62 protein-coding genes and 1 other RNA gene (2 of these 63 only partly in view) are annotated in these 52204 nt (G+C 67.8%); 24 read left to right on the top strand and 39 right to left on the bottom strand.

Annotated features, from left to right (window positions below):
- Positions 1 to 663 carry the 5' portion of a MerR family transcriptional regulator gene (locus AC1RUS_RS02835; RefSeq protein WP_492912801.1) on the bottom strand. Its footprint begins 363 nt before the window's first position, so 663 of the gene's 1026 nt are visible here — the first part of the coding sequence; its start codon is at positions 661 to 663; its stop codon lies beyond the left edge, outside the window.
- A 73-nt stretch (positions 664 to 736) separates the two neighbouring features.
- Positions 737 to 1291, bottom strand: coding sequence for a DUF924 family protein (locus tag AC1RUS_RS02840; RefSeq protein WP_492912803.1), 555 nt, complete (start codon positions 1289 to 1291; stop codon positions 737 to 739).
- 104 nt (positions 1292 to 1395) lie between these two features.
- On the opposite strand from AC1RUS_RS02840, the gene AC1RUS_RS02845 reads away from it, so the two are divergent.
- Both AC1RUS_RS02845 and AC1RUS_RS02850 read left to right on the top strand, forming a co-directional pair.
- The gene (locus AC1RUS_RS02845; protein WP_492912805.1) at positions 1396 to 2319 is read left to right on the top strand and encodes an RcnB family protein; all 924 of its coding nucleotides are present in this window, start codon (positions 1396 to 1398) and stop codon (positions 2317 to 2319) included.
- Positions 2320 to 2466: 147 nt separating this feature from the next.
- Positions 2467 to 2862, top strand: a complete 396-nt coding sequence (locus tag AC1RUS_RS02850; protein WP_492912807.1) for a DoxX family protein — start codon at positions 2467 to 2469, stop codon at positions 2860 to 2862.
- Between the two features lie 111 nt (positions 2863 to 2973).
- Here the strand turns inward: AC1RUS_RS02850 and AC1RUS_RS02855 are convergent, their stop codons facing one another.
- The gene (locus AC1RUS_RS02855; protein ID WP_492912809.1) at positions 2974 to 3132 is read right to left on the bottom strand and encodes a hypothetical protein; all 159 of its coding nucleotides are present in this window, start codon (positions 3130 to 3132) and stop codon (positions 2974 to 2976) included.
- A gap of 167 nt (positions 3133 to 3299) precedes the next feature.
- Here AC1RUS_RS02855 and ilvC point away from each other — a divergent pair, with 167 nt between their 5' ends.
- Both ilvC and AC1RUS_RS02865 read left to right on the top strand, forming a co-directional pair.
- The gene (gene ilvC / locus AC1RUS_RS02860; protein WP_492912811.1) at positions 3300 to 4319 is read left to right on the top strand and encodes a ketol-acid reductoisomerase; all 1020 of its coding nucleotides are present in this window, start codon (positions 3300 to 3302) and stop codon (positions 4317 to 4319) included.
- A 177-nt stretch (positions 4320 to 4496) separates the two neighbouring features.
- A complete protein-coding gene (locus AC1RUS_RS02865) occupies positions 4497 to 5075 on the top strand; it encodes a YceI family protein (protein WP_492912813.1) in 579 nt (192 codons plus the stop codon).
- A 95-nt stretch (positions 5076 to 5170) separates the two neighbouring features.
- Here the strand turns inward: AC1RUS_RS02865 and AC1RUS_RS02870 are convergent, their stop codons facing one another.
- Positions 5171 to 5980 carry a CAP domain-containing protein gene (locus AC1RUS_RS02870; protein WP_492912815.1) on the bottom strand — a complete coding sequence of 270 codons (810 nt, stop codon included), beginning with the start codon at positions 5978 to 5980 and terminating at the stop codon, positions 5171 to 5173.
- Between the two features lie 54 nt (positions 5981 to 6034).
- Here AC1RUS_RS02870 and AC1RUS_RS02875 point away from each other — a divergent pair, with 54 nt between their 5' ends.
- Complete coding sequence (locus AC1RUS_RS02875; protein WP_492912817.1) at positions 6035 to 6598, top strand: nucleoside 2-deoxyribosyltransferase; 564 nt, start codon at positions 6035 to 6037, stop codon at positions 6596 to 6598.
- 61 nt (positions 6599 to 6659) lie between these two features.
- On the opposite strand, the gene AC1RUS_RS02880 is transcribed toward AC1RUS_RS02875, so the two are convergent.
- The gene (locus tag AC1RUS_RS02880) at positions 6660 to 7373 is read right to left on the bottom strand and encodes a tRNA1(Val) (adenine(37)-N6)-methyltransferase (protein ID WP_492912819.1); all 714 of its coding nucleotides are present in this window, start codon (positions 7371 to 7373) and stop codon (positions 6660 to 6662) included.
- Positions 7374 to 7547: 174 nt separating this feature from the next.
- On the opposite strand from AC1RUS_RS02880, the gene AC1RUS_RS02885 reads away from it, so the two are divergent.
- The 3 genes from AC1RUS_RS02885 to AC1RUS_RS02895 all read left to right on the top strand — a co-directional run bounded on the left by AC1RUS_RS02885 (position 7548) and on the right by AC1RUS_RS02895 (position 9647).
- Positions 7548 to 8558 (top strand): polyprenyl synthetase family protein, encoded by a 1011-nt coding sequence (locus tag AC1RUS_RS02885; protein WP_492912821.1) that lies wholly within the window; start codon positions 7548 to 7550, stop codon positions 8556 to 8558.
- A complete protein-coding gene (locus AC1RUS_RS02890) occupies positions 8558 to 9151 on the top strand; it encodes a hypothetical protein (protein WP_492912823.1) in 594 nt (197 codons plus the stop codon). Before AC1RUS_RS02885 ends, AC1RUS_RS02890 begins: the two co-directional genes overlap by 1 nt.
- A 91-nt stretch (positions 9152 to 9242) precedes the next feature.
- Complete coding sequence (locus tag AC1RUS_RS02895) at positions 9243 to 9647, top strand: YccF domain-containing protein (RefSeq protein WP_492912825.1); 405 nt, start codon at positions 9243 to 9245, stop codon at positions 9645 to 9647.
- Here AC1RUS_RS02895 and AC1RUS_RS02900 read toward each other — a convergent pair.
- The 7 genes from AC1RUS_RS02900 to fumC are packed head-to-tail and all read right to left on the bottom strand — an operon-like array spanning position 9644 to position 13259.
- Positions 9644 to 9952, bottom strand: coding sequence for a CcdB family protein (locus tag AC1RUS_RS02900; RefSeq protein ID WP_492912827.1), 309 nt, complete (start codon positions 9950 to 9952; stop codon positions 9644 to 9646). The two genes, AC1RUS_RS02895 and AC1RUS_RS02900, sit on opposite strands and share 4 nt — an antisense overlap.
- Position 9953: 1 nt before the next feature.
- Entirely contained in the window at positions 9954 to 10196 is a 243-nt protein-coding gene (locus AC1RUS_RS02905) for a type II toxin-antitoxin system CcdA family antitoxin (RefSeq protein WP_492912829.1), read from the bottom strand.
- A 14-nt stretch (positions 10197 to 10210) separates the two neighbouring features.
- On the bottom strand, positions 10211 to 10822 hold the full coding sequence (locus tag AC1RUS_RS02910; protein WP_492912831.1) for an AAA family ATPase: 612 nt from the start codon (positions 10820 to 10822) through the stop codon (positions 10211 to 10213).
- Complete coding sequence (locus AC1RUS_RS02915) at positions 10819 to 10950, bottom strand: hypothetical protein (RefSeq protein WP_492912833.1); 132 nt, start codon at positions 10948 to 10950, stop codon at positions 10819 to 10821. The genes AC1RUS_RS02910 and AC1RUS_RS02915 overlap by 4 nt, the downstream gene beginning before the upstream one ends.
- 55 nt (positions 10951 to 11005) lie before the next feature.
- Positions 11006 to 11422 (bottom strand): DoxX family protein, encoded by a 417-nt coding sequence (locus AC1RUS_RS02920; RefSeq protein ID WP_492912835.1) that lies wholly within the window; start codon positions 11420 to 11422, stop codon positions 11006 to 11008.
- Entirely contained in the window at positions 11419 to 11868 is a 450-nt protein-coding gene (locus AC1RUS_RS02925; protein ID WP_492912837.1) for a GNAT family N-acetyltransferase, read from the bottom strand. Before AC1RUS_RS02925 ends, AC1RUS_RS02920 begins: the two co-directional genes overlap by 4 nt.
- Positions 11868 to 13259: a class II fumarate hydratase gene (gene fumC / locus AC1RUS_RS02930; RefSeq protein ID WP_492912839.1), complete on the bottom strand. Its 1392-nt coding sequence runs from the start codon at positions 13257 to 13259 to the stop codon at positions 11868 to 11870. The genes AC1RUS_RS02925 and fumC overlap by 1 nt, the downstream gene beginning before the upstream one ends.
- Before the next feature lie 112 nt (positions 13260 to 13371).
- Between fumC and AC1RUS_RS02935 the strand changes: the two genes are divergently transcribed.
- The 3 genes from AC1RUS_RS02935 to AC1RUS_RS02945 are packed head-to-tail and all read left to right on the top strand — an operon-like array spanning position 13372 to position 14630.
- A complete protein-coding gene (locus tag AC1RUS_RS02935) occupies positions 13372 to 13692 on the top strand; it encodes a YbjQ family protein (protein ID WP_035042151.1) in 321 nt (106 codons plus the stop codon).
- A complete protein-coding gene (locus tag AC1RUS_RS02940; RefSeq protein WP_492912841.1) occupies positions 13693 to 14232 on the top strand; it encodes a DUF1697 domain-containing protein in 540 nt (179 codons plus the stop codon).
- Positions 14190 to 14630 (top strand): RusA family crossover junction endodeoxyribonuclease, encoded by a 441-nt coding sequence (locus AC1RUS_RS02945; RefSeq protein WP_492912973.1) that lies wholly within the window; start codon positions 14190 to 14192, stop codon positions 14628 to 14630. Before AC1RUS_RS02940 ends, AC1RUS_RS02945 begins: the two co-directional genes overlap by 43 nt.
- On the opposite strand, the gene AC1RUS_RS02950 is transcribed toward AC1RUS_RS02945, so the two are convergent.
- The 8 genes from AC1RUS_RS02950 to AC1RUS_RS02985 all read right to left on the bottom strand — a co-directional run bounded on the left by AC1RUS_RS02950 (position 14598) and on the right by AC1RUS_RS02985 (position 19995).
- On the bottom strand, positions 14598 to 14984 hold the full coding sequence (locus AC1RUS_RS02950) for a hypothetical protein (RefSeq protein WP_492912843.1): 387 nt from the start codon (positions 14982 to 14984) through the stop codon (positions 14598 to 14600). The two genes, AC1RUS_RS02945 and AC1RUS_RS02950, sit on opposite strands and share 33 nt — an antisense overlap.
- Before the next feature lie 67 nt (positions 14985 to 15051).
- Positions 15052 to 17157, bottom strand: coding sequence for a serine hydrolase domain-containing protein (locus AC1RUS_RS02955; RefSeq protein ID WP_492912975.1), 2106 nt, complete (start codon positions 17155 to 17157; stop codon positions 15052 to 15054).
- 147 nt (positions 17158 to 17304) lie between these two features.
- Complete coding sequence (locus AC1RUS_RS02960) at positions 17305 to 18087, bottom strand: C13 family peptidase (RefSeq protein ID WP_492912845.1); 783 nt, start codon at positions 18085 to 18087, stop codon at positions 17305 to 17307.
- 9 nt (positions 18088 to 18096) lie between these two features.
- Positions 18097 to 18567 carry a PaaI family thioesterase gene (locus AC1RUS_RS02965; protein WP_492912847.1) on the bottom strand — a complete coding sequence of 157 codons (471 nt, stop codon included), beginning with the start codon at positions 18565 to 18567 and terminating at the stop codon, positions 18097 to 18099.
- A gap of 3 nt (positions 18568 to 18570) precedes the next feature.
- Positions 18571 to 19053 (bottom strand): SspB family protein, encoded by a 483-nt coding sequence (locus tag AC1RUS_RS02970; protein ID WP_492912849.1) that lies wholly within the window; start codon positions 19051 to 19053, stop codon positions 18571 to 18573.
- Positions 19054 to 19235: 182 nt separating this feature from the next.
- Positions 19236 to 19601: a transfer-messenger RNA gene (gene ssrA, locus AC1RUS_RS02975) on the bottom strand.
- Entirely contained in the window at positions 19580 to 19846 is a 267-nt protein-coding gene (locus AC1RUS_RS02980) for an Atu4866 domain-containing protein (protein ID WP_492912851.1), read from the bottom strand. The genes ssrA and AC1RUS_RS02980 overlap by 22 nt, the downstream gene beginning before the upstream one ends.
- A complete protein-coding gene (locus AC1RUS_RS02985) occupies positions 19843 to 19995 on the bottom strand; it encodes a hypothetical protein (protein ID WP_492912853.1) in 153 nt (50 codons plus the stop codon). Before AC1RUS_RS02985 ends, AC1RUS_RS02980 begins: the two co-directional genes overlap by 4 nt.
- Before the next feature lie 184 nt (positions 19996 to 20179).
- Here AC1RUS_RS02985 and AC1RUS_RS02990 point away from each other — a divergent pair, with 184 nt between their 5' ends.
- Positions 20180 to 21091, top strand: a complete 912-nt coding sequence (locus tag AC1RUS_RS02990) for an AraC family transcriptional regulator (RefSeq protein WP_492912855.1) — start codon at positions 20180 to 20182, stop codon at positions 21089 to 21091.
- On the opposite strand, the gene AC1RUS_RS02995 is transcribed toward AC1RUS_RS02990, so the two are convergent.
- The 5 genes from AC1RUS_RS02995 to AC1RUS_RS03015 all read right to left on the bottom strand — a co-directional run bounded on the left by AC1RUS_RS02995 (position 21088) and on the right by AC1RUS_RS03015 (position 24960).
- On the bottom strand, positions 21088 to 21954 hold the full coding sequence (locus AC1RUS_RS02995; RefSeq protein ID WP_492912857.1) for a hypothetical protein: 867 nt from the start codon (positions 21952 to 21954) through the stop codon (positions 21088 to 21090). The two genes, AC1RUS_RS02990 and AC1RUS_RS02995, sit on opposite strands and share 4 nt — an antisense overlap.
- Before the next feature lie 12 nt (positions 21955 to 21966).
- On the bottom strand, positions 21967 to 22512 hold the full coding sequence (ilvN, locus tag AC1RUS_RS03000) for an acetolactate synthase small subunit (protein ID WP_035042132.1): 546 nt from the start codon (positions 22510 to 22512) through the stop codon (positions 21967 to 21969).
- A 10-nt stretch (positions 22513 to 22522) separates the two neighbouring features.
- Positions 22523 to 22852: a GIY-YIG nuclease family protein gene (locus AC1RUS_RS03005; RefSeq protein ID WP_492912859.1), complete on the bottom strand. Its 330-nt coding sequence runs from the start codon at positions 22850 to 22852 to the stop codon at positions 22523 to 22525.
- 150 nt (positions 22853 to 23002) lie between these two features.
- Positions 23003 to 24811, bottom strand: coding sequence for an acetolactate synthase 3 large subunit (locus AC1RUS_RS03010; RefSeq protein ID WP_492912861.1), 1809 nt, complete (start codon positions 24809 to 24811; stop codon positions 23003 to 23005).
- 101 nt (positions 24812 to 24912) lie between these two features.
- A complete protein-coding gene (locus tag AC1RUS_RS03015; RefSeq protein ID WP_223395793.1) occupies positions 24913 to 24960 on the bottom strand; it encodes a hypothetical protein in 48 nt (15 codons plus the stop codon).
- A gap of 271 nt (positions 24961 to 25231) precedes the next feature.
- On the opposite strand from AC1RUS_RS03015, the gene AC1RUS_RS03020 reads away from it, so the two are divergent.
- Positions 25232 to 26197 (top strand): serine hydrolase domain-containing protein, encoded by a 966-nt coding sequence (locus AC1RUS_RS03020; protein ID WP_492912863.1) that lies wholly within the window; start codon positions 25232 to 25234, stop codon positions 26195 to 26197.
- Here AC1RUS_RS03020 and AC1RUS_RS03025 read toward each other — a convergent pair.
- A complete protein-coding gene (locus AC1RUS_RS03025) occupies positions 26173 to 26679 on the bottom strand; it encodes a CinA family protein (protein ID WP_492912865.1) in 507 nt (168 codons plus the stop codon). The genes AC1RUS_RS03020 and AC1RUS_RS03025 overlap by 25 nt on opposite strands.
- Positions 26680 to 26840: 161 nt before the next feature.
- On the opposite strand from AC1RUS_RS03025, the gene AC1RUS_RS03030 reads away from it, so the two are divergent.
- Positions 26841 to 27392, top strand: a complete 552-nt coding sequence (locus AC1RUS_RS03030) for a hypothetical protein (RefSeq protein ID WP_492912867.1) — start codon at positions 26841 to 26843, stop codon at positions 27390 to 27392.
- Here AC1RUS_RS03030 and miaA read toward each other — a convergent pair.
- The gene (gene miaA, locus AC1RUS_RS03035) at positions 27337 to 28227 is read right to left on the bottom strand and encodes a tRNA (adenosine(37)-N6)-dimethylallyltransferase MiaA (protein ID WP_492912869.1); all 891 of its coding nucleotides are present in this window, start codon (positions 28225 to 28227) and stop codon (positions 27337 to 27339) included. The genes AC1RUS_RS03030 and miaA overlap by 56 nt on opposite strands.
- A 31-nt stretch (positions 28228 to 28258) precedes the next feature.
- Complete coding sequence (locus tag AC1RUS_RS03040) at positions 28259 to 29011, bottom strand: hypothetical protein (protein WP_492912871.1); 753 nt, start codon at positions 29009 to 29011, stop codon at positions 28259 to 28261.
- A 94-nt stretch (positions 29012 to 29105) separates the two neighbouring features.
- Between AC1RUS_RS03040 and serB the strand changes: the two genes are divergently transcribed.
- Positions 29106 to 29966 carry a phosphoserine phosphatase SerB gene (serB, locus tag AC1RUS_RS03045; protein WP_492912873.1) on the top strand — a complete coding sequence of 287 codons (861 nt, stop codon included), beginning with the start codon at positions 29106 to 29108 and terminating at the stop codon, positions 29964 to 29966.
- Positions 29963 to 30628 (top strand): HAD family hydrolase, encoded by a 666-nt coding sequence (locus tag AC1RUS_RS03050; protein ID WP_492912875.1) that lies wholly within the window; start codon positions 29963 to 29965, stop codon positions 30626 to 30628. Before serB ends, AC1RUS_RS03050 begins: the two co-directional genes overlap by 4 nt.
- Positions 30629 to 30752: 124 nt before the next feature.
- On the opposite strand, the gene AC1RUS_RS03055 is transcribed toward AC1RUS_RS03050, so the two are convergent.
- Positions 30753 to 33092 (bottom strand): bifunctional diguanylate cyclase/phosphodiesterase, encoded by a 2340-nt coding sequence (locus AC1RUS_RS03055; protein WP_492912877.1) that lies wholly within the window; start codon positions 33090 to 33092, stop codon positions 30753 to 30755.
- A gap of 8 nt (positions 33093 to 33100) precedes the next feature.
- Entirely contained in the window at positions 33101 to 33691 is a 591-nt protein-coding gene (locus AC1RUS_RS03060; RefSeq protein ID WP_492912879.1) for a cupredoxin domain-containing protein, read from the bottom strand.
- A gap of 196 nt (positions 33692 to 33887) precedes the next feature.
- Here AC1RUS_RS03060 and AC1RUS_RS03065 point away from each other — a divergent pair, with 196 nt between their 5' ends.
- Both AC1RUS_RS03065 and AC1RUS_RS03070 read left to right on the top strand, forming a co-directional pair.
- Positions 33888 to 34778, top strand: coding sequence for a DUF3034 family protein (locus AC1RUS_RS03065; RefSeq protein WP_492912881.1), 891 nt, complete (start codon positions 33888 to 33890; stop codon positions 34776 to 34778).
- A gap of 11 nt (positions 34779 to 34789) precedes the next feature.
- Complete coding sequence (locus tag AC1RUS_RS03070; protein ID WP_492912883.1) at positions 34790 to 35296, top strand: group I truncated hemoglobin; 507 nt, start codon at positions 34790 to 34792, stop codon at positions 35294 to 35296.
- 164 nt (positions 35297 to 35460) lie between these two features.
- Here the strand turns inward: AC1RUS_RS03070 and AC1RUS_RS03075 are convergent, their stop codons facing one another.
- From AC1RUS_RS03075 to hflK, 3 genes are read right to left on the bottom strand one after another with little or no spacing between them, the layout of a single operon-like run.
- Positions 35461 to 36501 (bottom strand): purine nucleoside permease, encoded by a 1041-nt coding sequence (locus tag AC1RUS_RS03075; RefSeq protein WP_492912885.1) that lies wholly within the window; start codon positions 36499 to 36501, stop codon positions 35461 to 35463.
- A gap of 53 nt (positions 36502 to 36554) precedes the next feature.
- On the bottom strand, positions 36555 to 37406 hold the full coding sequence (hflC, locus tag AC1RUS_RS03080) for a protease modulator HflC (RefSeq protein ID WP_492912887.1): 852 nt from the start codon (positions 37404 to 37406) through the stop codon (positions 36555 to 36557).
- A complete protein-coding gene (gene hflK / locus AC1RUS_RS03085) occupies positions 37403 to 38494 on the bottom strand; it encodes an FtsH protease activity modulator HflK (protein ID WP_492912889.1) in 1092 nt (363 codons plus the stop codon). Before hflK ends, hflC begins: the two co-directional genes overlap by 4 nt.
- 99 nt (positions 38495 to 38593) lie before the next feature.
- On the opposite strand from hflK, the gene AC1RUS_RS03090 reads away from it, so the two are divergent.
- Positions 38594 to 39706: an Mrp/NBP35 family ATP-binding protein gene (locus tag AC1RUS_RS03090; RefSeq protein WP_492912891.1), complete on the top strand. Its 1113-nt coding sequence runs from the start codon at positions 38594 to 38596 to the stop codon at positions 39704 to 39706.
- 166 nt (positions 39707 to 39872) lie between these two features.
- On the opposite strand, the gene AC1RUS_RS03095 is transcribed toward AC1RUS_RS03090, so the two are convergent.
- The 5 genes from AC1RUS_RS03095 to AC1RUS_RS03115 all read right to left on the bottom strand — a co-directional run bounded on the left by AC1RUS_RS03095 (position 39873) and on the right by AC1RUS_RS03115 (position 45467).
- Positions 39873 to 41162: an outer membrane protein transport protein gene (locus AC1RUS_RS03095; RefSeq protein WP_492912893.1), complete on the bottom strand. Its 1290-nt coding sequence runs from the start codon at positions 41160 to 41162 to the stop codon at positions 39873 to 39875.
- Between the two features lie 238 nt (positions 41163 to 41400).
- Positions 41401 to 42306, bottom strand: coding sequence for an SDR family NAD(P)-dependent oxidoreductase (locus AC1RUS_RS03100; protein ID WP_492912895.1), 906 nt, complete (start codon positions 42304 to 42306; stop codon positions 41401 to 41403).
- A gap of 192 nt (positions 42307 to 42498) precedes the next feature.
- Complete coding sequence (locus AC1RUS_RS03105) at positions 42499 to 43500, bottom strand: HlyD family secretion protein (RefSeq protein WP_492912897.1); 1002 nt, start codon at positions 43498 to 43500, stop codon at positions 42499 to 42501.
- Positions 43501 to 43518: 18 nt separating this feature from the next.
- Positions 43519 to 44268 carry an ABC transporter ATP-binding protein gene (locus AC1RUS_RS03110; protein ID WP_492912899.1) on the bottom strand — a complete coding sequence of 250 codons (750 nt, stop codon included), beginning with the start codon at positions 44266 to 44268 and terminating at the stop codon, positions 43519 to 43521.
- The gene (locus AC1RUS_RS03115) at positions 44265 to 45467 is read right to left on the bottom strand and encodes an ABC transporter permease (protein ID WP_492912901.1); all 1203 of its coding nucleotides are present in this window, start codon (positions 45465 to 45467) and stop codon (positions 44265 to 44267) included. The genes AC1RUS_RS03110 and AC1RUS_RS03115 overlap by 4 nt, the downstream gene beginning before the upstream one ends.
- Before the next feature lie 184 nt (positions 45468 to 45651).
- On the opposite strand from AC1RUS_RS03115, the gene AC1RUS_RS03120 reads away from it, so the two are divergent.
- The 4 genes from AC1RUS_RS03120 to AC1RUS_RS03135 all read left to right on the top strand — a co-directional run bounded on the left by AC1RUS_RS03120 (position 45652) and on the right by AC1RUS_RS03135 (position 51375).
- Positions 45652 to 47727, top strand: coding sequence for a S46 family peptidase (locus AC1RUS_RS03120; protein ID WP_492912903.1), 2076 nt, complete (start codon positions 45652 to 45654; stop codon positions 47725 to 47727).
- 298 nt (positions 47728 to 48025) lie between these two features.
- Entirely contained in the window at positions 48026 to 48946 is a 921-nt protein-coding gene (locus tag AC1RUS_RS03125) for an EF-hand domain-containing protein (RefSeq protein WP_492912905.1), read from the top strand.
- A gap of 334 nt (positions 48947 to 49280) precedes the next feature.
- Positions 49281 to 50561 carry a NupC/NupG family nucleoside CNT transporter gene (locus AC1RUS_RS03130; protein WP_492912907.1) on the top strand — a complete coding sequence of 427 codons (1281 nt, stop codon included), beginning with the start codon at positions 49281 to 49283 and terminating at the stop codon, positions 50559 to 50561.
- 196 nt (positions 50562 to 50757) lie between these two features.
- Entirely contained in the window at positions 50758 to 51375 is a 618-nt protein-coding gene (locus AC1RUS_RS03135; RefSeq protein ID WP_492912978.1) for a glutathione S-transferase family protein, read from the top strand.
- Positions 51376 to 51429: 54 nt separating this feature from the next.
- Here the strand turns inward: AC1RUS_RS03135 and AC1RUS_RS03140 are convergent, their stop codons facing one another.
- The gene (locus AC1RUS_RS03140) at positions 51430 to 51882 is read right to left on the bottom strand and encodes a PaaI family thioesterase (protein ID WP_492912909.1); all 453 of its coding nucleotides are present in this window, start codon (positions 51880 to 51882) and stop codon (positions 51430 to 51432) included.
- Positions 51883 to 51985: 103 nt separating this feature from the next.
- Between AC1RUS_RS03140 and AC1RUS_RS03145 the strand changes: the two genes are divergently transcribed.
- A protein-coding gene (locus AC1RUS_RS03145; protein WP_492912911.1) for a DUF3253 domain-containing protein crosses the window boundary here: on the top strand, positions 51986 to 52204 show its 5' portion. Its footprint extends 93 nt past the window's final position; only the first 219 of its 312 coding nucleotides appear in the window; its start codon is at positions 51986 to 51988; the stop codon falls past the right edge of the window.

The raw sequence follows: 52204 nt of genomic DNA on the forward strand, positions 1-52204 counted from the left end.
TGCCCCGTCCTCCATCAACCACGCGAGCGACGTCTCGACCCGGTCGCGAAGTTCGGCGTCGATCGCTAGGGCTTGCTCGGCGTCCGCGCGACGCTCGATACGATCCAGCCCCAAGAAGACGCCATCGGGCAGGTGCTCGGCCAGCGTCTGGGCCAACCTCGTCTTCCCGCTGCCCAGAGGGCCTATGATGTAGTTGATCGCGCGAACGCCGCGCACCTCGAACCATTCCCCGCCCCAAGGCCAGGGGAGGTTGAAGCCCGTGATCGCCGTGGTGGGGTCCGTCGCCAGGTCGGCCAAGTCCGGCGCTGCGGGCGTCTCGCCCCGCGCCAGGGCGCGCCTGAGGGCGATGATGCGTTCCAGCCGCTGGTTGAGTTGACCGAACTCCGATTCCAGTCGGGTTTGCAGCACGCCGAGCGCGGGCTCCAGGCCTTCGGCGACGCCATTCATGACGCGTTCCACCTGCTTGAGGCTGAAGCCCAGCGACCGCAGGGCGACGATCTCCGCCGCGCGTCGCATTTCGTCCGGGCCGTAGGCGCGCCAGCCCGCGGCGGTTCTCATGGGGCGAAGCAGACCGCGCGCCTCATAGAGGCGAAGCGCCTTGGCCGAGATGCCGAGATGGCGCGCCGCCTCGGACGGGTTGAGGACATTGACGGAAGCACGCACGACTCACCTCGCTGTTGCAGACCGCCACCTCCATGGGGCCGGCCCCAGGGGACGGGTCAAGCGGAGACGGGGCTCACCCCGCGAAGCCGCCCTCGTCGAGGAACGCCTGCTCTTCCGGCGTGGTCTCGCGGCCCAGCACGGCGTTGCGATGAGGGAAGCGGCCGAACTTGGCGATGATGTCGCGATGGATGATGGCGTATTCCATCGTCCGCTCGTCGCCGCCGTCGGCCTGCAGAGCGGCGCAGAGCTCGACGCTGAATTCCTGGTCGGCCAGCGATTCCGAGTGCTCGAACGGCAGGTAGAAGAACGGCCGCAGCAGCGCCTCGGTGGCCTGGTCGTGGCCAGCGGCGATGGCCTGGCGGGCGAAAGTTCGGGCCAGGGGATCGGTGGCGAAGGCGTGGGCGGTGCCGCGATAGAGATTGCGCGGGAACTGGTCGAGCAGGATCAGCAGGGCCAGCGCGCCCTCGGCCGTCGCGGCCCAGGAGTCATATCGGCGCATCGCCGCCCGGTAGTGGGTCTGCTCGAACTTCAGGGCGATCGCCGAATCGAAGCCGTTATCCTTGGCGAACCATTTTTTGGGACCGGCCGAACGCCAGAAACCGACTATATCCTGGGGGTGGGCGGTCATTTTCGAGCCTGGCGTATCCGTTCAAACGCGGTTCATCCGCGACAGCCGATGTTGCTATCAAGGGACAAAGCCGGGGCCCCGCACAAGGCCCCTTGGAGCAAGAAATGAAGCGTCTGATCTCGACCGCCATGGTCCTGTCGCTGTTGGGCGGCGCCGCGGCGGAAGCCGGATCCGCTGGCGCGGTCGTCGCCCAGCGGGACCAGCAACAGCAAGTTCGCGGTGACCGTGGTGGTGATCGCGGCGGTGATCGCGGGGGGCAGGACCGTGGCGGCCAGGACCGGGGAAGCCAGGATCGCGGCGACCGCGGGGACCGCGGCGGCTGGAACGGCGGCGGACGCCCCGCGCAGCAGCCGCAGGCTCCGTCGCAACCCGCGCAGCCGCCCCAGGCTCCGCAAGCCCAGCAGCCGCGCCAGGAGCGCGGCGACCGGGGCGGTCAGGATCGTGGCGGCCAGGATCGCGGCGATCGCGGAGCCTGGAACGGCAACACCGGCTGGAACGGCGCCAACCAGGGTCGTCCGGGTCAGAACGGCCGTCCCGATCAAGGTCGTCCCGACCAGGGCCGCCCCGGCCAGGGTCGTCCGGACCAAGGCCGTCCAGGCAATGATCGCAACGACGGTCGCGACTGGAACCGTGGCGGCTGGAATGGCGCCAGCGGCTGGAACGGCGGGCGCGACAACAACGGTCGAGGCGACGATCGCGGCCGGCCGGGTCAGAACGGCCAGTATCGCGACCGCGACCGGGGCCGTCCGCAATACGACCAGCACCGCTACCGTCCCAGCTTCCGGGCCCCGCAGCGTTATCGCGTCGGCTCGTATCGCGCCCCGCGCGGTTGGTACGTCAACCGCTGGTCGTTCGGCGACTACCTGCCGGGCGGCTGGTATTCGACCTCCTACTATCTGGACTGGTACCGCTACGACCTGCCCCAGCCGCCGATCGGCTGCGAGTGGGTCCGGGTCGGCGACGACGCCATCCTGGTCGACGTGTGGTCGGGCCAGGTGCTGAGCGTCTATTACGACCTGTTCTGGTAGGCGTTCGCGCCACGACGAAAGAGCCCGGTCGGACCCCCGAGGTCCGACCGGGCTTTTTTGTTTTTCGATCGGCGGCTGTCGGATGAAGATCCTGGCCAGCGTCCTAGGGGCTCTGGCTGCTCTGCGCCGCATCGAAAAGGAACGACGATGTTGAAAGCTTCGCCCATGGTCTGGACCGGCCGCGTGCTGACCGGCCTGTTCGCCCTCTTCATGCTGGGCGCATCGATCTATCCGAAGTTCGCCGGCATGAAGGTGGCCGCCGACACCCTGGTCTCGCTGGGCTGGAAGGCCGACTATGTCCTGACCATCGGGATCATGGAGTTCGTGTTCCTGGCGCTCTACCTCTTCCCGCCCACGGCGGTGCTGGGCGCAGTGCTGATGACCGGCCTGCTGGGCGGGGCGATGGCGACGCAGGTGCGGGTCGGCAATCCGCTGTTCAGCCACGAGCTCTTCTCGCTCTATCTTGGCCTCTTCATGTGGGGCGGCCTGTGGCTGCGCGACCCGGCGCTGCGCGCGCTGTTTCCATGGCGGCGGGGTCAATAACATCCTGTCATCCCGGGCGAAGCGCAGCGTAGACCCGGGACCTCTGCAAGCGCCGCGCTTCTGGCGGTCCCGGCTCTTCGCTGCGCTTCGCCCGGGATGACGCCCTAAATTCTACAGGTTCGTCATCGACTTCGCCGCGCGCGCGTCGTCCCTCGTCGCCGCCAGGCCCTTCTTCTCGACGTGGCGGGCGGAGGCGCTGGCCCGGGCGTCGAAGGGCTTGAGGGCCCTGGGATGCGCCATCATGTCGTCGGCCTGGGCGGTCTCGGTCATGGGCAAACAACGCCTCACGGTCTAAAACGTGGCCGCAGAGGCTTTCGCGTCACAATGTTCTGTCGTCATCGCCTTGACGAAACGGCAAAAAAACGCTCAAACGCCCGGCCTTTGTCGCTCCGCCGTTGCGTGGGGCGGCCATATTGACCAGTCCTTGGAGAAAAAACATGCGCGTCTATTATGATCGCGACGCCGACCTCGCTCGCATCCTCGACAAGAAGATCGCGATCGTAGGCTATGGTTCGCAAGGTCACGCGCACGCCCTCAATCTCCGCGACTCGGGCGCCTCGAACGTCGCCGTCGCCCTGCGCGCCGGTTCGGCCACCGCCAAGAAGGCCGAGGGCGAAGGCCTGAAGGTCATGACCGTGGCGGAAGCCGCCGCCTGGGCCGACCTGATCATGATCCTGGCTCCCGACGAGCATCAGGCCGCGATCTACAAGAACGACATCGCCCCCAACATCCGTGACGGCGCCGCCCTGCTGTTCGCCCACGGCTTGAACGTCCACTTCGGGCTGATCGAGCCCAAGGACACCATCGACGTCCTGATGGTCGCCCCCAAGGGCCCCGGCCACACCGTGCGCGGCGAATACCAGAAGGGCGGCGGCGTGCCCTGCCTGATCGCGGTGCACCACAACGCCACCGGCAACGCGCTGGACCTCGGCCTGGCCTACGCCTCGGCCATCGGCGGCGGCCGCTCGGGCATCATCGAGACCAACTTCCGCGAAGAGTGCGAGACCGACCTGTTCGGCGAACAGGCCGTCCTGTGCGGCGGCACGGTCGAGCTGATCCGCGCCGGCTTCGAAGTGCTGGTGGAAGCCGGCTACGCGCCGGAAATGGCCTATTTCGAGTGCCTGCACGAGCTGAAGCTGATCGTCGACCTGATCTATGAAGGCGGCATCGCCAACATGAACTACTCGATCAGCAACACGGCCGAGTACGGCGAATACGTCACCGGTCCGCGCATCGTCACCGCCGAGACCAAGGCCGAGATGAAGCGCGTGCTGGAAGACATCCAGTCGGGCAAGTTCGTCCGCGACTTCATGCTGGAAAACGCCGTGGGCCAACCCTCGTTCAAGGCCACCCGCCGTCGTTCGGGCGAGCACCAGATCGAGGAAGTCGGCGCCCGCCTGCGCGGCATGATGCCGTGGATCGCCAAGAACAAGCTGGTGGACGTCACCAAGAACTAATTCGGCCCCAAGCCGATCGATGGAAGCCCCCGGATGCGCGCGCCCGGGGGCTTTTTCGTTTTGGCGTTCACCCACGCGAGCTTTTGAATAGCACCGGCCGTTTTTGCGGGTTGCGGTCCGGCGCGCGGAACGGGAATGTCCTGCGGCCCCGCTGAAGGGGACTGGAGGGACCGCCTGATGAAACGCCTTTTCGCCGCCGCCGCCATCTGCGTCGCCATGGGTTCGGCAGCCCCGTCGATGGCCGCCGAGGTGGCCTACAAACTCGACCCGACCCACACCGAGACCACCTTCACCATCGATCGCTTCGGCTTCACCTCGATCCTGGGCATCTTCGGCAAGTCGGAAGGCACGATCTGGTTGGACGAGGCCGCGCCCGAGAAGTCGCGCGTCGAGGCGACGGTCGAGGTGGCCAGCCTGCAGGCCGGCAACGCGACGCGCGAGGAGCACGTCACCGGCGAGCGCTGGCTGAACGCCGCCAAGAACCCGACCATGACCTTCAAGTCGACCAAGGTCGAAAAGACCGGCCCCGACACCGCCAAGGTCACCGGCGACATGACCATCATGGGCGTGACGCTGCCGACGGTCCTGGACGTCAAGCTCAACAAGCTGGGCACGGCGCCCAACAACCAGAAGAAACAGGCCGGCTTCACCATCACCGGCGCCATCAGCCGCAAGGCCTTCGGCAGCGCCGGCGCGGCGGGCCTGATCGGCGACAACGTCGCCATCCGCATCGAGACCCTGGCGGTGGCGCAGTAAAAGCTGTCATCCCGGCCAAGCGAAGCGCGCCGAGCCGGGACCGCCGCGAAGCTCTGAGTTCGCCGCGGTCCCGGGTCTTCGCCCGGGATGACAATCTATGTGAGGAAGAACACCGGCCCCCAGGCGACCTGCTGGCGGTGCTCGCCCCAGGACAGGTGTGGGCGCAGCTGCCAGGCTCCGGGCGGCAGGACAGAGGGCGGGCGGCCCTCGACATAGGTGGTGGTCAGCACCTCGCCGCCGGGCTCGGAGACCGAGAACTGGCCGATCGGCGGGCTGGCCCGGCTGAGCGCCGCGGCGATCTGGTCGGTCGAGGCCACGCGCAGCGGCGCGGGCCGTTCCAGCCGCGCGGCGACCTCGCAGTATGCGCCCACGGCCAGCACGCGCGGACCTTGGCGCAGGACGCCGTAGCCGACATGGGTGAAGCCGCTCGCCAGCAGGTTGGCGCGGTGGCCGGGGCTGTCGCGCCACTGGTTCATGATCTGCTCGGGCCGCACCGCGCCGGCGGCGTTGCGGCGCATGGCGATGTTCTCGCCCGGCGCGCCGACCAGATCGCGCGCCAGCAGGCCAACTCGACCGGCGGCGGTGAAGCCGTCGGCCGTGGCGTGGTCGAAGACGCCGGTGCGGGCCATGTCGGCGGTGTGGGCGCGGGCGGCCAGGGTCAGGCCCCGATCGCCGGCCAGGGGCGCCAGGCCCTGACGCTCTCGGATCAGGTTGTTGAGGTCCAGCAGTGTTTCCTCGAACCCCGCGTCGAAGTCGCCGCCGGCCGCGTCGGCCAGGCCCGCGCGAAGACGCCGCTCATAGGCCTGCCAGCGCTCCACGGGCGCGGCGGAGGTCGCGCGGGCGGCCAAGGCCAAGGGCGTCGCCAGAGCGACCTGCAGGAGGGTTCTACGGAGGATTTGCGGCATCGCGGCTTTCAACAGTGATTGACAGCAACCCCATGGACCGAGCTCTAAAGCGTCATGCGTCCCGTACGTTCCATATGGCTGGCCGGCCCGGAAGCCTGGCTCCCCGATTCCGAGGCCCAGGCGGCGCGGCAGCGCGCCCTGTGCATCGACGCGGGGTTCACGGGCCTGACGCCCGATCCCATGCCGCCGGCTTCCGACGCCGGCTCGGAACTGGAGTCGCGTGAACTCTATGCGGCCCGCATGGCGCGATTGCGTCAGGCCGACGCCGGCGTGGTCAACCTGACCCCGTGGCGCGGGCCGTCGTCCGATTCCGGCGCGGCCTTCGAGGCCGGCGTGCTGGCGGGCCTGGGCCGTCCGCTCTTCGCCTATCTGAACGTGCCCGACGAAAGCCAGGCCGAATATGTCGACCGCGTGGAGTCGTTCGTCGGCGCCCAGCGCGATGAGGCCGGCGTCTGGCGCGACGGCGACGGCTGCGTGGTCGAGGATTACGGCCTGCCGGAGACGGTGATGCTGTGGGCCGAGGCGCGCCGGCTGTTCGTGATCATCACCAACGACCCGCTGCACGACCTGACGGGCCTGGAGCTGTGCCTGGACGCCCTGGCGCTCTACGCGGAATAGGCGGCTCCAGCCGGGCATCACCCCATGGCGCTGCGGTTTTCCGCGTGAAGCCGTGTCCGCCTTACCAGTCCAGGTCGGCGTCGCCGCGCAACAGCGCCTCGGCCGCCGTCGAATGATGGCCGCCGTCACGCTCGTGCAGCACCAGGGCCGGCAGCAGCGCCAGCGGGGCCTTGCCGGTCTTGATCGCCCGCACGATCACCCGCTTGGCCGGCGCGTCGGCGAACGGCTGGATCGGGCGGACCTTGAACGAGCCGGCCTTGGGCGCCAGCAGGGCCAGGATGTCGGCCAGGCGGTCGGCGCGATGGATGATCGTGATCGTACCGCCCTCACGCACGGCCTTGAGCAGGAAGCTCGTCCAGGCCTCCAGACCGCCGTCGGCCATCCAGGCGCCGGTCTTGGCCGGTGCGGGCGCGCGCAAGGCCGAAGGATCGTCGAAAAATGGCGGATTGCTGATCGCCGCGTCGAATGGCGGCAGGTCCAAGGCGCGGAAGCCGGCCTGCACGTCGCCGGCGGCGATCTCCACCCGCTCGCCCAGGCCGTTGAGCGCGACATTGGCGCGCGCCAGCGCCACCGCCTCGAGATCGCGCTCGATTCCCTGGAATCGGCTGGCGGTTCGGCGTGTCGCGGCGGCCAGCAGGGCGCCGCCGACGCCGCATCCGGCCTCGATCACGCGCTCGCCGGGGCGGGCGTCGCAGGCCGCCGCCAGCAGCGCCGCATCCATGCCGGCCCTGTATCCGCCGGCCTTCTGGCGCAGGCGAACACGGCCGTTCAGCACGCGATCTTCGGTAAGCTGGGGGTCGTCCAACGTTTCGGGCCTTGTGCTTGCCTTGACCCTGACCTATCCCGCCACCATTGTCCCTCGCAACGGCTGATCCTGCTGGGGGGCGGATGAAAGCCCGATCGTCCCTGAGCAGTCGTTCAATGGGCGTCGGTCAAGGAGAGTATGGTCTTGGACGCAGTTGCAGCGACCCTCGCCCGGGAACCGGGATCGGTGGAGCGTCTGGTGCGTCTGGCCGCCGCCGACATGGGCGGGGTGGACCGCCTGATCACCGAACGCATGCAGAGCGACGTGCCGGTCATCCCCGCGCTTGCCGAGCACCTGATCGCCGCCGGCGGCAAGCGCCTGCGTCCGCTGCTGACCGTGGCCGCCGCGCGCCTGGCCGGATCGGACAACGACGCCTGCCTGAAGCTGGCCGCCTCGGTCGAGTTCATCCACACCGCCACCCTGCTGCATGACGACGTCGTCGACGGCAGCCAGCTGCGACGCGGCAAGGTCGCCGCCCACCTGATTTGGGGCGCGGCGCAAAGCGTGCTGGTCGGCGACTTCCTGTTCGCCCGCGCCTTCGAGCTCATGGTGGAAACAAGCTCGATGAAGGCGCTGGAGATCCTGGCCCGCGCCAGCCGCGTCATCGCCGAGGGCGAGGTGCTGCAGTTGACCCGCAGCCACGACCTGAACCTGTCGCAGGCGATCTATCTCGACATCATCGCCGCCAAGACCGCCGAGTTGTTCGCCGCCGCCTCCGAGGCCGGCGCGGTGTCGGCCGGCGTGGACGTGGTCAAGTCCGACGCCCTGCGGGCCTACGGCATGAACCTGGGCCTGGCGTTCCAGCTGGCCGACGACGCGCTTGACTATGGCGGCGCGACCGAGACGCTGGGCAAGAACGCCGGCGACGACTTCCGCGAAGGCAAGGCCACCTTGCCGCTGCTGCTGGCCATCGCCCGCTCGGGCCCCCGCGAGGCCGAGTTCTGGGAACGGGCCATCGGCCGTCGCGAACAGACCGAAGCCGACTTCCGCCGGGCTCGCGAGCTGATCATCGGTTCGGGCGCGCTGGACGCCACCCTGGACCTCGCCGCCGACTACGCCGACAAGGCCAAGGCGGCCCTGGCGATGTTCCCGGCCAATGACTGGCGCACGGCTCTGGAAAGCCTGGCCGACTTCGCGGTCAGCCGGAGGGCCTGATGGCGCGGCGGCAAAAGCCTCTTCCGCTGGGCTTCCCCCCGGTCTCGCCAGACGAGCCCCTGCCGCACCTGCAGACCATCATCGCGACCTCGCCGGCCAATCCCAGCGGCGACCCCAATGTCCGCGCCCACGAGGCTGGCGAGACGGCCGGCAAGGTGATCGGCGGCGGCGTGGGCGTGCTGGTCGGCTTCGTGCTGATCGTGCTGATGTTCGGACCGATCCTGTGGGCTCCGCTATGGGCCGCGCTGCGGACGGCGCGCTTCGTTCCCGGGCCTTGGTGGCCCTGGCTGGTCGGGATCGCGGCCGGCGTCGTCGCCGCCCTGGTCCAGAGCCTGCTGCTGATCCAGAAGAGCCCGATCCTGCGCTATCCGGTCGTGACCCTGTTTTCGGCCGCCTGGGTCGGCGGGCTGTGGCTGGAGTTCAGCTCGCCGCCGCACGATTGGATCGACACCGCGCCGACCCTCAATGTCCCGGGGACCTGGGCCTGGGTGGCGATCGGCGTCGGCACGGTGATCTATGCCGGCATCTACCTGCTGGCCCTGAGCCGGGTGGGCAACGGCCGCTGGGCTCGCAAGTGGCAGCTGATCAAGTAGTCGGGTGAATTCGGCGTAACCCGGGTCGCCTGATCTCGACAAACGCTATGGGCATGGCCACGTCTAGGGCTGGTTTCCACGGACGGGCGCGATGATCCGACTGATTCTGAATATCCTGTGGTTCGTGCTGGGCGGCTGGATCGCCGGCCTGCTCTGGATCCTAGGCGGCGCCCTGCTGGCCGTCACCATCGTCGGCCTGCCCTATACGGGCGCGGCCTGGCGCATCGCGGGCTTCGCCTTCTGGCCGTTCGGCAAGGAGATCGTCAGCCGCGAGGTCATGACCGGCCGCAGCGATATTGGCACCGGCCCGCTGGGCTTCGTGCTCAACATCATTTGGTTCATCCTAGGCGGCTGGTACATCGCGCTCAGCCACCTGATGATCGCCTTCGCCGAGGCCATCACGATCATCGGCATCCCCTTCGCCATCAAGGACTTCCAGCTGGCCCTGATCGCGCTGGCCCCGATCGGCCGCGAAGTGGTGGTCGTCCGCCGCTAGAAGCCCGTGAACAGCCGGTCCAGCGCACGGCGGATGGCGTCTTCGTGGCGGGCGAGGTTTTCGGCTCGGCTTCGCAAGCCGCTCGCCGCCATGCTGAAGAGTTCGCTGACGACCAGCAACAGGCGTCGACCTTGGATTTCAACCTCGATTTCCAGGCTGGGGACTTGCCGCTTGGCGTCGCTCACGGCCGGCGCGACGATGATTTCATCGAGGTCGCGCAGATGGTGCGAGGACAGAACCACCAGAAACGGCGCCACCTCGCGACTATCCAACGAAGGGTTCAGATAGGCGTCGAACTGCCGCAAATCACCACTTTCTGAAGTGGTCGGAAATCAATCCGCGCCGCGCGATCCTCGCGTTGTGCTCCGCGATCGCCTCGGCGTTCTCTTCCGCCCAGCGCCGGGCGCGTTCTTCCGCGCCTGCGGGGTCAACCTTGTGCAGGTGCAAACGAAGCTGCATCTCGCTGAAGCCGGCCACGTCGATCCCTAGCCGCCGGGCCTGGGCCAGCAGTTCGGGGTCGATGTCGGGCTCGCGTCGCGGGGCGTCCATGGGGCGGGAGATTATCATTCCTCGTCATCCTCCGACAGCAGCACGTCCAGAAAGGTCTGGCGGCGATTGAGGAAGTTCCGGGTCACCGTCACGTGGTCGAGGTCCTCGTAGTCCACGCGGTTGAGGCCCCGCTCCGAGGTCTCGTAGATCCAGGCGTCCGGGTAGCCCAGGATGATCGGCGAGTGAGTGGCGATGATCAGCTGCGAGCGGGCCAGCACCAGCTGGTGCAGCTTGGCCAGGAACGACAGCTGACGGCTGGGCGACAGCGCCGCCTCCGGCTCGTCGAGGATGTAGAGGCCGTCGCCCGTGAAGCGGTGATCAAAGAGATCGAAGAACGCCTCTCCATGCGACCGCTCGTGCAGTCCGGCTTGGCCCCGACGTCTGGTGCCTGACTCTTCTAGATAACTTGCTGTAGTGAAAAAGCTTTCGGCGCGCAGGAAATAGCCGTCCCTCGCCTTCAGCGGCGCTCGCACCGGCCGAACGAAGCGGTAGAGCGCCGAGTGCGACTCGCGCGTCGAATACTGATGGTCTTTCGACCCGCCCTCTGCGTTGAAGCCCCAAGCCACGGCCAGGGCTTCGATCAGGGTCGACTTGCCTGAGCCATTTTCGCCAACCAGGAAGGTCACACGGGATGGAAGTACAGGCTGTCTAACCCGCGCAGCACTGGCAGGTTGAAGGGATAGGTTTTGGCGTCCCAGCCCTCGCGCGGCTCGATCCGAGCCTCAATCCAGTAAGGGCGATCCAGCGCGACCATTCGTAGAGTTCCTGATACGTTCCTGTCAGGATCGCATATCAAGCAAAGGTTGCAACTAGAATTCGCTCTCTCTAGGCGTCGCCCGTGAAGGCCAACGCGTCACACCGACCGCCCACAGCGGCGCCCAGATGAACAGCGGCTGCAGCAGCAGGCGCGGCCCGTAATACCACCATGTGCTGGGCAGGGGCGGGACCGAGACCCCGCTGAATGCGTGGTAGATATTGGCAGGCCAGACGCAGAGCGCGTAGAGCGCCAGCATGATCCCCGCCAGACGCTGCGTGCGCGGGATCAACAGCCCGATGGCGCCGGCGATCTCGCAGAGGCCGGTGAAGATCACGATCTCGCGCGGAAACGGAATGGCCGGCGGCATGATCGGCAGAAAGCCGTGGCTGTGCAGGACGTGCAGCAGGCCAAACGGCGCATAGATCGCGGCGATCAGCAGGCGGGTGCGGCTCCGGACATCCCAGGTCATGCCATGGGAATGCTTCGGCGCAGAACATGGGTCCAAGGCCCGGACGTATCCGCCACGAAGCCTTGCGCTTCCCAGAACGGTCCGGCGGCCGGCGCCGCGGCGCCGTTGACGGTCAGCAGACCGACGCTGTCGAGACCTTCTTGGATGAGGGCCGAAGCCAGCGCGGTGGCGACGCCCTGGCGGCGGAAACGCGGGGAGACATAGACGCGGCGCAGGCGGCGGGCGGGTTCGGCTGCGGCGGTCTCGACCGAGAGGCCGCCGACCCCCGCGAGCGTTCCGGCCAGGAACGCGGCGAGCAGGGCCTCGCCGTCGTCCTGAAAGCGTACGCCGCCCCGCCAGCCCTCGGCCAGCAGGGCCATGTTGCGCACGCCTTCGCCGGAGGCCTCGGCGGCGAGAGCCTCGAAGTCCTCCGGCAGGTCGTCAAAGATCCTGACGAGCTGAAGCATCAGCCCGGCGAGATCATCTTCTCCGGACGGACGTATTCGTCGAACTCTTCGTTGGTCAGGTAGCCGCCGCCGACCGCTTCCTCGCGCAGGGTCGTGCCGTTCTTGTGCGCGGTCTTGGCGATCTTGGCGCAGGCGTCGTAGCCCAGCTTGCCGTTCAGGGCTGTGACCAGCATCAGGCTGTTCTCGACGCCCTTCTTGATGTTGTCGACGCGCGGCTCGATGCCGACCACGCAGTTGTCGGTGAAGCTGATCGCGGCGTCGGACACCAGGCGCACCGACTGCAGGAAGTTGTAGGCCATCACCGGGTTGAAGACGTTCAGCTCGAAATGGCCCTGGCTGCCGGCGAAGGTCAGGGTCGAGTGGTTGCCGAACACCTGGGCGCAGACCTGGGTCAGGGCTTCGGACTGGGTCGGGTTGACCTTGCCCGGCATGATCGACGAGCCGGGCTCGTTCTCCGGCAGGGCCAGTTCGCCCAGGCCAGCGCGGGGGCCGCTGCCCAGGAAGCGGATGTCGTTGGCGATCTTGAAGAGGCTGGCGGCCACCGTGTTGATGGCGCCGTGGGTGAAGACCATGGCGTCGTGGGCGGCGAGGGCCTCGAACTTGTTGGGCGCGGTCGTGAAGGCCAGACCCGTGACGGCGGCGATCTTCTCGGCCACCAGCTCGGCGAAGCCCACGGGGGCGTTCAGGCCGGTGCCGACGGCGGTGCCGCCCTGGGCCAGCTGCATCAGCATCGGCAGGGTCATCTCAAGGCGGGCGATGCCGTTCTCGATCTGCTGGGCGTAGCCGCCGAACTCCTGGCCCAGGGTCAGGGGCGTGGCGTCCTGCGTATGGGTGCGGCCGATCTTGATGATGTCCTTCCACTCGGCCGACTTCGCGGCGAGGGCCTTGTGGAGGTGCTTCAGGGCCGGGATCAGATCGTGGACCACCTGCTCGGCGCAGGCGATGTGCATGGCCGTCGGGAAGGTGTCGTTAGACGACTGGCTCATATTGACGTGGTCGTTGGGATGGACAGGCTTCTTGGAGCCCATCTCGCCGCCCAGCATCTCGATCGCGCGGTTGCTGATCACCTCGTTGGCGTTCATGTTCGACTGGGTGCCTGAGCCGGTCTGCCAGACCACCAGCGGGAAGTGGTCGTTCAGCTTGCCTTCGATGACCTCGTTGGCGGCGGCGATGATCGTCTCGGCGATCTTCGGGTCCAGCTTGCCGAGCGCGAGGTTGGCTTCGGCGGCGGCGCGCTTGACGATGCCCAGGGCGCGGACGATCGGCAGCGGCTGCTTTTCCCAGCCGATCTTGAAGTTGCCGAGGCTGCGCTGAGCTTGCGCGCCCCAGTACTTGTCGGCCTCGACGGCGATGGGGCCAAAAGTGTCGGTCTCGGTGCGCGTGGCGGTCATGCGGCGGTCCTCAATCTAGATGGCGCGGTCTACCCCCCGCGAGGCCGGATCGCAACGGCATGGTGCGGCGCAACCGCGTTCGATATACCGGCCTGACGCAAGGAGAAGCGCCATGCTCGTCGCCACGACCAACGATCTGCCCGGCTATCGCATCGTCTCTCATGTCGGCCTGGTGCGCGGGATCACGGTGCGGTCGCGCAGCGTGATCGGCAATATCGGCGGCTCGATCCAGTCGATCTTCGGCGGCAATCTGTCGATCTACACCAACCTGGCCGAGACCGCCCGCAAGGAGGCCTATGACCTCCTGGTGCAGCACGCCCAGGAGCTGGGCGCCGACGCCGTGATCGCCATGCGCTACGACGCGAACGAGATCATGGAAGGCATCACCGAGGTCCTGGCCTACGGCACGGCCGTCAAGGTCGAGCGCCTCTAGATGCAGGCCTTCATCGCCTTCCCGCGCTCGATCAACACCGGCAAGCGCAAGGTGCTGAAGGAGGACCTGCTGGGGATCGCCCAGGACACCGGCTTCAAGGAGGCCAAGACCTATCTGGCGAGCGGCAATCTGCTTTTGTGGGGCGACCACGCCGGCGGCGAGGTCCTTGAGCGCCAGCTGGAGGACGCGCTGGAGGCCCGCATGGGCCTGCGCACCGAGTTCATGGTCCGCACCCCGGCAGACCTGCGGACGATCATCGACGGCAACCCGTTCACGGCTGAAGCCCTGGATCATCCCAGCCATGTGATCGTCAACGTCCTGAAGGCGCCGCTGCCCGAGGGAGATGAGGACATCCTGCGGGCGGCCAACACCGGTCCCGAGCGGTTCGTCGTCGCGGCGCGCGAACTCTATATCGACTTCCCGATCAGCATCGCCGACTCGGTGCTGGACCGCGACTGGAAGAAGACCAAGCGCAATCCGGTCGGCACCACCCGAAACTGGAACACGGTGCTGAAGCTGGCCGACATGGTGGGCGCGTGAGCCTGGATCTGGACGGCGCCGACTGGACCCACCACGGCAAGGTGCGGGCTCGCGAGGCCGGCGGCGAACTGACCCTGGTGGTCGACGGCCTGACCACCCAGGGCAAGTACTACAAGCCGCTGATCTACGAGTTCTTCCGCAAGGTCTGGCGCGGCGCGCGGCCGGCCTGGGGCGAGTTCGAGGTCGACATCTTCATGGAATATGTCGGCGAACCGCCGTGGATGGATCTCGACAACCTGGCCAAGGCGCTGCTGGACTCGATCAAGGGCTACGCCTTCCACGACGACGCCCAGGTCGGCCGGCTGCTGGTCGAGCGCCGTCCGGGGGAGCGCGAGCGGATCATCATCGTGGTGCGCAAGCGCCCATCAGGCCTTTTGCGCCGGACGCTCGAAGGCTGAGGCGGCCAGGGCCACGAACAGCACCGCCAGGAACGCGCCGTAGCGGCCCAGGCTGACCGGGTCGGCGAACGGCATCAGGGTTTCGAACTGGCCGATCACCACGGCGCTGGCGATCAGGCCGGGCGCGACGAAGGTCAGCATCGGCAGCATGCGCTTGCCGCGTCGGATGTGGCGCAGCCGGGCGGTGACCTGGAATACGAACGTCCCGAACGCCGCCGCCAGGAAGGCGTTGACGGCGTAGAACCAGAAGGCGCTTTCCAGAAGCCCGCCGCCGAACGCCGCGTAGAACAGCGTCGCCGCCAGCCAGGCGCCCAGACCGGCGCCGGCAAAGATCAAACCGTCCTGCTTTGACACGTCTTCCCCTCCCAAAGGTCTGCCTCTGGGAGAACGGTGCAATATCAGCGCCGTGGCTTGGAGACGATCAGCCGCTCCAGGGCAGCAGGAAGTTCCACAGCGCCAGCAGCACCGCCAGGATCGTGTAGAGCAGGGCGGTGTAGGTGAAGGCCAGCTTGCGCAGCGTCGTCCAGCTGTCGACCCGGCGGCCGCCGCGCCAGACCATGGGGGCCATGGCCAGGGTCACCACGGCCAGAACCGTGGCCACCAGGGCGCAGGCCGAGCCGGTGACCAGCCAGCCGCTGGGCCAGCCGAAGAACACCGCGGCGATGTCGCCGGCCTTGGACGCGAACATGCCCACGCAGCCCAGCGAGATCAGCCACAAGGCCGCCTGGGTGGTCTGCAGCAGGTTGGCGCGGGTCTGGGTCGGGGTCTGGCGGGTCTCGCGACGGTCGCGCATGAAGACGCCGGCCAGGGTGGCGATCGAGGCCAGGGCCGCCAGGGTGACGATCCAGGTCATCAGGCCCGCACCATAGGGGAAGCTGACGCGCTCGAAGGCCGCAGTGCCGTCGGGGGCGAAGAAGCGGATCGCGCGGCCGCCCGACACCTCGAACACCAGCAGTTCGGGGCCATTGACGGCCTTGAACACGCCCGGCTTGTCGGTGGCGTTCCACAGGGTGGACTTGCTGTCGGTCAGCAGGGCCAGCTGGCCGTCCGGCGTGGCGCGAACGCTGGCCGAGCGGATGATGCGGGTCACGAAGCCTTCCAGGCCGTGATAGGCGCGGCGGGCCCCCAGATAGTCGCCGACATAGGCCCGGGCGTCTTCGTCGCTGATCGAGCGGATGACCGGCACGGCCGGCGGCGGCGAATAGAAGCGCTCGATGATCGCCGAGGGTACGACCGCCGGCAGCTCCGCGCCGGTGTCGGTGTTGACCGCGATGAACACGCCCAGGTTCAGGTCGGGCACGACCACCAGGTTGGAGTGGAACCACAGGGTGTTGCCGGCGTGGCCGAAACCGCGTCGCGCGCCGGGCAGGGCGATGTCCTGGAAGCCGGCGTTCCAGCCGGCGGCCTCGGGCGCGGGGCGATACATCACGGTGCGGAAAGCCTGGGCCGTGCGCGGCGAATAGATCGTCTTGCCGTCGATCGTGCCATTGCCCAGCAGTAACAGCATATAGCGGGCCATGTCCGACGCGGTCGACGAGGCGCCGCCGGCCGGAGCGATCTGGCCGGTCAGCTCGGGCGGCTGCTCGCGCCAGCCCAATGCGGTCCAGCGGAAGCCGTCCGAGCGATCGGCGGCCAGGGCCTCGGTCATCGGCGCCGGCAGGTCGTCGCGCCACGGACGGGCGTCGCGGAAGGTGGTGCGGGTCATGCCGGCGGGGAAGATGATCTCGTCGGCGATCAGCTGCTCGAAAGGCTTGCCGGTGACGTTGGAGACCGCCGCGCCCGCCAGGGCCGCGCCGTAGTTGGAATAGGACGGCAACGCGCCCGGCTCGCGCACCCGGCGCGGACGCTCCTGACGCAGATACTCGTTCAGCGGCCGCACCCGGCGATAGTCCTGCTCGAATAGCTGGCCCAGAGCGCGGTCCTCGAAGCCCGGCGTGTGGGTCATCAGGTCGCGAAGGCGCACCGGGGCCTTGTTCTTGCCGCGCACCTGGATGGCCTCGGGCAGGTACAGGTTCACCGGACCGTCCAGCCGCATGCGGCCGGCCTCGATCTCGTTCATCAGAGCGATCCAGGTGAACGTCTTGGAGATCGAGGCGATGCGGAACAGGGTCTTGTCCGGATCGACCGCGCGGCGGTTCTTCAGGCTGGCGACGCCATATCCTTTTTTCAGCACCACCTGGCCGTTCTGGACGACCGAGATAGTGGCGCCGGCGATGTGGTCCTCGGTCATGCCGCGACGCATCAGGCCGTCGACGAAGGCTTCGAGTTCGGCCGGCGGCAGGGGCGCGGCGCTGGGCTTGAAGATGGTCGGGGCGGCGGTCTCGGCCGGGGCGGTCTGAGCGACGGGCGCGGCCGGAGCGGTCACGGGACGCGGCGCGACCGGGCGCGGCCGCGGGCGCGGACGGCGGTTAAGGCTGCTGTAAGGGCGGGGCGCCGAAGGCAGGGCGACCGCCGCGGCGGCCTCGGCCGGAGGCGCGGGCTCCTGCGCCAGGGCGAGGCCCGGCGTCGAGATCAGGAAACCGATCATGGCCGCCAAAAGGGCGGCTCCGGACGATAGGCGCGACGTCAAGGACCGACCCCCGAGCTGAGCATGAGCTTCAGCCGACTTCTAGGGCGCCTCGCGCGGCGTTCAAAGGCCAGCTTGCGTTCCTGGCGAGTATTGCTGGGGACGCTCTCAGGGCGCGCGGGGTTTGGACCGGGCGAAGGCGTACAGCGGCAGGAACGGACGCAGGGCGGGGCCGATCCAGACCTGAGGCTCCGAGGCCGGCTCGGCCCCGGTCTCCTTCTCCTTGCGGGCCACGCAGCCCTGCACCGCCGCACCCAGGGCGACGAAGTCCCGGGCCTGGGGCGCGGACGACAGGAAGCAGTCGTCGAAGAACGGGTACCTGTCGCTCTCGCCGCAGCCGAACGAGGCGCGGTCGGGGCGCGCCGCCGTCAGCACCATGCGATCGGGCTTCTGGAGCGCGGGGATGAACACGCCCGAAAAGCAGGCTGAGATCACCACAACGGTCGGACGCGAGGGGCAGGCGTCGTTGATCATCGCCGCCAGCAGGGATGGACGCAGCAGCTCCTCGCCCAACACCGCGCCGTCGGGGCCGCCGTGGCTGCTGATGTAGAACAGGCAGCCGGCCGTCACCGCCTGGGCGCCTTCCTTCAGGCCGGCGTGGATGGTGCGGACAGTGGAGAGGGCTGGCGCCTGGCTCGGATAACGCTCGGGACGCACCGAGAACTGGCGCACCTCGTCGCGGTCGAAACCCATCTCGGTCAGGGCGTGGGCGACGTCGCGGCGGGCGTTGTCGAAAGCCTCGGTCGGTCCGCCGGAATGGGCGTGCCAGTCACCGGCCACCACGACCGCCGACCACTTGGCGAACGGGCCTTGAGGCGTTTCTTGGGCGCAGGCGAGCGTGGAGAAGGAAAGCAGGAGAACGCCGAAAACGATGCCCGCCCCGCCCCGCATCCCCTGCTCCTATTTCTTGAACCGCGCGAACGGCGTCGGAATGGCCGTGCCGGAGGCCTTGGCCAGCAGCCGCCCTTCGCCGTCATAGAGTTCGCCCTCGGTGAAGCAGATCGTCCTGCCCCACTTCACCACCCGGCCGACGGCGCGCAGGGCGCCCGGCATGGTGGGGCGCAGGAAGCTGGTCTTCATCTCGAGAGTCGGCACGACGTGGGTCATGCCCGAAGTGATCATGCCGGCCACCGACATGCACTCGTCCAGCATCGCGCAGACATAGCCGCCCTGGATCTGCCCCATCGGGTTGCACAGCAGGTCGGCGCGCGCCTCGAACCCGACCTCGACCTCCTTGTCGGCCTGCCTCACGGCCAGCAGCTGGAAGCCGAGCGTGCGGGAGCCCGAAGGCGCGTTCTTGGACGCGCGAAAGCGTTCGAGGATCGCCTCGTCGGTCAGAACCTGGGGTTCGTCCGCCGCGACGTCGCTCACGCGCTATTTCTTCCGGAACTGGTCGAGGGAAATGATCTTGGGCGCTTCTTCGCCGGTCGACTCGGCGGCGGGTTCGGGCTCGGGCTCGACGGTCGGCTCGGGCGGCACGATCTCGGGGGCCTCGAACTGCAGGGCGAACTGCACCGACGGATCGTAGAATCGGGTCACGGCCGCGTAGGGCACCGACAGGCGCTTGGGCTGCCCGCCGAACTTCAGGGTGACCGAGAAGAAGGTCTCGCCCGGCGCCAGATCCCAGTACTGGTGCTGCAGGATGATGGTCATCTCGTCGGGGTACTTGCCCAGCAGATCCTGCGGGCCGGACACGCCGGCCGCCTGGGTCTTGAAGGTGATGTACAGGTGGTGAGGCTCGGGCAGGCCGCCCGGAGCCGCGGCCTTCTTGAGCGCCGCCTTGACGACGCCCCGCAGGGCGTCCTGGGCCATGGCCTCGTACTGCATCAAATCTTCAGGCGGATTGGATTGGGCCATGCGGTCCATCAAGAAACTGGAACTGAGAAAGAGTCTCAGCGTAGCGCGTCGCGGGCCTCCGGCAAAGATGGCGCGGGCGTCATGATCGCCACAAATTTCGGAGAAGGTTAAGGGGCGAGGCGCTCCCGAACTTTTCGCCCTCATTTGGGGAAAGGCGCAGGTCCAAGCTGCCACTTATGGAAAGTGGAGGGATTCTGTTGGCAGGCTCCCTCCGGGCCCCGCCTAAGGATCTGAACCCCTAGGACTTAAGAGGCGAATTCACTAGAACCGCATTACGCGGCGATAGCGAACTCTTCAGCGAAGTTATCGTTCGCAGTTAGTTTAGCGGCCCGATACGGTGAGCCACGCCGAGAGAAAGCAATACACCTTTACACGTCTGTCGATGCTGATCGGCCCCATGCAGTCCCATGATAACTTGGGAGAGATTGGTGGAGCCGCCGGGAATCGCACCCGGGTCCAGTCCGCTTATTACGTGCGCGTTTATCCCCATAGTCCGACCGAGGCCGGACAATTCCAATATAGGGGGTTAGGCCTGCGTATGGAAGGCCGCGCGTGCGACGCTCCCCAGGCTTAAGCGGCCGTCGGCCAGGGTGCCGCTGATCACGGCCCCGCGATCCTCGAACAGCTTCAGGGTTTCGCCGACCAGAACATAGACGCCGGTGAAGACGTCGGCGAAGTCGTCGCGTGTCTCGATGAAGCGGCCGTCGGCGCGCAGTTCCAGGCTGATATGGCCGTCGGGCGAGGTCCAGACGCCGGCGACCGGGATGTGGGGAACGATGGCGGAAATCATCATCGGGCGGTCCTCCAGGAAGACGGGGCGGGGGAGGCGGAGATCGAGGGCAGTACGGCGGTGGCGGCGGTCAGCGCGGCCGCGCCGCCCAGCAGAGCGGCGACGAACCAACGCGGAGCCGCGACACCGCCTCGGGGCGTGTAGCGTCTCATGGCGAGCTCTGATTTTGGGAGTTGCCGCATCGGGAGCGGAACCAGGCCAATATGCAGGACGGGGCCGTCCAGTCGGTAGATCGATGCTCCGACTTGATTGCATGATCCTCCAGAACCGAACGCCGTCGCGTGACGGAGGATCGTGCAAGGCCTATCAATAGCCTCGAACAACAACGGAAATTCCATGAGCACGCGCGAAGCGCTGGCGGCGCTGATTGAACGATTCACGCCGAACGAGGGGCCGCACGACACTTGCTGCGGACCACGCGTGGGCCTGTATCGGGTCACCCAGCCCAGCGAACCGATGCATGCTGTGCACGAGCCGGCCTTCTGCGTGCTGGCTCAGGGGCGCAAGCGCGTGCTGGTCGGCGACGCCGTTCACCACTACGACGACAGGAACTACTTCCTGGCCTCGGTCGACGTGCCGGTGGTGGGCCAGGTGATCGAGGCCTCGCCCGAGGCGCCTTATCTGAGCTTCCGCATCACCCTGGATCCGGCCCTGATCAGCGAGATGATCATGGAGACCGGTCTCGCCGCACGGCTGGACGCCGCCGCGCCTCTGGTCAGCGGCATGTCGGCCGGCGCCATGACGCCGGCCCTGTTCGACGCCGTCTGCCGGATGGTGCGCCTGATGGAATGCCCCGAGGACGCCCCGGTGCTGGCGCCGCTGATCGAGCGCGAGATCCTCTATCGCCTGCTGACCGGCGACCAGGGCCCGCGCCTGGCCCAGATCGCCCGCGCCGACGGCCGCCTGCGCCAGATCAACCGCGCCATCGGCTGGATTCGCCGCAACTTCGACCAGCCGTTCAAGATCGACGACGTCGCCGCCGAGGCCCGAATGAGCGCCTCGGCCCTGCACCAGCACTTCAAGGCGGTCACGGCGCTCTCGCCCCTGCAGTACCAGAAGCAGCTGCGCCTGCAGGAGGCCCGGCGGCTGATCCTGGTCCAGCATCTGGACGCCGCCACGGCGGGTCATTCCGTGGGTTATGACAGCCCCTCCCAATTCAGCCGCGAATACGCCCGCCTGTTCGGGGCCCCGCCGCTGCGGGACGCGGCCCGTCTGCGTGAGCAGCCGGACATGATGGTCGGCGCCTAGGGGCGCGGCGTTTCCATCGGAGCAGGCGTGTCGTCGTCCGCGTCCTCGGGTGGCAGCGGCGCGGCCGGCGGCTGCGGGCGGACATCGGCGGCGGGCTTCAGGTGGCCGCCGGATGCGATCAACTGCTCATAGGCCGCCTTCTGCCGCGAGACGTCGGCCCCGCGCGGGAACACCGCGTCGAAGCGGGCGTCCCGGCCGACCGCCGCGCCGAGCGCCAAGGTCAGGGCGTCGGCGATCGAGCCGACCTCGCTGTCGTCGCAGGCTCGTCGCAGATGCCGGGCCTGTCCGGCGACCAGCAGGGTGATGTCCCAGGCCACGCCGTCCAGGCACACCGGCGAGATCGAGCCGTCGCCATAGTCGACCGTGACGTCGCGCGGCTGGCTCCACATCGGATTGCCGACCAGGGCCTTCAGCGGCGGGATCTGCTCGGAGGCGAGCTCGGTGTTGACGTCGACGCGGCGGTCGATCTCGGGGGTGCAGCAGCCCAGGCCCGCGCGAGCCTGGACGAAGGCGCGGCCGTCGCGGCGGATCGTGACCCGGATCACGGCCTGCCGCACCCCGCGCGAAGGACGGGCCCAGACCTCCAGCACCATCTCGCCACGCCGAACCAGCTGGTTCTGCAGGGGCTGCAAGCCCCACAGGCGGTAGAGCAGGGGATCGACGCCATTGGTGATCGGCACGGGCTCTTCGTGGCGGCCAAGCCGGCGGCCGTAGAGCGGATCGACGTCGGAGGAGGGGCGGGGGATGTCCGGCGACCACCACGTCACCGGGTCGGACAGCGGTGGCAGGTTGGGATCGAGCGGCGACGGAGCCTGCTGGACGGCGGCGAGGGCGAGCCCCGCGATCAGACCGGTCAGGCTCATCGCCCCGCTCCACTACATCCCTTCGACGCCTCGCTCGATGGAAAGGACGCCGGTGCGGGAAAGTTCCACCAGGCCGAGGGGGCGCATCAGGTCCAGGAACTTGTCGATCTTCGATGGCGCGCCCGAGATCTCGAACACGAAGCTTTCCAGCGTGGTGTCGACCGGCTTGGCGCGGAAGATGTCGGCCACGCGCAGGGCCTCGACCCGGTCGGCGCCCGAACCGCGCACCTTGACCAGGGCCAGTTCACGCTCGACGCCGTTGGGGTCGCGGGTGATGTCGTGCACGCGGCGCACGTTGACGACCTTGTTCAGCTGGGCCTCGATCTGGTCCAGCACCTGGCGCGTGCCGCGGGTGACCACCGTGATGCGGCTGGTGTGGGCCTTGTGGTCGGTCTCGGCGACCGTCAGGCTCTCGATGTTGTAGCCGCGCGCGGCGAACAGCCCGACCACGCGATGCAGCACGCCCGGCTCGTTATCCACCAGCAGGGCGAAGGTGGCCGTCTGCTCGGCCTGGGCGGCGGTGGGCATGTCGTAGGCGGAGGCGTGTTGGCTGGTCATGTCAGGCGCTCTAGCTGTGTGCTCTTGTTGTTTTGATTTTGCCGCCACGACGACGTGACAACGAAGGTAGTGCATCCCATTCGCCGCGCATCATCGCTTCTTTCTTCGCGCGGGACCAACCTTTGATGCGGCGCTCGGCGGCGATGGCGTCGGTGATGAACTGGAACGCTTCGCACCAGACGAGTTCCACCGGTAGACGGGCCGACGTGTACTCACCGCCACGACCTTCGGCATGTTGCGATACGCGGGTTTCGACTTCAGGCCCTCGGTGAGAGCCGACGTAGTAAGATCCATCCCGGCATCGCAGCATGTAAACCCAGGCGCTTTGGAGATCATACATCGGCCCTGCGTCCTTCGAGGCTCGCCTAGAGGCGAGCACCTCAGGATGAGGAAATTTGTACGGATCCCGGAAGCGGAAAAACGACGCCTTCACTCATTTCCTCATCCTGAGGCGCCCTCCGCAGGAGGGCCTCGAAGGACGCACCCCGCCTCAGACCAACCCCGCCCCGGCCTCGCCGATGACGTTCCCGATGTCCTCGACGTCGCCCATGATCATCTCGTTGTGGGCCTTGCCCGAGGGGATCATCGGCAGGCAGTTCTCGTGCTTCTCGACGCGGCAGTCGAAGATCACCGGCTTGTCGCTGTTGATCATCTCCAGGATCTTGGCGTCGAGTTCGGCCGGATCCGAGCAGCGGATGCCGTGAGCGCCGTAGGCTTCGGCCAGCTTCACGAAGTCGGGCAGGCTGTCGGAATAGGAGTGGCTGTAGCGCTCGCCATGCAGCAGCTGTTGCCACTGGCGGACCATGCCCATCCATTCATTGTTGAGGATGAAGATCTTGACCGGCAGGTCGAACTGGATCGCCGTCGACAGCTCCTGGATGCACATCTGGATCGAGGCCTCGCCGGCGATGTCGACGACTAGGCTGCCCGGATGGGCCAGCTGCACGCCCAGGGCGGCGGGCAGGCCATAGCCCATGGTGCCGAGGCCCCCCGAGGTCATCCAGCGGTTGGGCTCCTCGAAGCGGAAGAACTGCGCGGCCCACATCTGGTGCTGGCCGACTTCCGTCGTGATGTAGACGTCCTTGTCCTTGGTCAGCTCGTACAGGCGCTCGATGGCGTACTGCGGCTTGATGACCGTCTCCGAGCGGCGATAGGCCAGGCACTGGCGGGCGCGCCACTGGTCGATCTGGGCCCACCAGTCGGTCAGGGCGGCCTTGTTGGCCTGGTGGCCGCCGGCCTTCCAGGCGGCGATCAGGTCTTCGAGAACGCTGCCGGCGTCGCCGATGATCGGCAGGTCGACGCGGACGTTCTTGTTGATCGACGAGGCGTCGATATCGATGTGGATCTTCTTGCTGCCCGGCGAGAAGGCGTCGAGGCGGCCGGTGACGCGGTCGTCGAAGCGGGCGCCGACGCAGATCATCACGTCGCAGTCGTGCATGGCGTTGTTGGCTTCGAACGTGCCGTGCATGCCCAGCATGCCCAGCCACGCCGGATCGGCGGCCGGGAAGGCGCCTAGGCCCATCAGGGTCGAGGTGACCGGCGCGCCGGTCAGGGCCTGGAACTCGCGCAGCAGTTCGCTGGCGCGCGGGCCGGCGTTGATGACGCCGCCGCCGGTGTAGAAGATCGGCCGACGGGCGCTGGCGATCAGCTTGGCGGCCTCGGCGATGCGGCTCTGGTCACCCTTGGTCTTGGGGGCGTAGGCGTGGGTCGAGCTGACCTCGGTGGGGCCGTAATATTCGCCCTTGGCGAACTGGACGTCCTTGGGGATGTCGATCAGCACCGGGCCCGGACGGCCGGTGGTGGCGATCTTGAAGGCCTCGTGGATGATCTGCGGCAGGTCGCGGACGTCTTTGACCAGGTAGTTGTGCTTGGTGCACGAGCGGGTCATGCCGACGGTGTCGGCTTCCTGGAAGGCGTCGGTGCCGATCAGGTGGGTGGGGACCTGGCCGGTGATGACGACCATCGGGATGGAGTCCATCAGGGCGTCCATGATGCCGGTGATGGCGTTGGTCGCACCGGGACCCGAGGTGACCAGGACGACGCCCGGCTTGCCCGACGAGCGCGCATAGCCTTCAGCGGCGTGGGTCGCGCCCTGTTCGTGACGGACCAGGATGTGCTGCAGGCGCGGCTCGTGGAACAGCGCGTCATAGATCGGCAGGACCGCGCCGCCGGGATAGCCGAACAGCACTTCGACGCCCTGGTCCACGAGGCCGCGAACGACGATCTCGGCGCCGGTCATGGCGCGGGAGGTGTCGGCGGCGGCGGGAGCCTGGCTCTCGATGGTTTGATGGGCGGTCATGGCGGTGGTCCGATGGGGGAAGCGGAAGGGGAAGGTGGAAAAGAAAAAAGGTCCCGAAGGACCTTTTGCGCGCGCGACCGAACTACGACGTGACTTCTAGGTCACGCCGCGGACGGCCGCTCCATAAGTACGATCATGGTTTTGCGCACGAGTCTTGCTCCAAACTTGTGGAAAGGGTGATGCCATGCGCCAGATGGAGCGTCAAGGCGCTCTTTGCCGCAAGGTTGTGCCTTTCCCGGGCGGTCGCACCTTACCGCGCTTTCACGTGACAGGGGCAGGTTCGACCCTTCACCGTCGCCTTCGTTGAAAGCCAGGAGCGTTTCAGTGTTCGGACGGCGTGAATTTCTGGCGGGGGGCGCGGCCCTGAGCTTGGCCCAAACCGCGTCGGCGGACGTGCTGTCTGGAGGCGCGCGCGACGCCGTGATTGACGGTTTCGCCAAATCACAGGGCTTTCAGGGCGTGATCCTGATCGGCAAGGCGGGCAAGCCGGTGTTCAGCCGCGCCGTCGGCCTGGCCGAGATCGAGACCCGGCGGCCGACGACACTCGACACGCCCTACGCGATCGCTTCGATCTCCAAGTGGCTGACCTCGATCGCCCTGTTGCGCTTGGTCGAGGCGGGGCGGCTGGACCTCGACGCGCCCATCACGCGCTGGCTGTCCGACTATCGCGCCGACACCGGCGCCAAGATCACCCTGAGGCGGCTGATGACCAACACCAGCGGCGTGCCCAACGGCTTCACGCTGTCGGCCAAGGCTGATCCGGACATCCTGAAGAAGACGGTTTCGACGGCCGAGGCGGTTCGGCAGTGGTGCTCGGGCGACTTGGCGTTCGAGCCGGGGACGAAGTTCGACTACGCCCTGACCAACTGGATCCTGATCACCGCTGTGATCGAGGCGGTCACGGGCCAGCCCTTCGCCGAGGTCATGACGGAGCTTGTGATCGCGCCTCTGGGCGTGACCCGCACCACGCCGATCGATCCGCCGAACATGGCCGCGTCATATCGCACCATCGAGCCCTTGGTTCGGCAGTCCAATATCCGCCTGACCTGCATGACCGCCGGCGGCGGCTATGTCAGCACGGCGGGCGATCTGCTGAAGGCGGCGCACCAAGTGTTCGACAAGGGTTTCCTGCCGCCTGCCCGACTGCGAGAGCTGATGACGGTCGGTTGGCCGGAGGAGAGCTACGCCCTGGGCGGACGGGTCAAGACTTTGTTCGTCGATGGCATGCCGCGTGTGTTCGCCTGGGAGACGGGCCGCGCTGCCGGCTATCGCTCGGTCCTGGCCCATCGGTTCGACGACCAGACCACCGTCGTGCTGCTCAACAACACCAGCGTCACCCAGAAGGCGATGGACGAGCTGGCCTATTCGCTCTTCGGAGCGGTCTGAGCGTCCAGCGTGTCGAGCAGGTGCTTCAGCGCCGCGGCGGCGAAGACCTGCATGTTGGCGGCCCGGTCGTCGCTGCCGGTCTCCAGGGTGGCGCTGACCGAAACGTCCTCGCTGACGGCGGCCATGCAGCAGTGGCCGGGCAGGTCGCCGTAGCGGTTGCCGTCGGGCCCCGCCGCACCGGTTTCGGACAGGCCCCAGGTCGCCTTCAGGTTCTTGCGCGCCACCCGGGCCAGCATCACGGCATAGGGCTCGCTGGCCGAGCGCAGGCCGTCCATCGCCTTCTGCGGGATGTCCATCAGGGTCAGGCGGGCCCGCGCCGTATAGACGACCGCGCCGCCGACATAGAACTTCGAAGCCCCCGGCACCGCCAGCAGCGCCGCCGAGATCAGGCCGCCGGCCGAGGACTCGGCGATGGCCACGGTCTCGCCGCGCTCGGTCAGGCGTTGGGCGACGCGTTCGGCGATGGCGGCGAGGTCGGACATGGGCTGCTCCTTTTGATCGGGAGACTCGCCCCCTCCGCGCAGACGCGCGCCTTCCCCATAGGGTGAAGACGATCGCGAGGCGAATCCGTGGGCGGCAAGTCGCTCTCGCCAAGATTGCGCGGATGTGGAACCAATGGCCAAGGTTCAGTTGGGAGGCCTTCGTGTTCGTTCAAGCGTCCGCTCCGCCGCCGGCTGTCGCGCCGGCGCCTCAGCCGCCGGTCCAGGCCAGTCGGATGATGACCATCGCCCAGCGTGTCCGGCCGGTCACCCTGACCAAGGGCGGACGCGTCGAGACAGCCGTGGTGCGTCACCAGATCTTCCTGAAGACCTCGGTGCGCGCGGGCGCGACGGCCATCGTCGAGGGACAGGCGATCGGCGCCACGCCATGCGCCTGGAGCATCGAAGCCTATCTGCAGCGCGAGATCTGCTTCTATTCGATGACGGGACAGACCAGCTGCACGGATCCGGTTTCAGGCCCGCTGGCCGCGGGCGACGCCGGTCAGAGCGACCTGACGGCCGACCAGGCGTGCGACGTGATGGCCAAGCCTGTCGAGCAAGCCGAGCGCCGGGTGATGGCGACGCTGGATCCGCAGACGGCGACGCTGTTCGAGGACGACTACACGATCAAGGTGCGGCCGATGCTGACGGCCGCTGGCGTCACGCTTTCGGAGCCGCCCCGGAAACCCGCTCCCAGTCGGGCGTCTGGTTCCTGAACCAGGTGAGCTGGCGCTTGGCGTAGCGGCGAGTCTCCTGGCGCGCGGCGTCCAGGGCGGCGGGCAGGGTGGTCTCGCGGCGCAGATAGGCGGCCAGTTCGCGATAGCCGACGGCCTTCAGCGCCGGCAGGGCCGGATCCAGGCCGCGGGCCTGCATAGCCTTGACCTCCTCCAGGGCGCCGGCCTCGACCATCACCGCCAGACGCGCGTCACAGCGGGCGTAGAGTTCGGCGCGGGGCGGGTCCAGGACCACGCCCTTCCAGCGGTCGGCGGACAGGGCGGGCCGCGTGTCGGTCTGCCAGGCGGTGAGCGAGCGTCCGGTGGCGATGGCCACGGCGTGGGCGCGCACCAGCCGCTGGCGGTCGCCGACCTCGATGCGGGCCTCGGCTTCGGGATCCAGCGTGGCCAGCACGTCGCGGAACTCGGGCTCGCCCTGAGCGGCGTAGAGCAGGCTGGAGATCTCGCGCTGGGTCTCCGACACGGGCGGCACGTCGGCCAGGCCATGGGTCAGGGCGCGGAAATAAAGGCCGGTGCCGCCGACCACGATGGCCGGCTTGCCGCGATGGTCGATGTCGCGCAGGACGGCCATGGCCGCCTCCAGCCACTTGCCCACCGACCAGGCTTCGGCGGCGTCGACCACGCCGAACAGATGGTGCGGGGCCTGCTCCAACTCCTCGGGCGAGGGGCCGGCGGTCAGCACGCGCAAGCCGGCATAGATCTGCATGGAGTCGGCGTTGACGATCTCGCCGCCGATCTCGCGGGCCAGTTTCAGGGCCAGGGCGGACTTGCCGCTGGCCGTCGGTCCGGCGATCAGGGTGACGGGAGGAACGCTCATGTCCGGACCCTTCTTCGGCGCGGCGCTGGGGTCAAGGCAGGCCGCGCCCCATCGTGGCGACGAAAGCTGCAAAGCCGATGACAGCCGCACCGATCCACGCCCAATCGCGTGGCAGGGGCGGCGGGCGGGTCTCGATCCGGCGAGCCAGGAACCACAGCGGCGCCGAAGCCAGGCCGACCTCCTTGAACGCCTCGACCATGGCGTCGCGGGCGCCGCCGGCCAGGGGCGAGCCCTTGTAGGCCAGGACGGCCACGACCATGCCCAGCGCGCCGGCCAGCCAGCCGATCCGTAACCGGCGGGCTGCGCCGGCGGGGGCCTGCCGTGCGATAGCGGGGATGGTCGCCACATAGAGACCCAGACCCAGGATCGTCAGCGCCGAACGCCAGACGGAAGGCGGAACGCTCAAGGTGTCTCGCGCCCAGAAGGCGACGTCGCCTTCGCCGGTCAGGCCGCAGACCAGCAGCACGCCGGCCAGCCAAAAGGCGCTGAAGGCGAACAGCAGGATCAGGAACAGGCGCTTGGCCTCTCCCGCCGTCTTGCGCAGGGTCAAGGCCGCGAAGGCGGCGGCCGCCAGCACCAGGTTGCCGAACGGACCGGCTAGGTCGATCAGCGGCGCGGGCGGCGTACAGCGGAAATAGACGTTCGACAGCAGCAGGACCCGGCCGCCGTGCGCCAGGCAGGCGCCGCCATGGCCGGCGGCCTCGTGCCCGATCGCCGCCAGACCCGCCGCGAGCACGCCGATCGCGGCGACGGTCGGCCAATCTTCGTTGCGGGTCTCGGCCATCGGTCTCTCCGGAGTCGCGCCGAGCTTGGCCTTACCACCAATCGCGGGCCAGGGAAGGTTGATCTCGACCGCGCGGCGGTCTACGCCCCGCGCCATGGTCCAGATCGTCGTCTTCGTGAGCCCCGACGCCAGCGCCACGGCGCGGGCGGTGTCCTTGTTCGGTCGCGGTTCGCCGGTCGATCTGGGGCCCGGGGCAGTGGAAATCGCAGTCGAGGGCGAGGCGACCGAACTGCTGGCGGCGGCGGAAGCCGCGGCCCAGGGCCTGCCGGTCGACTTCGCGGTGACGTCCTCGGAAAACCGCAGAAAGCGCCTGCTGATCGCCGACATGGACTCCACCATCATCAACGTCGAGTGCCTGGACGAACTGGCCGACTTCGCCGGGGTCAAGGACAAGGTCTCGGAGATCACCGAGCGCGCCATGCGCGGAGAGCTGGCCTTCGAGGGCGCCCTGCGCGAACGGGTGGGCATGCTGACGGGCCTGTCGGTCGATGCGCTGCAGACCTGCTACGACGACCGGGTGCGGCTCAATCCGGGAGCCAAGACCCTGGTCGAGACCATGGCCGCCCACGGCGCGCGCTGCGCCCTGGTGTCGGGCGGCTTCACCTTCTTCACCAGCCGGGTGGCCAAGGCGGCGGGCTTCCACCTCAATCGCGCCAACACCCTGATCGAGGCCGACGGCAAGCTGACCGGTCAGGTCGGCGACCCGATCCTGGGCAAGGAAGCCAAGCTGGCCGCCCTGCGCGAAGAGACCGCCGCTCTGGGCCTGACCCCCGCCGACGCCCTGGCCGTGGGCGACGGCGCCAACGACCTGGCGATGATCGAGGTCGCCGGTTTGGGCGTCGCCTACCGCGCCAAGCCGATCGTGGCGGCCCAGGCCCACGCCAAGGTCGACCATTCGGATCTGACGGCCTTGCTCTACTTCCAAGGCTACAAGGCCTCGGAGTTCGTTTCGTGAGTTTCCCGCGCACCGTCGAGGCGGTGGTCTTCGACATGGACGGGCTGCTGCTGGACACCGAGATCGTCTACCGCGCCGCCATGATCGAGGCGGGCTCGACCTTCGGGATCAGCTTCAGCGGCGAGACCTACGCGGCGATGGTCGGCAAGACCAATCCCGAAAGCGCCGTCCTGCTGCGCGAGCTCTATGGCGAGGACTTCCCGGTTCAGGCCTATTTCGAGCGGGTGTGGAGCGACGTCGAGGACCTGCTGGAAGCCGAGACCAAGTTGAAGACAGGCGTCGTCGAGATCCTCGACTATCTGGACGACATCGGCCTGCCGCGCGCCATCGCCACCTCGAACGGCATCGTCTCGGTCGAGAAGTATCTGGGCCGCTTCGACCTGCTGCACCGCTTCAACGCCGTGGTCGCCCACGCCGACGTCACGCGCCACAAGCCCAACCCCGATCCCTATCTGGAAGCCGCCCGCCGCCTCGGCGTCGATCCCGTCCAGTGCCTGGCGCTGGAAGACAGCCACCCCGGCGTCCGTGCGGCCCACGCCGCCGGCATGATGACGGTGATGGTGCCCGACATCCTCGATCCGAACGAGGAGATGCACGACAAGTGCGTCCACATCGCCGACAGCCTGCACGTGGTGCTGGACCTGTTGAAGGCTTCGGTTTAGCGGCGAACTCGCCCCCTCCGCGCCTTCGGCGCTCCTCCCCCATAGGGGGAAGATGAAACGCGCCAATCTTATCTTCCCCCTATGGGGGAGGACGGCTGCGCAGCAGCCAGGAGGGGGCCAGTGACTAAGCCGTACGCGTCTCTGCCACATCGCCCGGCAGCTCGATCGACCACTCCGCCAGGAACGTCTCTAGCGCCTCCAGTCCCATCGGCTTGGCGATGTGGTAGCCCTGAGCGATGTCGCAGCCCATCAGCTGCAGCACGGCGAGCGCCTCGCGAGTCTCGACGCCCTCGGCGGTGACCTTCATGCCCAGACTGTGGGCCAGGTCGACGGTGGACTTGACCAGCAGGGCGTCCTTGCCGCCGGCCGTCAGGCTCATCACGAAGGCCTTGTCGATCTTCAGCTCGTCGGCGCGGATCTGCTTGAGATAGGCCAGGGACGACAGGCCCGAGCCGTAGTCGTCGATCGACACCTTGATGCCGGCCGCGTCGAAGCGTTCCAGCACGCCCAGCGCCACGTCCGGATTGCCGATCACGGCGGTCTCGGTGATCTCGAAACAGACGCGGGCGCCGGCCTCGACCACCTGGGCGATGGCGCGTTCGGCGAAGTCGGGGTCGTCGATCAACCGGCCCGAGATGTTGACCGACATCAGCACGTCGTGACCGGCCGCGCGCAGGGTCTTCTGGTCGGCGATGGCCTGGGTCAGCACGCAGTCGGTAAGGGCGCGGATATGGCCGGTCTCTTCGGCCATGCCGACGAACAGGTCCGGGCGCATGAGGCCGCGCGTCGGGTGGTTCCAGCGGACCAGGGCCTCGACGCCGGTGATCTGGCCGGTGCGAAGGTCGAGCTTGGGCTGGTGGTTCAGATAGAGCGCGCCGGTGCGGACGCCTTCCAGCATCTCGCTCATCAGGGAAAGGTTGGCGGCCGGATCGCCATAGGCGACGGCGTCGAAGACCATGACCTTGCGATTGGCGGCGCGGGCCTGGTCCAGGGCGATCATGGCCCGCTCGATCAGGCGACCGGCGTCCATCTCGTCGCGGGCCGCGCCCGCCACGCCGTGGGTCATGTGCACGTCGACCAGTTCGCCGCCGACCCGCACGGGCGCTTCCATGGCGCACATCAGCTCCTCGACGCGCACGACCGCTTCGCCGACCTCTTCGGTCGAGGAGATCACGCACAGGATCGAGGTGGTCAGGCGGCCCACCATCACGCCGGGGGCGATGGTGATCAGGCGTTCGCCGATCTTGGCGATCAGCTGGGTGGCCAGCTCATAGCCGATGGCGCTGCGTACGAAGGGAAAGCGGTCCAGGCCCAGGGCGCCGATCACGACCTGACGGCCAGGTTCGACGGCGGCGAGGCGGGCGGTGATCTCGCGCTCCAGCGCGCGGCGGTTCAGCAGGCCCGTCTCTTCGTCGTGCAAGGCCTGATAGGTGATCTTGGCCTCGCGATCGCGGATCTCGGACGCCATGACGTTGAAGCTGTCGGCCAGGCGGCCGATCTCGTCGTGGGTCTGCACCTCGACGCGGACGTCCTCGCCGCGCTGCAGGCGGCGGGCGGCGTCGTCCAGGGCGGCGATAGGCTTGGCCAGGCCGCGCGACAGGGCCCAGCTGGCCACGACCACCAGGATCGCGCCGATCAGTCCGGCGATGATCACGGCGGTGAACAGCGGGCGATACGGGGCCAGGGCCTGGGCCATCGGATAGCGAAGCACCAGGGCGGCCGAGTTGGCGTCGCCGAGCGCTTTCAGCGGCTTGACCAGGATCAGGTTGTCCTGGCCGCCGGCCTTCAGCAGGCCGGGTTCGCGGGTCTTGTCGCGCAGGGCGTGGCCGACATAGGCGCCGATCCGCTTGGGATCGAAGCCTGTGTCGTCGGTGATCCACTTGCCGTCGCGCTGGTCGAACACCTGGGCGTCCAGGCCGATGGCCGAAAGCCGCTCCAGCGCCTGCATCTCGGTGTTGTCGAGCTTGGCGGCGAACACGATCCAGCCGGTCAGGGTGGGGGCCATGATCGGCGCCGAGATCACCTGGTAGGGATCGCCATTGACGATGAACACGCCCTGGGCCTTGTCGCCGGCGTCCAAGGCGTTCCAAAGCTTCTCGATATCGAGGCTGGATGGGTCGACGCCCACCACCTCGCCGTCGACGCCGACGATGAAGGCCAGGTCCAGGCCCAGGCGCTGGCGCAGGTTGGTGATGGCCGATTCGATGGTCGGGACGTCGTGGGTGGCCACGGCGGCGCGGAAGCCGAAGTCGCGCGACAGCAGGTCGGCACCGTCCTGCAGGCGCTGGGTGCGCAGCGCCCAGACGCGGTCGAACACGGTGCCGGACGCCGCCAGTTCCTTGCGGACCGCCTGCTGGGCGTTGCTTGCGATCGCCAGATAGACCGTGACGGCGACCAGGCTCAGCGCCAGGGCGAACAGCCCGGCGTAGAGAACGGTCAGCTTGGTCTGGAGGCGATTGAACACAGGGCTGCTCAGTGCGGGGCCGGCGCGCGGATTTCGATCGAGACGGCTTCCTTGGTGTCGGCGCCGACCGAGGTCGAGGCCAGGGCCTTCTCGTTCTTCATGCCGCGCAGGTACGGATGCCAGACCCGGGCCGTGACGGCGCCGTTGGGCACATCGCGCACGACCGCCACGCCATTGGCGTCGGTCCTGGCCGCATAGGCGGTGTCGACCACCTTGATGAAGCCGACCATCTGGTCGTGGATGTTGCAGCCGATCGCGGCCACGCCGACGGCGGGCAGGGTGACGGTGCGGTTCTCCTCGTGGCCGTAGAGCTTCAGCTCGAACTTGTTGCCGGCCGAGAAGGAATAGACGTGGTGGCGCACCTTATCGAGGTTCGGGAATGACACTTCCGCGCCCGCCGGCACGATCAACACGAACGGCGTGAACTGGATGTTCTGCTGCGCGACGCGGTAGGGCCAGGGGAACTTGATCGGTCCCTTGGTCGGCTGACCGTTCGGATAGACCGTCACCACGGCGTCGGAAACAGGTTTCCCGTCGGCGCTCCTGACCGTCACCGTAAGGTTGCCGGCCATGGCGCTGCCGCCCATGAACGCAACCATGAGAAGTGCTGCGACGAATTTCATCAGCCATGATTAAACGACTTCAGATGAAATCGGCGTTAACACCAGTTTCTAGGGTGTGACACTCAGTCATCCTCGCCAGAAGACCTAGAAAGGTTCTGTAAAGTCTTCTCCCCGACTCTGCGCGCACGAACGAGAGGCGGGCAGGGGCGCGCCAGATCGCGACGGGGGCGACATGAACCTTCAAATGCTGCGCAAGCTCGGCCTGGGCCTTGGGCTCGCCGGGGGACTGGCGCTGGCCGGCGGCGCTTCGGCCGCCGAGCTTGAAACGGGCGGCAAGCTGCTGCTGACCGGCGGCGTCACCTCGCTCGAAGGCGGGGCGGGCGGGGGTCTGTCGACCTGGGCCGTCATCGCCGGCAACGAGACCAACCACGGGATCGGCGGCAAGGCGCACGCCACCTATGTCGACGTCTCCGACTACAAGCTGCGGGCCTTCGGCGGCGCGGTCGGCGTCCATGACCGCATCGAGCTTTCGGCCGCGCATCAGGGCTTCGACACCGGCCCGACCGGCGCCAAGCTGGGCCTGGGCAAGGGTTTCACCTTCAAGCAGAACATCGCCGGCGTGAAGGTTCGGGTGCTGGGCGACGCGGTCTATACTCAGGACAGCTGGGTCCCGCAGGTCTCGGTCGGCGCGCAATACAAGGACAACGACAAGGGCGCGATCATCCGCGCCGTCGGCGGCAAGCACGACAGCGGCGTCGACTACTACGTCGCCGCCACCAAGCTGTTGCTGAACCAGAGCCTCGTGCTGAACGGCACGGTCCGCGCGACCAAGGCCAACCAGACCGGCCTGCTGGGCTTCGGCGGCGACAAGAACGACAGCTACAAGGCCCAATTCGAGGGCTCGGCCGGCCTGCTGCTCAGTAAGCGCCTGGTGATCGGCGGCGAATACCGCACCAAGCCCAGCAACCTGGGCTTCGCCAAGGAAGACGACTGGGCCGACGTGTTCGCGGCCTATGCGATCAACAAGACGGTGTCGGTGACGGCCGCCTATGTCGACCTGGGCGACATCGCCACGTTCAAGAACCAGCGGGGCCTCTACGTCTCGCTGCAAGCCGGCTTCTAGGAGAGCGCCCCATGCGTGGTTTCACCAAGAGCGCGGCGCTGGCCGCCGTCATCACCCTGGGCCTGACCGGCGCCGCCTTCGCGCAGGACGTCCCGCCGGGCGAGAAGCCGGTCGACGCCTACACCCAGTCCAACGCCAACGCCGGCGCGACGCCGATGACCGACACCAAGGTGTTCGAGGCCTTCCACGGCAAGGCGGGCATCGATCGCATCGTCGAGACCATGGTCGAGCGCAACTTCGCCGATCCCCGGATCAAGGACTTCTTCGCCGCCGCCGACAAGGTTCGCCTGAAGCGGACCCTGAAGGAGCAGTTCTGCTACATCCTGGGCGGCGGCTGCGCCTACACCGGCAAGGACATGAGGGACGCCCACAAGGACCAGGGCACCGGCAACAAGGACATGAACGCGCTGATCGAGAACCTGCAGTTCGCCATGGACCAGGAAAAGGTGCCGTTCTTCGCCCAGAACAAGCTGCTGGCCAAGCTGGCCCCGCAGCAGCGGGATATCGTGGAGAAGTGACGATCTGAAAGATCGTCATCCCGGGCGGCGAAGCCGATCCGGGATCCAGCGAACAAACCCTTGTCATCCCGGGCGTAGCGCAGCGAAGACCCGGGACCACGGCAAGCTCATGCGTTTCCTGCGGTCCCGGCTCGGCGCGCTGCGCGCTTGGCCAGGATGACGGCTTATTTTGAACCCGGAACCGTCCCCGCGCAACGCGCCCAGTTCCCGCTCAGCTCATCCACCACCACGCTCCCGACCTTGAACGCCGCGTCCAGCGAGGACTGCAGCGCCGGCACGCCGGTGTGCTCGCCCAGCAGGTTGGTCGCCGCGTCGCCGCCCGGCGGCGGAGTCGTGTAGTTGCTGGCCGTGCGCAGAACCATAATCCGCCTGGGATCGGCGCGGCCGACGCGGCCCAGGGCGTCGATTGCGCCCAGCACGCCGGTGTCCTCCATGCCCGTCATCACGAAGCCGTCCTTGTCGCCCGTCCAGTAGTCGGCCCAGGCCTCGTAGTGGGCGTTGAGGATCGCGCCGTGCCAGAAGGCCTGACCGCTGACCTCGTCGCCCTTCAGCACCGTGGGTGGCGTCTGAGCCTTCGGCAGGCCGACATAGGGCGCGCGCAGGGCCTTCAGGGCGTCGTTGTCGGGAATGGCCGCGTTCCGCGTCAGGTCGAAGGCCCAGTCACGCAAGGCGGTGTTCAACGGGAAGAGGTTCTCGTTGTCTGCAGGCGGCGAGCCCTCGTAGGGCGCCTTGCGGTGGAAGGGGATCTGGCCGATCGGCCAGGCCTTGGGCGTCTCGCGCGGGTCGATCGTGTAGCCGAAGTCGCTGTCGACCACAGCGCCGATCCAGGCGGCCGAGCCGACCGAGCCCTGGTTGGGGTTCACGCCGGCGATGGCGGCCACCAGCCAGTAGGCCTTGGAGAGGTCGAAGCGCGGATCCAGCCCCAGCGCCATGGTCGAGATCGCCGCGCGGTTGGTGCCCATGCTGGTCGACAACAGCAGGGTCTTCTTGGCGGCGTCGTAGCGCAGGTCGCGGAAGCCGGCCTTGAAGGGGATCTTCTGCGGCATGACCTGGGCCCAGGCCTGATATTCGCCGGCCATGTCGCCGGTGTCCTCGCCGATCTCGAAGGCGGTGACCACCACCACCCGCACCTCCAGTGGCGCGGCCAGGACCGGGGCGGCGGTCAGGCAGGCGAAGAGGCAGGCAAGTACCGCGAGGCGACGCATGGGCAGTCCCGAAACAAGAGGGGCCGCGAGTGAGTCTCGCGGCCCCCGGGGTCTTACTGCGCTTGCGGTCCGCGCTGGAAGTACTTGAAGAAGGCGCTGTCGGGCGAAAGCACTAGGGTGGTGTCCCCCTGACCAAGCGACGCCTCATAAGCCTGCATCGACCGATAGAAGGCCGCAAAGCTGGGATCGCGCCCGAAGCTGGACGCGAACAGCTCGGCCCGGCGGGCGTCGCCTTCGCCGCGGATCTTCTCGGCCTCTTCAGTGGCCGTGGCGACGATCTCGCGCTTCTGCTGCTCGCCGATGGCGCGCAGCTGGGCGGCCTCCTGCTGGCGAGCCGTCTGCATGCGCTCGAACACCGCCTTCTGGTTGGCTTCCGGCAGGTCGGCGCGCTTGATCCGCACGTCGATGATCTGCACGCCCAGGTTCGAGGCGTGGACCTGCTGGGCGACCTGGTTGCGGATCTGGGCCATGACCGCGGCGCGCTTGCCGGCGATCACCTCTTCCGAATTGGCCCGGCCGATGGTCTGGCGCAGCGAGGCGTTGACGATCCGCTCCAGGCGGTCGCGGGCCTTCGTTTCATCGCGCAGGGTCTTGTAGAACTGGCGAGGATCGGTGATCCGATAGCGGACGAAGGCGTCGACCACCAGGCGTTCCTGGTCGGCGGCGATGACCTCTTCCTGGTCGGCGTTCAGGGCGATGTTGCGGTTGTCGAACTTGACCACGCGATCCAGGAACGGCGCCTTCAGGTGCAGGCCCGGTGAGCGGACCACCCGGATCGGGTCGCCGAAGCGGATGACCAGGGCCTGGTGGCGCTGGTCCACCTGATAGACGGTAGAGCCCAGCAGGACGAGCACGGCGACCGCGCCGGCGGCCAGGGTCATCAGTTGGTTCTGGGGGCGGCTCATTGGGCGGCTCCGTCGACGGGCCGGACCACGGTGGCCGACTTGGGGCGGAAGGCGTCGGGCGGCAGGATCACCGGGGCGCTGGCGCCCTTGTTGTCGATGATGACCTTGTTGGAGTTGGCCAGCACGCGTTGCATCGTCTCGATATAGAGGCGCTCGCGGGTCACGGCCGGGGCCAGCTTGTATTGATCATACACCTGGTTGAAGCGAGCGGCCTCACCGGCGGCCTCGCGGACCACCTGTTCGCGATAGCCCTTGGCCTGCTGGACGATCTGGGCGCCCTGGCCGCGCGCGACGTTGGCGGCCGACTGGGCGTTCTGGCTGGCGCGCTGCACGTCGCGGAAGGCGTCGATGACCGGCGGCGGCGGGGTGGCCGTCTGGATCTGCACGCTTTCGACGAACACGCCGGCGTCATAGCGGTCGAGGATCTGCTGCATCAGCCGTTCGGCCTCGGCCTGGAGCTGGCCGCGGCCGGTGGTCAGGATCGGGGTGAGGGCGGTCTTGCCGACGGCCTCGCGCATGGCGCTCTCGCCGACGGCGCGGATCATGCTGTCGGGATCGCGGATGTTGAACAGGTACTTGGGCGCGTCGGAGACCCGCCATTGCACTGAGAACGCCAGGTCGACGATGTTCTCGTCGCTGGTCAGCATCAGGCGCTCCTCGCCGCCCTCGGCGCCCGGGGCCCCGATGTCGGTGGTGCGGATCTCGCTGACCGAGACCTTCTCGACGCTCTCGAGCGGGAAAGGCAGGTGGAAGCGCAGGCCCGGATCGGCGACGCGCGAATAGGCGCCGAAGGTGGAGACCACGCCCTGCTGGTCGGGCTGGACCACATAGATGCCGGTCAGGGCCCACAGGGCGATCACCGCGCCGACGGCGGTGGCGATGGCGCGCGGACGGTCCGGGCCCTCGAAGTTGCGGCGCAGGCGCTCGGTCAGGTCTTCCAGCACCTGGTTCAGGTCGATCGGGCCCTGGCCGCCAGGACCGCCGGCCGGTTTGCGCGGACCGGGGCGAGGCCGGTCAGTGTTGTCCTTGTCGCCATTCGGCGGCGGAGAACCCCAGGGACCAGGGCCAGCATTGTCGTTCCACGGCATGAGCGGCGTTGTCTTCCCGTCGGCTTGTTTTGATGGGGTTGTAAATGCACCCCCGCACGCGGATATGAGGACCCCCGCTTAACAAGGCAAGACATAGACGTGACCGGCGAAGTTCCCGCATCTCTCGACGACGCCCGCGCGGCGCTCGATCGCATCGTCGATCCGGTCAGCCGTCAGGGTCTGGTGACCGCTGGACTGGTGCAGGGCCTGGTGGTCCGCAACGCGCGCGCCGGCTTCATGCTGGAGGTTCCGGCCGCCAACGCCGCCGCCTATGCGCCGATCCGCGACGCCGCCGAAAAGGCGCTGGCCGCCCTGCCGGGCGTCGACGTCGCCCAGGTGGTGCTGACCGCCCAGGCCGCCGAGGGCGCGACCCGGGTGCGCAAGGGCGCCAAGGTTTCCGAGGACCCGCAGGCCCGCATGGTCCCGCCGCCGGAAGCCGAGAAGCCGGCCCATGTGAAGCACGTCATCGCCGTGGCCTCGGGCAAGGGCGGGGTGGGCAAGTCCACCGTCGCGACCAATCTCGCCTGCGCCTTCAACGCCATGGGCCTGCGCGTGGGTCTGCTGGACGCCGACATCTACGGCCCGTCGGCCCCGCGCATGATGGGCGTCGACGGCGAGCCCAGTTTCGAGGACGGCAAGCTGCAGCCGCTGGAGGCCCACGGCGTCAAGATCATGTCGATCGGCTTCCTGGTCGACGAAGGCAAGGCGATGATCTGGCGCGGGCCGATGGCCTCGTCGGCGGTCCGCCAGATGATCCACGACGTTGCCTGGGGCTCGGAGACCGCGCCGCTGGACGTGCTGGTGGTCGACCTGCCGCCGGGCACCGGCGACGTTCAGCTGACCCTGGTGCAGAAGCTGCGCATCGACGGCGTGGTGCTGGTCACGACGCCCCAGGAGATCGCCCTGATCGACGCCCGCCGCGCGGCGATCATGTTCGGCAAGACCGCCACCCCGATCCTGGGCCTGATCGAGAACATGGCCTTCTTCGCCGATCCCACGACCGGCGCCCCGATCCCGATCTTCGGGTCTGGCGGCGGCGTGGCCGAGGCCAAGGCGCTGGGCGTGCCTGTGCTGGCCGAGGTCCCCATCGAGCTGGCCGTCCGTGAAGGCGGCGACGGCGGCCTGCCGGTGGTGATCGGCAAGCCCGCCAGCGCCGCAGCCTTGGCCTTCGCCGGCGCCGCCAAGACGCTCTGGGGCGTGGTCAAGAACTAAGCCTGTCATCCCGGCCAAGCGCGAAGCGCGCCGAGCCGGGACCGCCGGAAGCGCATGCGGTGGTCCCGGGTCTTCGCTGCGCTACGCCCGGGATGACAACCGCAAAAGAAAAGGCCCGTCCGGATCGCTCCGGGCGGGCCTCTCTGTTTCCAGCTAACCTCAGCTCTTAGAAGCTGAAGCGCGCGCCCGCCGACATCACGACGGCCGAACCGGTCACGTCGCCGCGCAGATTGACGGTCGAGCTGGTCGCCGTCACGTCCGTGCGGTTGATCTTGGTGTCGTCGAAGCTGATGTAGCTGATCGCCGCGTCCAGGTTCAGGTTCGGCTTGGCGGCCCAGGTGGCGCCGGCCGCGTACATCATGCGGTCGCCGTCCGGAACGCGGGCGGTGCGGCCGACGTCCGGGGTCGGGGTCGGGTCGTATTGCACGCCGGTGCGCAGGGTCAGGCGCGGCGAGGCCTGGTAGTCGAGGCCCACGGCGACCGTGGTGATGTCCTTGTAGTCCTGGACGTTGGTCGAGCCCGAGGTGGCGAACTTGACGCGGATGGCGTCGAACTCGCTCCAGCCGATGCGGCTGACCGAACCGTTCAGGGTCAGGCGGTCGTTGACGGCCCAGCGGGCGCCCAGGTTGGCGATCCAGGGCGAGGAGAACTCGGCTTCGCCGCTGGTTGTGAAGTTGTTGGCGGCCGGGATCGGGGCCAGCAGGCCCGAGACGGCGACGTCGCCCTTCAGGGTCTTCTTGATCGCCGAGCGGTAGCTCGCGCCGATCGTGAAGGCCGGGGTGGCGTGATACTGCGCGCCGACGGTCCAGCCGTAATCCCAGCCGTCGCCCTTCAGCGACTGCAGGCCGTCGGCTTGCAGCGGCGAGATGTTGGGCAGGGCGTTGGTCAGTTCGGCGTCGGTATAGACCGCGCTGACGCCGACGCCGAGGTCGAGCTTGTCATTGAGACGGTAGGCGACGGTGCCCTGGACGTCGATCGTGGTCAGCTGCGACTTCAGGGCGTCGTAGCGGGTCCAGCTGCGCGGGCCGTACTCGGTGGTGAAGTTGTACGGCGCGGCGACCGACAGGCCGAAGGTCAGTTGGTCGTTGATCCGCCAGGCGCTGGCCAGGTTGGGAACGATGCCGTCGTTGATCGGCTTGGACGACTTCAGTTCGCCGCCGACGCCCGTGGTCACCGGGACCGGACGGGTGATGGTCGAGCCAGCGTCGTTGACCTGCGAGTCGACGAGGATGGCGTTCAGGCCGCCGTAGACTTCGTTGTGGTCCATGCCGGCGATCGCGGCGGGGTTCCACCACAGGCTGGCGGCGCCGCGGTCGGCGACTTCGCCCGAATAGGCCCGGCCGGTGCCGCGCACCGACTGTTCCTGCAGATAGAAGGCCGAGGCCGAGGCTTGCGAGGCGGCGACGAGCACGCCGAAGGCCACGCCGGCGGCGAGGCTGTTACGCGAAATAGACATGAGACTGACGAGACCTTCTGGGGGAGGAGAAGCCCGCCGAACGCGTCTCCGCGCTCGTGGAGCGCCGCCTCTAACGCATTCCGTCAGAAACCGTTGCTATTTATTCGCGTAACCGTGAATTTTGTTGAGTTGGTCAAAGAAACGGGGCCGCGCAGGCCCCGTTTCAATCGTCGTTATGTCAAAAACCAGGATTGTTGCTGGCGCGTTACTTAGCGTAACTTTCACAACTGGACTGTGATCAGCCGCCCGCCATCTTGCGGAAGAACTTCTGGCCCTGCTCGCCGCCGTTGAAATAGGCCTTCTGGCCGTCCTCGGCGGTGATCTGGCCCCAGCTGTCGCGGACCTCTTCGGCCGACAGGCCGCCTTCGCCCAGATAGACGCCTTCGGTCTCGTAGAGGCGGGTCAGGGCGAAGGCGCCGGCGCCGGCGGTCAGGATCGCGCCGGTCGGAGCCTCTTCCGAGGCCAGGTAGACGACGCCCGGGGTGACGTATTCCGGCTTCAGCTTTTCCAGCACCTCGGGCGGCATCAGGCCTTCGGTCATGCGCGTGGCGGCGACCGGGCTGATGGCGTTGATGTGGATGTTGGTCTTCTGGCCCTCGAGCTTGAGGGTGTTCATCAGGCCCAGCACCGCCATCTTGGCCGCGCCGTAGTTTGACTGGCCGAAATTGCCGTACATGCCCGACGACGAGGTGGTCACGACGATGCGGCCGTAGTTCTGGGCCTTCATGATGTCCCAGACCGCCTTGATCGGCTTGAAGGTGCCGAAGACGTGGACCTGCATGACCAGCTCGAAGTCGGCCAGCTCCATCTTGGACAGGGTCTTGTCGCGCAGGATGCCGGCGTTGGCGATCAGGATGTCGATGCGGCCCCAGGTGTCCATGGTCGTCTTGACCAGGTCGGCGACGCCCGCGTCGTCGGTCACCGAAGCGCCGTGGGCGATGGCTTCGCCGCCAGCGGCCTTGATCTCCTCCACGACCTTGAGGGCCGCGTCGGACGAGCCGCCCGAGCCGTCGACGCTGCCGCCCAGGTCGTTGACCACCACCTTGGCGCCGCGACGGGCCAGCTCGAGGGCGTGCTGCCGGCCAAGACCCCCGCCCGCGCCCGTCACGATCGCCACCTTGCCGTCAAAACGGATGTCCGACATGCCTCAAGTCTCCCTCAAACGCGTGTTTGGTTTGGCGCGTTTGTGCGGCGCGGGAGGGGAGGCGTCAAGGTGGGGAAGCGCTGTGCGTCCTTCGAGGTCCGCCGCGCGGGCGTCTCAGGATGAGGAGCTCTGTTGCTCTGAATTCCTCATCCTGAGGTGCGAGGCGAAGCCGAGCCTCAAAGACGCAAGGCTTTACTTCGCCGGCTTGGTCATGCCGCCGCCCATCGGCTGGCTGGCGCGCTTCACGCCGGCCTTCTTGCCGGGCTTCATGAACTTGACCAGCACGCGCTGGCCGACCAGGAACGGCGCGCCGTCGGCGCTGACCACCACCTCGACCACGCGTTCGTCGCTGCGCTGGCTGGGATCGTCCGAGGCCAGCTTGCGGGCCCCGAACACGGCGGCGCGGCGCAGGACCTTGCCGGTGTAGGTCTTGTCCGGATCGCCTTCCGGCTGGATCTCGACCTCCTGACCGATGGTGACGTTGGGGATGTCGGCCTCGACGATCTCGGCGCGAACGATGCGCTGGGTGTTCGGCTCCAGGTCGAACATGGCCGTGACGTTCAGCGTCGAGGCGCCGGCGCCCGGATTGGCCTGCCGGCGGGCGATGCGGCCGTTGGCCGGCGCGCGGATCACCGTGAGTTCCTGATTGTACTGGGCCTGAGCCAGCTGGGCCGCGGCGACGCTGATCGCGGCCTGCTGCGAGCCGATATTGGCCTGGGCCTGAGCGATCTGGTCGGCGGCGGCGTCCAGCTTCTGGGCGGCGACGAAGTTCGAGGTCGCTAGACCCTGCAGGCGCTTATGCTCGCGCTGGGCGGTGCGCAACTGCACGTGATAGAGCGACAGCTGGGCCTTGGCCGACGCCAGGTTGGCCGAAGCGGTCTGGACGGCCAGGCGAACGTCGTCGTCCTCCTGCTTGGCCAGGGGCTGACCCTTCACGACGATGTCGCCTTCCTGAACGAACACGTCGCGCACGATGCCCTGGCGGCGGGCCGCCACCTGGATCACGCCGCCCTCGATGTCGGCCTTGCCGTTGGCGATGGCCGCATAGGGGGAGGGCTCCTCCATCTTGGCGGCGGCTTCGATCTTCTTCTTCTTCTCGGCCGCCTGGCCCTTCATGTAGAAGAACCCGCCGCCGATCAGGGCGACGACGACGATCATGATCCAGAACGCAGGACGGCGCAAAAAGCCGGGCATGTGTACTTCCCCCAGAAATCAGTGGCTGAGCGGCGCGGGATTGGCGTCGGGCGTTCTACGCACGTCGTCCAGGATCCGGCCGTCTTCGATGTGGATGACGCGGTCGGCATAGGCCTCCAACCGCGGGTCGTGGGTGACGCAGATCACCGCCGCGCCGCGCTCGGTGGCGGCGGCGCGCAGCAGTCTGATGACGGTCTCGCCGCTCTTGCCGTCGAGGGCCGAGGTCGGCTCGTCGGCGAAGATCAGGTTCGGGTTCTTGGCCAGGGCGCGGGCGATGGCCACGCGCTGCTTCTCGCCGCCCGACAGCTCGGCGGGGCGCTGGTTGACGCGCGGGCCCAGGCCCACAGACTCCAGTGCGGCCTGGGCGCGGCGGGCGGACTCGCCGGGACCCACGCCCTGGTATTTCAGCGCCGTCATGACCTGCTGCTTGGCGGTCAGGGCCGGGAACAGGTTGAAGCCCTGGAAGATGAACCCGCAGTGGTCGAGGCGGAACTTGTCGATCTTGCCGCTGGACAGGGCCCAGAGGTCGTTCGCCTCCAGCGCCGAGACCTTGCCCTCGTCGGGCTTGAGCAGCCCCGACAGGGCCGCCACCAGGGTCGACTTGCCCGAGCCCGAAGGGCCCATGACCATGGTCACGTCGCCGTGCTTGGCGTCGAAGTCCACGCCCTTGAGCACCTCGATATAGGCCCGCCCGGTCTTGAACCGCTTGACGATGCCCTTGGCGGTGAGCGCGCTTTGCCCGCGCTTGTGGCTGTGATCGTCGCTCATCGCAGCAGGTCCGCGGGTTGGCTCTTCTTCAGAACGCCGAGCGACAGCAGGCCCGACAGGATGGCGATGATCAGCAGGAAGAAGGCGATGGCCGCCACCAGCGGGGGCGGGAAGGCCATGGGCAAGCCGCCCATCGCCGCCAGGCTGGCTACGGCCCAGGTGAACACGCCCGACATCAGGATGCCGGCGACGCCGACCCAGAAGCTCAGCTCCATGACGATGCCGCGCAGGCTGCCCATCGACACGCCCAGGGCGCGCAGGGAGGCGAACTCCTTGATGTTGGCCATGATCGCGCCGCGCAGGGTCTGCCAGGTGATGGCCATGCCGATCACCGCCCCCATGATCAGGGCGAAGATCAGGATGATGCTGATGAAGCTTTCCTTGAACATCGAGTTGGAGTTGGCGTCGGCCAGCTCCTGACGGGTCCAGGCGCGGAATTTGCCGTTGGCCTTGGCGTTGAGCTGGGCGGCGACCAGTTCGGCGCGCGAGGGATCGGCGATCTTGACCATCAGCGGGCCGACGCGCTGGCCGGTGTCGGCCTCGCCCAGCATCCGCAGGGTGTCGCGCGACATCACCAGCGAGGCCTGCATCATGTTCGGATAGCCGGTGGTGACCACGGCCACCGTGACGGTCTTGCCGTTGTAGAGAGCCTTGTCGCCCTTCTTGACGCCCAGCCGGCCCAGGGCGGTCTGGTCGACGGCCACCGTGTAGGGCTGGCGCAGGGCCTCGATCATGCTGTCGGTGTAGTCGGTGGGCACCGTGACATAGTTCGGGATGGCGTCGATGACGGTGACGTTGACGAACTCGGTCTTGCGACCGCCGCCTCCGCCGCCGCCCTTCTTGCCGCCCTGCTTGGCGCGAGCCTCGGCCTTGGCGATCTGTTCGGGCGACAGGATGTTCTGGAAGCGACCGCCCGAGCCGTCCAGCGGCGCGACCTGCAGCACTTCGGGGTGGCTGTAGACCAAGGGGATCATCCGGCGCGGCAGGCCCGAGGGACCGCCGTTGAACAGCGCGGTGGCGCCGGGGCCCAGCACCATGATGTCCGCGCGGGCGCGGTCGATCTGGGCGGTGAACGCCTTGCCGATGCCCATGAACATGCCCAGGAAGGCCAGCACCAGAAGGCCTGAGAAGGCCAGGGCGACGACGGCCGCCATGTATCGACGCCACTCGTACAACAACGTGGCCAAGGCCAGCGACATGCGAACTCAACTCCCCCAATCAAGAGTTGCAGCAATGAACGGCGATCGCTGAGCGGCCAAGTTAAATCGGGGTAAGGCGCGACCGAGGGTTTGAAATCGCGAGGACTTGCCCGGGCGAGGGGCTGTTATTGCGGGCGAGAGGGCGATATGGCTGATGTTATATTGTAACTTTTCTGGTGGCTTCATGACCGCGCGCCTGGCTTCGGCCCTCGTTCTCTCCCTCGCCGCCGTGGGCGCGATTCCCGCCGCCGCCCGGGCCGACGAAGGCATGTGGACCTTCGACAACTTCCCCTCGGCGAAGGTGAAGGCGACCTATGGCGTGACCATCGACCAGCCCTGGCTGGACGCGGTGCAGGCGGCCTCGGTGCGTCTGACCACGGGGTGCTCGGCCTCGATCGTCAGCAAGCAGGGCCTGGTCCTGACCAACAATCACTGCGTCGCCGATTGCGCCCAGGCGCTGTCGAGCGAGGGCAAGGACTACGTCCAGGACGGCTTCCTGACCGGCGCGCGCGAGGAAGAGCTGAAGTGCGCGGGCATGCAGGCCGAGGTGTTGCTGACCATCGTCGACGTCACCGACGCGGTCGCGGCGGCGGGGGCGGGCAAGACCGGCCAGCACTTCATCAAGGCCCGCGACGCGGCTTTCGCCACGGCCGAGCTGGCCGCCTGCGGCAACGACAAGACCCTGCGCTGCCAGACCATCAGCTTCTACCGGGGCGGCCAGTACAAGGTGTACAAGTACCGCCGCTACGCCGACGTGCGGCTGGTCTTCGCGCCGGAATACGCCACGGCGTTCTTCGGTGGCGATCCCGACAATTTCAACTTCCCGCGCTTCAACCTCGATAGCGCCTTCGTGCGCCTGTACGACAATGGCCAACCCGCGCAGACGCCGCAGTTCCTGAAGTGGCGCGCCACCCCGCCTGTGGCCGGCGAGCCCACCTTCGTGGCCGGCAATCCCGGTTCCACCGAGCGCCAACTGACCGTCTCGCAACTTGAGACCCAGCGCGACCTGGTCATCCCCGTCGGCCAATTGCAGCGTTCGGAGCTGCGCGGCCGTCTGATCCAGTTCGGCGAGGAGAGCGTCGAGCACAAGCGCATCGCCAACCAGCCGCTGGCCGGCGTCGAGAACAGCTACAAGGTCTTCTTCGGCCGCCAGTTCGTGCTGGCCGACAAGGCCTTCATGGACGCCAAGCGCGCCCAGGAGGACAGCCTGCGGGCCAAGGTCGCCGCCGATCCCGCGCTGGCGGCCCAGACCGGGGCGGCCTGGGACCAGATCGCGACCGCCCAGAAGGCCCTGGCCGACCAGTTCCTGGTCATGCGCCAGCTGGAGACTTCGGCCGGCGGTGGTTCCGACCTGTTCGGCTACGCCCGCACCCTGGTGCGCGCCGCGCAGGAGCGCGCCAAGCCGGCCGCCGACCGACTGCCCGAATATGGCGACACTCGCCTGACTCTGGTCGAGAAGCGCCTGCTGGACGCCCGTCCGGTCGACGCGCCGCTGGAGCAGCTCTATCTCGAGCACTGGCTGCTGAAGACCCGCGAATATCTGACCGCCGACGCTTCGCAGACCAAGCTTTTGCTGGGCAAGGAAAGCCCCGAGGGCCTGTCGGCGCGCCTGGTGGCCGGCAGTAAGCTGGCCGATCCGGCGGCGCGCAAGGCGCTGTGGGACGGCGGCCTGTCGGCGATCCAGGCCTCGGACGATCCGATGATCCGCTTCGTGTTGGCCATGGACCCGGCCGCCCGCGAGGCGCGCAAGGCCTATCAGGCCAGCGTCACCGCCCCGGTCGACGCCGCCGCCGAGAAGATCGCCAAGGCCCGGTTCGCGGTGCTGGGCGACAGCGTCTATCCCGACGCGACCTTCAGCCTGCGCCTGTCGTACGGCAAGGTCGCCGGCTGGACCGAGCGCGGCCGCGAGATCAAGCCCTTCACCACCTTCGCCGGCTTCTATGACCGCGCGACCGGCGCCGAGCCCTTCGCGGCCGCCCCGCGCTGGCTGGCGGCCAAGGACAGGCTGAACCCGACCACGGTCTACGATTTCGTCACCACCAACGACATCATCGGCGGCAATTCAGGCTCGCCGGTGATCGACGCCAAGGGCCAGGTGATCGGCGCGGCCTTCGACGGCAACATCCACTCGCTAGGCGGGGCCTATGGCTACGACGGGACCCTGAACCGCACCGTGGTGGTGGCGACCTCGGCCATCACCGAGGCGCTGACCAAGGTCTATGGGCGGACGGCCCTGGTGGCGGAACTGACGGGGAAGTAGGGCGGTTCGCGCCGGACGCCCCCTCCGTCTCGTCGCGTATTCGCGCCGATCCACCTCCCCCGTTTCACGGGTGAGGAGAAGCCGGTTCCTCCTCCCCTGCGAAGCGGGGGAGGTGGCGCGCTGCGAATACGCAGCGTGACGGAGGGGGCGTTACGGCCTCCAAGCTTGCCGCAACATTTCCACGCCGCAACTTGCTGAAATGTGGAATGTTTTTCGCTCGACTTCGCCCGCGTCGGTCCGTCCGGCGCGGGCGTTCTGGTCTTCCGGCCACGACGCCGCAACCAGAAAGGAGAGCTCGATGACCGTCTCCAGTGTCGGTTCATCTTCGCTGACGCAGCAATTGCTTCAGCTCCAACAGTCCATGTTCACCACCGCTGACGCCGACAGCGATGGCTCGCTGTCGCTCAGCGAGTTCCAGTCCATTGGGCAGAATGTGCAGGGCGGCGGGCAACCTCCGCCGCCGCCGCCGATGGGCGGCTCGTCCAGCTCGGGCGCGAATTTCAGCAGCGACACACTTCGCTCGCTGATGTCGGTGCAGATGCTGGGCTCGGACTCCGGTTCGATCCTGACCAGCAGCGACACCAACAGCGACGGTTTGCTGTCGGCCGACGAGATTTCCTCGGCCCTGTCCGCCAACGCCCCCGAGGGCGTCGAAGACCTGGGCCTGGAAGGCAAGATGGCCAGCGACATGATCTCGGCGCTCGATTCCGACGACGACGGCGCGCTGTCGTCCGACGAGATCGCCGCGGGCCTGACGACGGCCACGACGATCCAGTCGGCCATGCAGGGCATGCAGGGCGCGGGCGGTCCGCCGCCGGGTGGTCCGCCTCCGGGCGGCGGTGGCGGCGGCGGTGGTGGTTCGACCAGCGCCACCGGCTCCAGCGGCGTGTTCGAAGCCCTCGACACCAACCAGGACGGCACGGTCTCGGCCGCCGAACTGGCCGCCGCCGACACCGACGACACGGACGCGGCCAGCGCCGCCGCCGACCTGATCTCGGCCAGCGACACGGACGGCGACGGATCCCTCTCGGGTTCCGAATTCGCCAGCATGCTGGACGGCGCCAAGTCGTCGACCACGACCAGCACCGACAGCAGCCTTTCCAGCCTGCTCTCCAGCTCCACCCTGGCCTCGGACCTGATGGCCAAGCTGCTGGCGCAACTGGATACGGCCCTGGCTTCGAAGTCGGGAACGACCTCGACCGTCAGCGCGACGGCGTGAGGTTGAGTTTCAGCTGAAGCCCCAAAACCTTGTCATCCCGGCCGCAGCGAAGCGGAGAGCCGGGACCCAGAGCAACCGCACTGCGCCGGCCCCTGGGTCCCGGACAGCCTCTACGAGGCTTCCGGGATGACAAGTTTTAAGGGTGTGATGGCGCCATGACGCGTTCTGAAGGGCTGGCCTTCGCTGGTAAGCAACGCCTTACAACGCGGCACAACGCGGTTCCTTTGAAGCCCGCCGCGCAAGCCGCTTGCGTCGAAGTGTAAACTTGGTGTCAATCTCGTCCCTTGGCTGACGTCGCGGGGGCGTCGCCCAGTTCAAAGGTCCTTCCGTCTTGATGTTTCGTCCCGAGAACGTTCAGGCCCTAGCGGGTCTGGCGGTCACCCTTGGCCTTTGCTGGCTGGTCTCCGAGAATCGCAAACGCTTCCCCTGGGTGCTGGCGATCGGCGCCCTGATCGTCCAGGTCGGTCTCGTGCTGCTGCTGTTCGGGCTGCCGCAAGCCCAGGCCATGATGCGCGGCGTCAACGGCGCGGTGGAGGGCCTCGGCGCCTCGACCCAGGCCGGCACGGCCTTCGTGTTCGGCTTCCTGGCCGGCGGCGACCAGCCCTATCCGGTGAGCAATCCGGGCGCGGGCTTCATCTTCGCCTTCCGCGTCATGCCGGTGATTCTGGTGGTCTGCGCCCTGTCGGCGCTGCTGTGGCACTGGAACATCCTGAAGTGGGCGGCCCAGGCCTTCGGCTTCGTGTTCCAGAAGACCCTGGGCCTGCGCGGCCCGCCGGCCCTGGCCACCGCCGCGACCATCTTCATGGGCCAGATCGAAGGCCCGATCTTCATCCGCGCCTATCTCGACAAGCTCTCCCGCTCGGAACTCTTCATGCTGATCGCGGTCGGCATGGCCTGCGTCAGCGGCTCGACCATGGTGGCCTACGCCACGATCCTGGCCAACGTGCTGCCCAACGCCGCCGCCCACGTGCTGACCGCCTCGATCATCTCGGCCCCGGCCGGCGTGCTGCTGGCCCGCATCATCGTGCCGTCCGATCCGATGGAGAAGGGCGCTGATCTCGATCTCGCCACCGAAGACAAGACCTATGGCAGCGCCATCGACGCCGTCATGAAGGGCACCACCGACGGCCTGCAGATCGCGCTGAACGTCGGCGCCACCCTGATCGTCTTCGTGGCCCTGGCCACCATGGTCGACAAGATCCTGGGCGCCATGCCCGACGTCGGCGGCCAGCCGCTGAGCATCGCGCGCGGCCTGGGCGTGGTCTTCGCGCCGCTGGCCTGGTCGATGGGCATTCCCTGGAACGAAGCCGGCACCGCCGGCGGCCTGCTGGGCGTGAAGCTGATCCTCACCGAGTTCACGGCCTTCATCCAGCTGTCCAAGACCGGCGTGAACCTGCTGGACGAGCGCACCCGGATGATCATGACCTACGCCCTGTGCGGCTTCGCCAACATCGGTTCGGTCGGCATGAACGTGGCCGGCTTCTCGGTGCTGGTGCCGGAACGCCGCCAGGAAGTGCTGAGCCTGGTCTGGAAGGCGATGATGGCGGGCTTCCTCGCCACCTGCCTGACCGGTTCGCTGATCGGCCTGATGCCCCGGGCGCTGTTCGGGCTGTAGGTCTCTGATCTTCTCCCTTCCCCCTTGATGGGGGAAGGGCGGGGTTGGGGGTGATGCGGCGGATGATCTTGAGCGCGGCGCTTCGCGGCCAGCTCAGCAGTCAACCCCATCCCAACCCTTCTCCCCATCAAGGGGGAAGGACTTTCATTACGCAGGGAAAACCCTGCATCCTCCGTCAAAATGGGAGGATCTCGCCATTAAGCTCTATGACAGCCGCCGCGCCCCCAATCCTCGCCGGGTCCGCTGGTTCATGGCCGAGAAGGGGATCGAGGATGTCGAGATCGTCGACATCGACATCTTCGGCGGCCAGCACCGCCAGCCGGACTACCTGGCCAAGGCCGGCCTGCCCAACGTTCCCGCCCTCGAGATCGATGAGCACACCACGATCACCGAGTCGGTGGCCATCTGCCGCTATCTGGAGAGCGTCTATCCCGAGCCGAACCTGTTCGGTCGCGATCCGCTGGAGACGGCCGTCATCGAGATGTGGACGCGCCGCGCCGAGATGCTCCTGTCGACCCCGCTGATGATGGCGGTGCGCCACGGTCATCCAGCCCTGGCGGCAATCGAGACCCAGGTGCCGGAAGTGGCCGAAACCAACCGCAAGGCCGCCGAACGGGCCTTGAAGGTCTTCGATCGCCGCCTGGCCGAAAGCGAGTTCATCGCCGCCGACCGCGTGACCATGGCTGATATCCTGGCCGCCACGGGTCTGGATTTCGCGCGGATGGTGCGGTTTCGGCCGGATGCGGAGCTGGTCAATGTAGCGCGGTGGCTGAAGGCGATGATGGAGCGGCCGGCGGCGAAGGTTGGGGTCTGATACTTGCCCCCACCGGGCTGCTGCGCAGCCGTCCGCCCCCATAGGGGGGCGGATCTACCGTGACCGGATCTTCTTGATCACCCCGGAGAAATTCAGCATCGGCGAACTCCCCGTCGACACCAGCCCCCGCACGAACAGCAGCGAGCCGCCGGCCTTGGTGACCTCGCCGGTCGCCGTCACCAGGTCGCCCGGCCGCGCCGGACCCAGGAATTCGCCGTTCAGGCTGACCGTCACGGCGTGCTGGGCGCCCAGTTCTTTCCACGAGATCGCGAACAGCGAGAAGTCGGCGAAGGTCATCATGCAGCCGCCATGCATGAAGCCGCCGCCGTTCATGTGGCGGGTCTCGGCGCGGAAGGCGGTGGTGACGAGGCCGGCGTCATTTTCCTTGAAATAGAACGGCCCGGACTGGTCCTCGAACGGATCCAGGCCCGACCAGGTGCGCCAGCCGGCCCATTCGCCGGTCTCGACCAGGCGCGGCCCGCCGGGCGCGTCGTTGCCGCCATCCATGTGCTTCGTCCCCGTATTCTTGTTACGCTCAGCTAGAACCGCGTCGAAAGGCGCGCAAGCGCAAGTCTCGCCTCTGCTGACAATCCGTGGCATGGGAGCGCCCATGACGACCCCGATCCAAGAGACCATCCTTTCCCAACTGGCGGGCCTGCCCGAAGGGAAGTCCATCGACCCCATGAACGTCGCCAAGGCGGTGCAGCCAGAGCGCTGGCAGCAGATCCTCGGTCACGTGCGCACCAACGCCATCGAACTGGCCCGCGCCGGGACGATCGTCATCCTGCGCCATAACAAGCCGGTCGACCCCGAGAAATTCCGCGGCGTC

It is taken from the genome of Caulobacter sp. GW821-FHT10F06 (assembly GCF_058809215.1).

Excerpts from the sequence above, each read along its gene's own strand:
- AC1RUS_RS02905 (WP_492912829.1), bottom strand. The coding sequence starts at position 10,196 with ATGGACGCCCCGCGACGCGAGCCCGACATCGACCCCGAACTGCTGGCC.
- AC1RUS_RS03125 (WP_492912905.1), top strand. The coding sequence starts at position 48,026 with ATGACCGTCTCCAGTGTCGGTTCATCTTCGCTGACGCAGCAATTGCTT.
- AC1RUS_RS03040 (WP_492912871.1), bottom strand. The coding sequence starts at position 29,011 with ATGGCCGAGACCCGCAACGAAGATTGGCCGACCGTCGCCGCGATCGGC.
- AC1RUS_RS03075 (WP_492912885.1), bottom strand. The coding sequence starts at position 36,501 with ATGCGTCGCCTCGCGGTACTTGCCTGCCTCTTCGCCTGCCTGACCGCC.
- hflC (WP_492912887.1), bottom strand. The coding sequence starts at position 37,406 with ATGAGCCGCCCCCAGAACCAACTGATGACCCTGGCCGCCGGCGCGGTC.
- AC1RUS_RS02940 (WP_492912841.1), top strand. The coding sequence starts at position 13,693 with ATGCAGGCCTTCATCGCCTTCCCGCGCTCGATCAACACCGGCAAGCGC.
- hflK (WP_492912889.1), bottom strand. The coding sequence starts at position 38,494 with ATGCCGTGGAACGACAATGCTGGCCCTGGTCCCTGGGGTTCTCCGCCG.
- AC1RUS_RS03065 (WP_492912881.1), top strand. The coding sequence starts at position 33,888 with ATGAACCTTCAAATGCTGCGCAAGCTCGGCCTGGGCCTTGGGCTCGCC.
- serB (WP_492912873.1), top strand. The coding sequence starts at position 29,106 with ATGGTCCAGATCGTCGTCTTCGTGAGCCCCGACGCCAGCGCCACGGCG.
- AC1RUS_RS02970 (WP_492912849.1), bottom strand. The coding sequence starts at position 19,053 with ATGGCCCAATCCAATCCGCCTGAAGATTTGATGCAGTACGAGGCCATG.
- AC1RUS_RS03110 (WP_492912899.1), bottom strand. The coding sequence starts at position 44,268 with ATGAGCGACGATCACAGCCACAAGCGCGGGCAAAGCGCGCTCACCGCC.
- AC1RUS_RS02980 (WP_492912851.1), bottom strand. The coding sequence starts at position 19,846 with ATGATGATTTCCGCCATCGTTCCCCACATCCCGGTCGCCGGCGTCTGG.
- AC1RUS_RS02935 (WP_035042151.1), top strand. The coding sequence starts at position 13,372 with ATGCTCGTCGCCACGACCAACGATCTGCCCGGCTATCGCATCGTCTCT.
- AC1RUS_RS03060 (WP_492912879.1), bottom strand. The coding sequence starts at position 33,691 with ATGGTTGCGTTCATGGGCGGCAGCGCCATGGCCGGCAACCTTACGGTG.
- AC1RUS_RS03100 (WP_492912895.1), bottom strand. The coding sequence starts at position 42,306 with ATGTCGGACATCCGTTTTGACGGCAAGGTGGCGATCGTGACGGGCGCG.
- AC1RUS_RS02925 (WP_492912837.1), bottom strand. The coding sequence starts at position 11,868 with ATGCTTCAGCTCGTCAGGATCTTTGACGACCTGCCGGAGGACTTCGAG.
- AC1RUS_RS03025 (WP_492912865.1), bottom strand. The coding sequence starts at position 26,679 with ATGTCCGACCTCGCCGCCATCGCCGAACGCGTCGCCCAACGCCTGACC.
- AC1RUS_RS03010 (WP_492912861.1), bottom strand. The coding sequence starts at position 24,811 with ATGACCGCCCATCAAACCATCGAGAGCCAGGCTCCCGCCGCCGCCGAC.
- AC1RUS_RS02895 (WP_492912825.1), top strand. The coding sequence starts at position 9,243 with ATGATCCGACTGATTCTGAATATCCTGTGGTTCGTGCTGGGCGGCTGG.
- AC1RUS_RS02845 (WP_492912805.1), top strand. The coding sequence starts at position 1,396 with ATGAAGCGTCTGATCTCGACCGCCATGGTCCTGTCGCTGTTGGGCGGC.
- AC1RUS_RS02920 (WP_492912835.1), bottom strand. The coding sequence starts at position 11,422 with ATGACCTGGGATGTCCGGAGCCGCACCCGCCTGCTGATCGCCGCGATC.
- AC1RUS_RS03120 (WP_492912903.1), top strand. The coding sequence starts at position 45,652 with ATGACCGCGCGCCTGGCTTCGGCCCTCGTTCTCTCCCTCGCCGCCGTG.
- AC1RUS_RS03070 (WP_492912883.1), top strand. The coding sequence starts at position 34,790 with ATGCGTGGTTTCACCAAGAGCGCGGCGCTGGCCGCCGTCATCACCCTG.
- AC1RUS_RS02985 (WP_492912853.1), bottom strand. The coding sequence starts at position 19,995 with ATGAGACGCTACACGCCCCGAGGCGGTGTCGCGGCTCCGCGTTGGTTC.
- AC1RUS_RS02995 (WP_492912857.1), bottom strand. The coding sequence starts at position 21,954 with ATGAGCCTGACCGGTCTGATCGCGGGGCTCGCCCTCGCCGCCGTCCAG.
- fumC (WP_492912839.1), bottom strand. The coding sequence starts at position 13,259 with ATGACCGCCACGCGCACCGAGACCGACACTTTTGGCCCCATCGCCGTC.
- AC1RUS_RS02955 (WP_492912975.1), bottom strand. The coding sequence starts at position 17,157 with ATGATCGGTTTCCTGATCTCGACGCCGGGCCTCGCCCTGGCGCAGGAG.
- AC1RUS_RS02875 (WP_492912817.1), top strand. The coding sequence starts at position 6,035 with ATGCGTCCCGTACGTTCCATATGGCTGGCCGGCCCGGAAGCCTGGCTC.
- AC1RUS_RS03005 (WP_492912859.1), bottom strand. The coding sequence starts at position 22,852 with ATGTATGATCTCCAAAGCGCCTGGGTTTACATGCTGCGATGCCGGGAT.
- AC1RUS_RS02990 (WP_492912855.1), top strand. The coding sequence starts at position 20,180 with ATGAGCACGCGCGAAGCGCTGGCGGCGCTGATTGAACGATTCACGCCG.
- AC1RUS_RS03105 (WP_492912897.1), bottom strand. The coding sequence starts at position 43,500 with ATGCCCGGCTTTTTGCGCCGTCCTGCGTTCTGGATCATGATCGTCGTC.
- AC1RUS_RS02870 (WP_492912815.1), bottom strand. The coding sequence starts at position 5,980 with ATGCCGCAAATCCTCCGTAGAACCCTCCTGCAGGTCGCTCTGGCGACG.
- AC1RUS_RS02865 (WP_492912813.1), top strand. The coding sequence starts at position 4,497 with ATGAAACGCCTTTTCGCCGCCGCCGCCATCTGCGTCGCCATGGGTTCG.
- AC1RUS_RS02840 (WP_492912803.1), bottom strand. The coding sequence starts at position 1,291 with ATGACCGCCCACCCCCAGGATATAGTCGGTTTCTGGCGTTCGGCCGGT.
- AC1RUS_RS03130 (WP_492912907.1), top strand. The coding sequence starts at position 49,281 with ATGTTTCGTCCCGAGAACGTTCAGGCCCTAGCGGGTCTGGCGGTCACC.
- AC1RUS_RS03140 (WP_492912909.1), bottom strand. The coding sequence starts at position 51,882 with ATGGATGGCGGCAACGACGCGCCCGGCGGGCCGCGCCTGGTCGAGACC.
- AC1RUS_RS03095 (WP_492912893.1), bottom strand. The coding sequence starts at position 41,162 with ATGTCTATTTCGCGTAACAGCCTCGCCGCCGGCGTGGCCTTCGGCGTG.
- ilvC (WP_492912811.1), top strand. The coding sequence starts at position 3,300 with ATGCGCGTCTATTATGATCGCGACGCCGACCTCGCTCGCATCCTCGAC.
- AC1RUS_RS03115 (WP_492912901.1), bottom strand. The coding sequence starts at position 45,467 with ATGTCGCTGGCCTTGGCCACGTTGTTGTACGAGTGGCGTCGATACATG.
- AC1RUS_RS02890 (WP_492912823.1), top strand. The coding sequence starts at position 8,558 with ATGGCGCGGCGGCAAAAGCCTCTTCCGCTGGGCTTCCCCCCGGTCTCG.
- AC1RUS_RS02960 (WP_492912845.1), bottom strand. The coding sequence starts at position 18,087 with ATGCGGGGCGGGGCGGGCATCGTTTTCGGCGTTCTCCTGCTTTCCTTC.
- ilvN (WP_035042132.1), bottom strand. The coding sequence starts at position 22,512 with ATGACCAGCCAACACGCCTCCGCCTACGACATGCCCACCGCCGCCCAG.
- AC1RUS_RS02915 (WP_492912833.1), bottom strand. The coding sequence starts at position 10,950 with ATGGTCGCGCTGGATCGCCCTTACTGGATTGAGGCTCGGATCGAGCCG.
- miaA (WP_492912869.1), bottom strand. The coding sequence starts at position 28,227 with ATGAGCGTTCCTCCCGTCACCCTGATCGCCGGACCGACGGCCAGCGGC.
- AC1RUS_RS02850 (WP_492912807.1), top strand. The coding sequence starts at position 2,467 with ATGTTGAAAGCTTCGCCCATGGTCTGGACCGGCCGCGTGCTGACCGGC.
- AC1RUS_RS02855 (WP_492912809.1), bottom strand. The coding sequence starts at position 3,132 with ATGACCGAGACCGCCCAGGCCGACGACATGATGGCGCATCCCAGGGCC.